General features: G+C 66.1%; 38 protein-coding genes (1 of these 38 running past the window's edge). 16 read left to right on the top strand and 22 right to left on the bottom strand.

Annotation, left to right across the window (positions count from 1 at the left end):
* A partial coding sequence (locus BLU74_RS09855) for an iron-containing alcohol dehydrogenase (RefSeq protein WP_089767099.1) occupies positions 1-941 on the bottom strand: 941 nt, incomplete at its 3' end.
* 196 nt (positions 942-1,137) lie between these two features.
* Between BLU74_RS09855 and BLU74_RS09850 the strand changes: the two genes are divergently transcribed.
* The 3 genes from BLU74_RS09850 (at position 1,138) to BLU74_RS09840 (ending at position 4,626) form a co-directional block, all read left to right on the top strand.
* The gene (locus tag BLU74_RS09850) at positions 1,138-2,652 is read left to right on the top strand and encodes an aldehyde dehydrogenase family protein (protein WP_089767098.1); all 1,515 of its coding nucleotides are present in this window, start codon (positions 1,138-1,140) and stop codon (positions 2,650-2,652) included.
* A gap of 153 nt (positions 2,653-2,805) precedes the next feature.
* Positions 2,806-3,828: a metallophosphoesterase family protein gene (locus tag BLU74_RS09845; protein ID WP_089767097.1), complete on the top strand. Its 1,023-nt coding sequence runs from the start codon at positions 2,806-2,808 to the stop codon at positions 3,826-3,828.
* 48 nt (positions 3,829-3,876) lie between these two features.
* Positions 3,877-4,626, top strand: coding sequence for a hypothetical protein (locus BLU74_RS09840; RefSeq protein WP_089767096.1), 750 nt, complete (start codon positions 3,877-3,879; stop codon positions 4,624-4,626).
* A gap of 86 nt (positions 4,627-4,712) precedes the next feature.
* On the opposite strand, the gene BLU74_RS09835 is transcribed toward BLU74_RS09840, so the two are convergent.
* The gene (locus BLU74_RS09835; RefSeq protein WP_089767095.1) at positions 4,713-6,299 is read right to left on the bottom strand and encodes an APC family permease; all 1,587 of its coding nucleotides are present in this window, start codon (positions 6,297-6,299) and stop codon (positions 4,713-4,715) included.
* Between the two features lie 176 nt (positions 6,300-6,475).
* On the opposite strand from BLU74_RS09835, the gene BLU74_RS09830 reads away from it, so the two are divergent.
* The 4 genes from BLU74_RS09830 to BLU74_RS09815 all read left to right on the top strand — a co-directional run bounded on the left by BLU74_RS09830 (position 6,476) and on the right by BLU74_RS09815 (position 11,055).
* The gene (locus tag BLU74_RS09830) at positions 6,476-7,669 is read left to right on the top strand and encodes an ABC transporter ATP-binding protein (protein WP_089767094.1); all 1,194 of its coding nucleotides are present in this window, start codon (positions 6,476-6,478) and stop codon (positions 7,667-7,669) included.
* A 49-nt stretch (positions 7,670-7,718) separates the two neighbouring features.
* Positions 7,719-9,149: an ABC transporter substrate-binding protein gene (locus tag BLU74_RS09825; RefSeq protein WP_089767093.1), complete on the top strand. Its 1,431-nt coding sequence runs from the start codon at positions 7,719-7,721 to the stop codon at positions 9,147-9,149.
* Positions 9,150-9,242: 93 nt separating this feature from the next.
* The gene (locus BLU74_RS09820; protein ID WP_089767092.1) at positions 9,243-10,136 is read left to right on the top strand and encodes a carbohydrate ABC transporter permease; all 894 of its coding nucleotides are present in this window, start codon (positions 9,243-9,245) and stop codon (positions 10,134-10,136) included.
* Between the two features lies 1 nt (position 10,137).
* On the top strand, positions 10,138-11,055 hold the full coding sequence (locus tag BLU74_RS09815) for a carbohydrate ABC transporter permease (protein WP_089767091.1): 918 nt from the start codon (positions 10,138-10,140) through the stop codon (positions 11,053-11,055).
* 57 nt (positions 11,056-11,112) lie between these two features.
* Here BLU74_RS09815 and BLU74_RS09810 read toward each other — a convergent pair whose 3' ends face one another.
* From BLU74_RS09810 to glpK, 8 genes are all read right to left on the bottom strand, one after another.
* On the bottom strand, positions 11,113-11,937 hold the full coding sequence (locus tag BLU74_RS09810) for a glycerophosphodiester phosphodiesterase (protein ID WP_089767090.1): 825 nt from the start codon (positions 11,935-11,937) through the stop codon (positions 11,113-11,115).
* Between the two features lie 115 nt (positions 11,938-12,052).
* Positions 12,053-13,084, bottom strand: coding sequence for a sodium:calcium antiporter (locus tag BLU74_RS09805; protein WP_089767089.1), 1,032 nt, complete (start codon positions 13,082-13,084; stop codon positions 12,053-12,055).
* 54 nt (positions 13,085-13,138) lie between these two features.
* Entirely contained in the window at positions 13,139-14,056 is a 918-nt protein-coding gene (locus tag BLU74_RS09800; protein WP_089767088.1) for a class I SAM-dependent methyltransferase, read from the bottom strand.
* Between the two features lie 9 nt (positions 14,057-14,065).
* Positions 14,066-14,506 carry a 6-pyruvoyl trahydropterin synthase family protein gene (locus tag BLU74_RS09795; RefSeq protein ID WP_089767087.1) on the bottom strand — a complete coding sequence of 147 codons (441 nt, stop codon included), beginning with the start codon at positions 14,504-14,506 and terminating at the stop codon, positions 14,066-14,068.
* 73 nt (positions 14,507-14,579) lie between these two features.
* The gene (locus BLU74_RS09790) at positions 14,580-15,599 is read right to left on the bottom strand and encodes a zinc-dependent alcohol dehydrogenase (RefSeq protein WP_089767117.1); all 1,020 of its coding nucleotides are present in this window, start codon (positions 15,597-15,599) and stop codon (positions 14,580-14,582) included.
* Positions 15,600-15,777: 178 nt separating this feature from the next.
* The gene (locus tag BLU74_RS09785) at positions 15,778-16,980 is read right to left on the bottom strand and encodes a Cdc6/Cdc18 family protein (RefSeq protein ID WP_089767086.1); all 1,203 of its coding nucleotides are present in this window, start codon (positions 16,978-16,980) and stop codon (positions 15,778-15,780) included.
* Positions 16,981-17,175: 195 nt separating this feature from the next.
* Positions 17,176-18,261 (bottom strand): DUF7973 family transport facilitator, encoded by a 1,086-nt coding sequence (locus BLU74_RS09780; protein WP_089767085.1) that lies wholly within the window; start codon positions 18,259-18,261, stop codon positions 17,176-17,178.
* Between the two features lie 3 nt (positions 18,262-18,264).
* Positions 18,265-19,797 (bottom strand): glycerol kinase GlpK, encoded by a 1,533-nt coding sequence (gene glpK, locus BLU74_RS09775; RefSeq protein WP_089767084.1) that lies wholly within the window; start codon positions 19,795-19,797, stop codon positions 18,265-18,267.
* Between the two features lie 381 nt (positions 19,798-20,178).
* Between glpK and glpA the strand changes: the two genes are divergently transcribed.
* From glpA to BLU74_RS09750, 5 genes are all read left to right on the top strand, one after another.
* Positions 20,179-21,948, top strand: a complete 1,770-nt coding sequence (gene glpA, locus BLU74_RS09770) for an anaerobic glycerol-3-phosphate dehydrogenase subunit GlpA (RefSeq protein ID WP_089767083.1) — start codon at positions 20,179-20,181, stop codon at positions 21,946-21,948.
* On the top strand, positions 21,938-23,212 hold the full coding sequence (gene glpB, locus BLU74_RS09765) for a glycerol-3-phosphate dehydrogenase subunit GlpB (protein WP_089767116.1): 1,275 nt from the start codon (positions 21,938-21,940) through the stop codon (positions 23,210-23,212). The genes glpA and glpB overlap by 11 nt, the downstream gene beginning before the upstream one ends.
* Entirely contained in the window at positions 23,209-24,579 is a 1,371-nt protein-coding gene (locus BLU74_RS09760) for an anaerobic glycerol-3-phosphate dehydrogenase subunit C (RefSeq protein ID WP_089767082.1), read from the top strand. The genes glpB and BLU74_RS09760 overlap by 4 nt, the downstream gene beginning before the upstream one ends.
* Before the next feature lie 68 nt (positions 24,580-24,647).
* A complete protein-coding gene (locus BLU74_RS09755) occupies positions 24,648-26,390 on the top strand; it encodes a hypothetical protein (protein ID WP_089767081.1) in 1,743 nt (580 codons plus the stop codon).
* 252 nt (positions 26,391-26,642) lie between these two features.
* Positions 26,643-27,044 (top strand): universal stress protein, encoded by a 402-nt coding sequence (locus BLU74_RS09750; RefSeq protein ID WP_089767080.1) that lies wholly within the window; start codon positions 26,643-26,645, stop codon positions 27,042-27,044.
* A 17-nt stretch (positions 27,045-27,061) separates the two neighbouring features.
* Here BLU74_RS09750 and BLU74_RS09745 read toward each other — a convergent pair whose 3' ends face one another.
* Both BLU74_RS09745 and BLU74_RS09740 read right to left on the bottom strand, forming a co-directional pair.
* A complete protein-coding gene (locus tag BLU74_RS09745; RefSeq protein WP_245705772.1) occupies positions 27,062-28,066 on the bottom strand; it encodes an alpha/beta hydrolase in 1,005 nt (334 codons plus the stop codon).
* On the bottom strand, positions 28,063-28,413 hold the full coding sequence (locus BLU74_RS09740; protein ID WP_089767079.1) for a DUF8159 domain-containing protein: 351 nt from the start codon (positions 28,411-28,413) through the stop codon (positions 28,063-28,065). Before BLU74_RS09740 ends, BLU74_RS09745 begins: the two co-directional genes overlap by 4 nt.
* 120 nt (positions 28,414-28,533) lie before the next feature.
* Between BLU74_RS09740 and BLU74_RS09735 the strand changes: the two genes are divergently transcribed.
* Positions 28,534-29,289: a response regulator gene (locus BLU74_RS09735; protein WP_089767078.1), complete on the top strand. Its 756-nt coding sequence runs from the start codon at positions 28,534-28,536 to the stop codon at positions 29,287-29,289.
* Between the two features lie 13 nt (positions 29,290-29,302).
* On the opposite strand, the gene BLU74_RS09730 is transcribed toward BLU74_RS09735, so the two are convergent.
* On the bottom strand, positions 29,303-30,049 hold the full coding sequence (locus tag BLU74_RS09730) for an MBL fold metallo-hydrolase (RefSeq protein ID WP_089767077.1): 747 nt from the start codon (positions 30,047-30,049) through the stop codon (positions 29,303-29,305).
* A gap of 263 nt (positions 30,050-30,312) precedes the next feature.
* Here BLU74_RS09730 and BLU74_RS09725 point away from each other — a divergent pair, with 263 nt between their 5' ends.
* From BLU74_RS09725 to BLU74_RS09715, 3 genes are all read left to right on the top strand, one after another.
* Positions 30,313-33,114 carry an ATP-dependent helicase gene (locus tag BLU74_RS09725; RefSeq protein ID WP_089767076.1) on the top strand — a complete coding sequence of 934 codons (2,802 nt, stop codon included), beginning with the start codon at positions 30,313-30,315 and terminating at the stop codon, positions 33,112-33,114.
* A 57-nt stretch (positions 33,115-33,171) separates the two neighbouring features.
* Positions 33,172-33,417: a hypothetical protein gene (locus tag BLU74_RS09720; RefSeq protein ID WP_089767075.1), complete on the top strand. Its 246-nt coding sequence runs from the start codon at positions 33,172-33,174 to the stop codon at positions 33,415-33,417.
* 83 nt (positions 33,418-33,500) lie between these two features.
* Entirely contained in the window at positions 33,501-35,153 is a 1,653-nt protein-coding gene (locus BLU74_RS09715; RefSeq protein WP_089767074.1) for an SLC13 family permease, read from the top strand.
* Between the two features lie 38 nt (positions 35,154-35,191).
* Here the strand turns inward: BLU74_RS09715 and BLU74_RS09710 are convergent, their stop codons facing one another.
* The 9 genes from BLU74_RS09710 to BLU74_RS09670 form a co-directional block, all read right to left on the bottom strand.
* Complete coding sequence (locus BLU74_RS09710; RefSeq protein WP_089767073.1) at positions 35,192-35,575, bottom strand: tautomerase family protein; 384 nt, start codon at positions 35,573-35,575, stop codon at positions 35,192-35,194.
* A 105-nt stretch (positions 35,576-35,680) separates the two neighbouring features.
* Positions 35,681-38,476, bottom strand: a complete 2,796-nt coding sequence (locus BLU74_RS09705) for an AAA domain-containing protein (protein WP_089767072.1) — start codon at positions 38,474-38,476, stop codon at positions 35,681-35,683.
* Between the two features lie 132 nt (positions 38,477-38,608).
* Positions 38,609-38,845 carry a hypothetical protein gene (locus BLU74_RS09700; protein ID WP_089767071.1) on the bottom strand — a complete coding sequence of 79 codons (237 nt, stop codon included), beginning with the start codon at positions 38,843-38,845 and terminating at the stop codon, positions 38,609-38,611.
* A 48-nt stretch (positions 38,846-38,893) separates the two neighbouring features.
* Positions 38,894-39,451, bottom strand: coding sequence for a hypothetical protein (locus BLU74_RS09695; protein ID WP_089767070.1), 558 nt, complete (start codon positions 39,449-39,451; stop codon positions 38,894-38,896).
* A 70-nt stretch (positions 39,452-39,521) separates the two neighbouring features.
* Complete coding sequence (locus BLU74_RS09690) at positions 39,522-40,490, bottom strand: zinc-dependent metalloprotease (protein WP_089767069.1); 969 nt, start codon at positions 40,488-40,490, stop codon at positions 39,522-39,524.
* A 269-nt stretch (positions 40,491-40,759) separates the two neighbouring features.
* Positions 40,760-41,914 carry an MBL fold metallo-hydrolase gene (locus tag BLU74_RS09685; protein WP_089767068.1) on the bottom strand — a complete coding sequence of 385 codons (1,155 nt, stop codon included), beginning with the start codon at positions 41,912-41,914 and terminating at the stop codon, positions 40,760-40,762.
* Between the two features lie 94 nt (positions 41,915-42,008).
* Positions 42,009-42,821 carry a 30S ribosomal protein S2 gene (rpsB, locus tag BLU74_RS09680; protein WP_089767067.1) on the bottom strand — a complete coding sequence of 271 codons (813 nt, stop codon included), beginning with the start codon at positions 42,819-42,821 and terminating at the stop codon, positions 42,009-42,011.
* On the bottom strand, positions 42,818-44,023 hold the full coding sequence (eno, locus tag BLU74_RS09675; protein WP_089767066.1) for a phosphopyruvate hydratase: 1,206 nt from the start codon (positions 44,021-44,023) through the stop codon (positions 42,818-42,820). The genes rpsB and eno overlap by 4 nt, the downstream gene beginning before the upstream one ends.
* A 1-nt stretch (position 44,024) precedes the next feature.
* Positions 44,025-44,051 carry the final stretch of a DNA-directed RNA polymerase subunit K gene (locus BLU74_RS09670; RefSeq protein WP_089767065.1) on the bottom strand. 156 nt of this gene lie beyond the right edge of the window, so only the last 27 of its 183 coding nucleotides appear in the window; its start codon lies off the right edge, out of view; its stop codon occupies positions 44,025-44,027.

Raw genomic sequence — 44,051 nt, 5'->3', positions numbered from 1 at the left:
GCGGGGTATTCTTCGAGGTTGTACCGCATCACCGGCGGCGTGAACACGGCGATCGCCTCGCCGTGCGGAATCTCCGGATACATTCCCCCGGTCACCTCCGCCAGCGAGTGGATCGCTCCGAATCCGGCGAAGTTCTCACAGAAGCCCGCCATATGCGACCCGAACAGGAGCTGTTCGCGGGCCTCCATCGCGCCCGTTTCGTAGGCGTCTGGGAGGTGCTCCGGGACGAGCCCCATCACGTGCCGCGTGTAGGGCTTGACCAGTTCGGGCGCGCCCGCCGCGACGTGGTTTTCCAGGGCGTGTGAGAACGCGTCGAATCCCGTGGCGGCGGTCTGTCGCGGCGGGAGCGACGCCGTCAGTTCCGGATCGACGAGCGATACGTCGGCACCGAGATACGGGCCGTCCGGGTACAGGGGCGGTTGGCCGATCGCCATCTTGAACTCACGGTCCGGAGCGGTGATCACCGCCCAGTAGTCCACCTCGCTCCCGGTCCCGGCCGTCGTCGGAATCGTGATCAGCGGATGGGTGTGGTTCTCGATACTGCCGGCTGTCACGTCTTCAGGCGTGTTCACCTCGTACTCCGGAAGGGGCCCGTCGTTCGTCTTCAGCAGCGTCGCGCACTTCGCCGTGTCGATGACGCTGCCCCCGCCGACCGCGACGACGACGTCGAAGCCGCCGTCGGTGAGCGTCTCTAGGGCGTCGGTGACCATCTCCGTCGTCGGATTGGGCTCGACCTCGTCGTAGACCGCGTACTCGATCCCTGCGGCTTCGAGCGAGGCCTCAACGCCATCAAGAATACCGGCCGCTCTGATTCCCTGATCGGTGACGAGCAGCGCGCTCTCCCACCCCTTCGCGTCGATTACCTCGCCCGCTCGCTCGCTCGTTCCGTTCCCGAACTCGACCCAGATCGGGAACGAGAGGGTGTACTCGCCGAGAGTCATCGTCCCGACTCCCCGGGGCGTGCGTCCGCTCTGTCCGTCCGACTCCGCGGCTGGTCGTGGCTGTTGCGTCTCATCCGTACGCAAGTCGACTAACGTTATATATAAAATTGTACCTTTAAGCAATATTATCTTGTTCGCGTCGGCCGGAGTCGAGGGTCGTGAGAAGCTTTTTGTTTTTTTGCGGGGGAATACCACTATGAGCGGGTCCCAGTCAGACGGCAGTCCGATCGTACAGAGACACCTCTCGAAACAGCAGGAGGCGACGGCCGACACCGAGTTCGGCGCGTGGATCGGCGGCGAACTGCGCACGGGCGGCCCGAAGCGGGGAGTCCAAGACCCTGTGATCGACCGCCCCATCGTCGACGTGCCGCAGAGCGACGCCGCGGACGTCGACGCGGCAGTCGAGGCAGCGTGGAGCGGGTACGACTGCGAGTGGGAGACCGCGAGCGCACGCGATCGCTCCGCTCGCCTGTTCGAGTGGGCCGAGGTCCTGAAAGATCACACCGAGGAACTCGCCCTACTGGAGTGTCTGGACTGCGGCAAGCCGATCTCACAGGCGCGTGGTGAGGTCGAGGGCGCGATCGACACCCTGGAGTTCTACGCGTCGGTCTGCCGAGGGCAGCGCGGCAGCGAGATCCCCGGCGGCGAGGACCTCCACCTCTATACGACCCGGGAACCGTACGGCGTCGTGGGACAGATCGTCCCCTGGAACTACCCGCTGTGGGCGGCCGCGTGGAAACTCGGCCCCGCGCTCGCCGCCGGCAACGCCTGCGTGTTGAAGCCCGCCAGCGACACGCCGCTGTCGACGATCCGCGCGGCACAGCTCTCGGCGGGAATCTTCCCCGACGGCGTGCTCAACGTCGTCCCGGGTTCGGGCAGCGAGGTCGGGCAGGCGATCGCCGAACACGACGACGTCCGGAAGGTCTCGTTCACCGGCAGCACCGACGTCGGCAGCGGCGTGATGCGCGCGGCGGCCGACCGAGTCGCGCCGGTAACGCTCGAACTCGGCGGCAAGTCCCCGTTCGTCGTCTTCCCCGACGCCGACCTGGAAAAGGTGGTCGACGCGGTCGCCGACGGCATCTTCTACAGCACCGGCGAGATCTGCGACGCCTTCTCACGGGCGATCGTCCACGAATCGGTCGCCGAAGAGTTCACCGACCGATTTGTCGAGCAGGCCGAGTCGTACGTGCTCGGGGATCCGCTCTCCGAGGAGACGACGATGGGCCCACTGACCTCCGAGCGCCAGTTCGAGACCGTGATGGAGTACATCGAGACCGGGAAAGCGGAAGCCGAACTGCTCACCGGCGGCGGACCGCCGGACGGCCCGGCGCTGTCAGAGGGCTGGTACGTCGAGCCAACCGTGTTCGGCGGCGTGAGTAACGAGATGACGATCGGGAGCGAGGAGATCTTCGGGCCGGTCCAGACCATCCAGACGTTCGAGGACTACGACGAGGCGATCGAATTAGCCAACGACACGCGGTACGGGCTCGCTGCAGGCATCGGGACCGAGCGGACGTCGCGAGTGCACCAGACCGCAGACGACCTGGACGCCGGCCTGGTGTACGTCAACGAATACGGACCGATCCTCCCCGAGGCTCCCTACGGCGGCTTCAAGCAGTCGGGCTTCGGGAAGGATCTGGGCCTCGAGGCCCTCGAACACTACCAGCGCACAAAGAGCGTGTACGTGAATCTCGACGACCCCGAACTGTGAGACCCCCAGCGGGCTGACTTCTCGCAGACTCGATTCACTGATCGGACCGACGCACGGCGACCGTCCCGACGATCTAACACAGCCGAAGTCGCTGGTCGTGCACCGTCACCGAGCAAAGATTTTTGTATTATAATCAAGAGATTACAACTCATTATGGGAGTCCTCACCTCGTTGAAAGAGAAGCTCAATCAGGAGTCGAGGTCCGGCGAGACGGCAGGGATGGAGAAGGATCCCGACGTGACGCGCCTGTTCTACGCCACGGACGTCCACGGATCGAGCGCCTGTTGGCGAAAGTTCGTCAACAGCGCAGACTTCTACGACGCCGACGTCTTGGTCCTCGGCGGCGACACCACCGGGAAGGCCATCTTCCCGATCGTCGACGAGGGAGACAGGTACACGTACTCGCGTCAGGGCGACGAGCATACGATCGATAGCGACGACGAACTCGACGAGTTCATCGATTCGCTGAAAAATACGGGCTACTACCCGTACGTGATGGACGAATCGGAGTACGAGCACCTCCAGAGCGCCGACGACGCCGAGGAACGCCAGAACGAGATTTTCCTCTCGAAGATGAAAGAGCGGATTCACGAGTGGATCGACTTCGCCGACGAGCGCCTCGACGATACCCCAGTGTACGCCTGTCCGGGTAACGACGACCCCTTCGAGATAGACGAGGTGTGGCAGGAATCTGAACAAATTGACCTCGTCGAAGGCGAAGTCGTCGATATCGGGGAGGGCTACGAGATGGCCAGTACGGGCTGGACGCACCCGACGCCCTGGGACACCGACCGCGAGGAACCGGAAGAGCAACTCCGCGACCGTCTCGAACGGGTGGTTTCGGGGATCGATGACTACGACCGCGCGATCTTCAATTTCCACGAACCGCCGTACGATTCGCAACTCGACGAGGCACCCGAACTCGACGAGGAACTCAGACCAAAGTTCGGCGCGCAGTCGACCGAACCAGTCGGTAGCGAGGCCGTCAGGAACGTGATCGAGGAGTACCAGCCACCGCTATCGCTGCACGGTCACATCCACGAGTCACGTGGGCACACCAAAATCGGCGACACCGACGCGATCAATCCCGGGAGCGTCTACTCCGAGGGTTCGCTCCAGGGCGCTATCGTCGACCTCCAGCCGAAGGTCGACGTGGTTGGTCTGGTCAGGGGATAGAACTAAATAGCATCCCGAGGTGCTATCACGTAACAAGGTGATTCCCTCGTGAGTCAGACCGAACCACTGTCGGACCCGATTGAGGAGGGCGAGCGAGTCATCGAAACCGCAGACGATCGCGGGCTTACCGTGCGGCTCATCGGGGGCACAGCGATCAACCGTCACTCGGAGAGCGCCCGCGAAGAGCCATTCAAACGCGGGTATCGGGACGTCGACTTCGTCATCACACGCGAGGAGGAGGCGGAGGTCGAAGAGATGATGAAAGACCTGGGTTACGAGGCCAAAGAGCGGTTCAACACGATGCGCCGCTTTCGACTGGAGTTCTTCGATCCGGTCAACGAGCGCAAGGCCGATTACATCATCGATCGATTCGACTTCTGTCACGCCTGGGGGTTGCGGGATCGGATCGATATCGACTATCCGACAGTCCCCATCGAGGACCTACTGCTTTCGAAACTCCAGATCGTCGAGGTCAGCGACCGCGACGTACGCGACATCCTCGCGATGCTCACAGACCACCCCGTCGAGTCGAGCGACGACACGGAGCGAATCGATCCGGAGTACATCGCCGACCTCTGCGGGAACGACTGGGGACTGTGGCGCACCGTGACCTACAGTCTCGACCGTGTGGAGGAGTACGTCGAAAACGAGGAACTCCCGATCGACGAAAGACAGATCCACGACCGGATCGGCGCGCTCCGAACCGCGATTAACGGCCGCTCGAAGTCGCTTCGGTGGAAGCTCCGGTCGATCGTCGGCGAACACAAACAGTGGTACAGGCGGCCTGAACTCGGCTGATTCTGCGTCTCAACTGCTACGTGCTTCGATCGAGGAATCTCCGTCCCGGTCGGTTTCACAGCGACAAAAAAAAGAGAGATCGTCAGTCAGTCCTGCGGGATCTCCGAGTGGAGGTTGTCGAGGTCGACACCCTCCTGAGCGCGGTAGTATTTCATTCCGACGTAGAGGACCGCCGCAAGCAAGTAGAGCGCCCCGAGGAACGCGATCGACGTGGTGTTATTGAGTCCATAGACGCTCTCAGTCGCCCAGAGGTAGAACACCGATAGCAGGATCACGACGTACACCCCCGCGACAATCGAGACGAGCGGCACGCCGGCGATTTCGTACTTCGAGACCGGATTCTTCGAGAACAACTCGGGGCGGCGCCACGGGAACAGCATACACGCAACCGTCGTCCCGAGGTACGTGACGGCGATTGCGAAGGTCGCCGCCAGCGTCAGCGTCTGGAAGCCGGGCGCGAAGAAGTAGAGCACCGTCAGGATGGTCGCGGGAATCACCATCAGCAGGATGGCGTAGATCGGCGTGTTGTAGCGGCCTTTCACCTCCGCAAAGATCTCCGGGATCGTCCGATCGAACGCCGTCGCGAAGATCACACGCGTCGACGAGAGGAACACCGTGCCGGACCACGCGAAGAACCATCCGCCCATCAGGATCGCCATCAGTTTCGCCAGGACGCCGTTACCCATCGCGATAGCGGCGATCGTCGTCGGCGAGGAGAGCCACTGCTGGGCGCCCGCGCCGACGAAGTAGTTGTAGTTCAGCGCCTGGTAGAACGTGTATCCGACCGCAGAGTCGAACAGCGGCCAGAGGAGCATCGCGAGTACGCCCGCCGCGATGAGCGCTCCCTCGAAGACGCCGAACATCTTCTTGAACTCGCCGGCCTCGCGGACCTCACCGAACAGGGTCGAACCCCAGACGGTCCACATTATCCAGAACAGGAGCATCGGGAAGAGTTTGTAACTCGCGCCCCAGTTGAAGCTCACCAGTGGCGCGAAACTCACGGAGGTCCCTTCGATGATCCCGTTGTACGTGAGATCCATCCCCCACGTGCTCATCTGACTGTTGAACGTCGACTGGAACGCCGAGGGACTCGTCGTGAGGAGCCCGCCGATGAAGATGAGCAGGCCGGCCACGCCCACGTAGAAGAGCGTTTGCTGGATCCGGGCGTACCACTTCATCCCGAGGCTGACGTAGATGAACGCGAACGCGACCACGATCATCGACGAGGTGAACAACCCGAGGCTGGAGTTCCAGAAGTTCGCCAGCTCGACGAATCCGAACAGTGCCGAGACCGGGCCGAGCACGAGCCACGAGAGGATCGACCCGTAAATCGGCACCCACAACCAGAGGATGAATACCCAACCGGGCCACGAGAGCAGGAAGCCCCAGAATCCGGAGAGCAATCGGCTCTGCCAGACGTAGTCGCCGCCGACACGCGGCATCGACGCGACGAGGGTCGCATACACGACGTTCTGTAGCGTAATTGCGACAATCGAGATGATCGTCGCCAAAATCGGGCTTCCTTGCGGAATGAACGCGTTGAACGTCCATATGTAGAAGCCCAAGGTGACGATGTTCACTGACAGGAATGCGTAGATTCCTGCATCGAACGAGGACCAATCTCTGACTAGTCCCGTCGCTTCACGGACGAATAGGGTATCGTCTCCTGACATAGCAAGCACCCGTGATAACGATGCTCACATTTTTACTTAATTTTTCTGGTCAGATCACCCAGTACCTGGTGAAATAAACGGGAAGACGACCGTCTGCGGGGATTCGATGGTCGACAGAGCCCGGTTGGGCTGATATACCCCAAAGGTTATATTTGGCAACACGCCACACCAGGCGTATGGATACGGCTTCGCAGACGCCGCTCTCATTGCGGGAGGTAACGAAGCAGTACGGATCGCTCACCGCGGTCGACGCCATCGATCTCGAGATCGAGGCCGGCGAGTTCGTGGTCATCGTCGGCCCGAGCGGGTGCGGGAAGAGCACGACCCTGCGGATGATCGCGGGGCTCGAAGACATCACCGACGGCGAACTCTACTTCGGGGATGAACTGATGAACGATATCGAACCGAAAGATCGGAACGTCGCGATGGTGTTCCAGAACTATGCGCTGTACCCGCATATGAGTGCGCGCCGGAATATGGTGTTCGGAATCAACGCGGGTGATGACTCCTACAGCGACGGCGAGATCGATGAACGGGTGCAGGACGCCGCCGAGACGCTCGGGATCACCGACCTGCTCGATCGGATGCCGAGCCAACTCTCCGGCGGCGAGCGGCAGCGGGTCGCCCTCGGTCGAGCGTTGATCCGGGACCCCGACGTCCTCTTACTCGACGAGCCGCTGGCGAACCTGGACGCGAAGCTCCGGACCGAGATGCGGACTGAACTGGACCAACTCCACCAGCAGTTCGGCGCGACCACGGTGTACGTCACGCACAACCAGACCGAGGCGATGACGCTCGGCGACCGCGTGGTGGTGCTGCAGGACGGCGAGATCCAGCAGGTCGACTCGCCGCAGACGCTCTATGATTTCCCGCAGAACCGGTTCGTCGCCGAATTCATCGGCTCGCCCACGATCAATCTCCTCCCGGTGTCGGTGGGGGCTGACGGCGACGACCGCTACATCGAACGCCGCGACGGCCAGGGAGGGTTCCGGATCGAACTCGACGCCGCCGACGAGACGATCCCCGACGAACGGACGGAGGCGGTCTTCGGTGTCCGACCCGAGGACCTCCACCTCGAACGCACCGCGACCTACGAGCACGCGTCGGCGCTCTCGATGACGGTAGACACGACAGAGCCGCTGGGCAACTCGATGCTGGTGTACGGGACGATAGCCGGCCAAGCGGCCAAAGTACAGCTGGATGCACACACGTCGGTGTCGGTCGGAGAGACGCTCTCACTCGTGTGTGACCCGGACCGGATCCACCTCTTCGACGCCGAGACCGAGGAGGTGTTCTATCACTCCGCCAGCGCGCCAGAGGGCCGCGCGGCGGCGTCGCCGACGGAGCCCGTGTCCACGTCACATAACTAAGGGGTGTAGTAACAGTGATTTTAAGTAGCGGGATTTGTTCACACGACATATGTCGGACGAGCACACACCGACTGGACAGGCGTCACGCCGAAAATTCCTCCGTGCGGGCGGACTCACTGTGGCCGCCACACTCGCGGGCTGCAGCGGAAACAGCGGCTCCGAAGGCGACGGCGGCGGCTCGACCGCGACGGAGTCAGGCGGCGACGACACGGCGACTGGTACCACGACAGGCGAAGTCGACAGCGGAGGCACGACGATCACCTTCTGGCCGGCGTGGGGCGGCTACTACGAGGATACGTTCTCGACGATGATCTCGAACTTCGAGGACGAGCATCCGGACATCACCGTCGACTGGTCGGCTCAGGGTTCCTACGCGGAATCGCGGAGTGCCGTGTTCACGGCGGCGAAGGCGGGGAACGCCCCCGACATCGCTCACCTCGGCAAGAACGCGACCATCCTCGCTCGCGACACCGGATTCTTCACGCCGATCGGGGACCTGATGCCCGACCTGGACCGCTCGCAGTACCTCGGTGCGGGGCGGGCCTGGTCAACCGTCGAGGGCACCACCTGGTCGCTGCCGTTCAACAACTCACAGATCCTGCTGTACTACAACAAGAACCACTTCAGGGAGGCCGGCCTCGACCCCGAACAGCCGCCGACAACCTTCGAGGAGGTGCGGCAGTACTCCCAGCAGATCGTCGACGAGGGGGTCGCCGACAGCGGCATAAGCTGGCCGAACGTGAACTGGTGGCCGATGAGCTGGATGGCCGAGCAGGGCCAGGTGTACTTCAACGAGCGAAACGGGATGGAGGGCGAGCCGACGGAGACCTACTTCGACAGCGAGGCGGCCCGGACCCTCTACGACTGGTGGATGAACGACCTCGGTGACCTGTATCACTACCCCGGCAAGAACGACTGGGGCGCCTCCGAGAAGGCGTTCAGCCAGGGGCAGGCCTCGATGCATATGAACTCCTCCGGCGGACTGGCTTACCTCCTCGGCGGCTTCCGGGAGCAGGGCATCGAGATCGGCGTCGGTCGCCTGCCGACCCCCAACGAGGAACACAACGGCCACGCCGCGGGCGGCGCCCAGGTCTGGGTGACGAAGAAGGACAGTCGTACCGACGCTGAGCGGGATGCGATCCGGAAGTTCCTTCGGAATATGACCGGTGCCGAACAGCAGGCGCTCTATTCCAAGTCGACGGGGTACTTCCCGGCGCACAGCGGCTCCGTGGACGTCCTCGAAGAACAGGGCTTCTTCGAGGAGAACCCGCTCTATCGGACGTCGTTCGACCAGCTCGAAGCCTGGACGCCGGGCCCCGCGACCGGTGGGGTGTTCTCGGGAACGCTCCCGCGGACCGCCACGGCCGTCGTCGACGAGACAGACAATATGTGGCAGGGGAAGAGCGTCGACGACGCGCTATCCGACCTCGATTCGACGGCCGAAGAGCAGCTGCAGTTCTACGAACGACGGGACCTCTAATGTCGCCGGGGTCGAGGACGGACGTCGCGCGCCCCGCGACCGAGGATACCGGTGCAGCCGGAACGGGTGTCGTCGGAGCGAGGTGACCGCGCTATGGAAGCCTACCAGAAGAAGTGGCAGGCGGTCGGTCTCCTGGTACCGACGATCGTCGCCGTCGGTGCCTTCTTTTACTGGCCGCTGGTGCGCGCGCTCCAGTTGAGCCGACAGAAGACGATCGGGTTCGGCGCCCGAAGCACCGAATACGGGTGGCAGCACTTCACGACGCTCGCGACCAACCCCGACTTCCAGTATTCGGTCGGTGCGAGCTTCGCTTACGCGGGCATCGTCGTGAGCATCTCGATGGTGCTCGGACTGCTCGTGAGCCTCCTCATCTACCGGATGGAGACGTACCAGTCGTTCTACCTTGTCGCAGCGATCTTCACCTACGCGCTGTCGTTCGCGGTGACGGCGACGCTCTGGAAGACGCTGTTCAACCCCTCGGTGGGGATCTTCACCGAGACGCTCCGCGGCGTGCTCGGCCTCGTGGGTATCAGCCTCAACCTCGATTACACCACCAACCCGCTGTGGGCGTGGGTATTCGTCGCCTCCGGCGGCGTCTGGAAGCTCATCGGCTACAATATCATCTTCATGGTGGCCGCGCTCGGCAACATCCCCGAGACCATCAACGAGACGATGCGCTTGGACGGCCTCGGATGGGTCAAGAAGCTCCTGTTCGTCTACGTGCCGATGATCTCGCCGACGCTGGCGTTCCTCACGATCGTCAACACGGCAAATTCCTTCTTCCTGACGTATCCGATCATCGAGGTGTTGCAGGGAGGCCCAAGCAACACGGTGAATATCCTGATCTACGACATCTACGCCACCTTCTCCGACGGTCTGATCGGCCGCGCGTCGGCGAAGTCGATCGTGCTGTTCGTGATCGTCGGCGGGCTGACCGGAATCCAGTTGTGGATCTCGGACAAGTTCGCCCACTACGGAGGTGCCTGAGATGGCGAGCGAACGCCAGTCGTCGCTGCCGGGACTCACGCAGTTCGAACAACGCTTCGGGAGTCAGCTCCGACTGCACCTGACGCTCGTCGTCGCGCTGTTCGTGCTCAGCCTCCCGATCATCTTCGCACTGCTAATGAGCACGCAGCCGGCGTTCCGGATCGTCCAGACGTCGCTCGTCGGTGTCGGTGCCGACGGGCTCAGTAACTACGTCGAAGCGCTGACCGTCCACAACTTCGATACGTACCTCATCAACTCGTTCGTTATGGCGCTGGCGATCGGGATCGGGAAGGTCGGCATCTCGCTGCTCGCCGCGATGGCGCTCGTCTACTACAGCCTGCCGTTCAAGCGGCTCATCCTGCTGTTGATCCTCTTCACCCTCGCACTGCCGGTTCCGGTCCGGATCGTACCGATGTACGAACTGATGGTCGCGGGCAACGACTGGCAGTTGGTCTTCGACACCTCGTTCTACCGGCTCGCCTTCGATCCCAAGTTCGTCAATACGCGCCCGGGGCTGATCCTCCCGTATATGGCGAGCGCGACGTCGATCCTACTGCTCAGACAGCACTTCAAGTCCATCTCGGACTCGCTCGTCGAACAGGCGAAACTCGACGGGGTCGGGCCGATCAGGTTCCTCCTCTCGGTCGTGGTCCCGATGTCGAAGAGCATGATCGCCGGCCTGTTCGCCATCGCGTTCATCTGGGGGTGGAATCAGTACCTCTGGCCGCTCCTCATCATCAACGACCAACGGACAAAGGGCGTCATCCAGCCGGGTCTCGCACAGCTCTCACCGCAGGCCGGCAAGCCCCTGTGGGGCGTGATTATGGCCGGTGCCGTGATGACGCTCGTGGTCCCGCTGGTGCTGATGATCATCCTCCGGAACCCGATGCTGAAAACGATCAGTATGCAACAGAAATAAGAATCTACCACTTATCACACATATTTTTCGGCGGCTTCGTCCGGGGCCGACCATCACTCACTCGGTCCGATAGAGGTCGGGGTAATCGGCGAAAAATCCGTCACACCCCGCTTCGACGGCGGCCCGCGCCTCCCACCACGTCTGCACGGTCCAGGCGAGGACGTCGGCGTCGATCGTCTCCGCCCAGGCGACCGGACCGCCGGGAGGACCGAACGCGCTCGCGTCGTGCGCCTCGGCGTCGAAGCGTGCTGTGCCGACCAGCATCGACAACGGGACGTGGAGCGCGTCGGGGTCGTACCGGTGAGCGAGTTCGAGGCCGGTCTCGACGTCCCGCCAGAACGGGACGGCGAGTCCTCCCTCGATGTCCGAGTCCGCCAGGGCGCTCAGTCCGCCCTCACAGAAGCACGAGTACTGGACTGGGTTGTCAGCGCCGGACGCGACGTCAACGACGTCGGCGACGAACGAGCGCCACCGTTCGCGGTTCGGAATGCGATCCGGCGACGCGAACGCCTCGTCCGGGTGGATGTCGGCCGTACCGGGGTTCTTCAGTTCGATCGAGAGCACAACGTCCGGCGGAACCGCGTCCACGATCGACGAGAGCAGCGGCACGGTCGCGTCGCTCCCGCGCACCCGCGCTTCGGTCACAGCGTCGGTCGATCGTTCCCAGACAAAGCCGGTCTCATCGGTGATCCCGCGGCTGTCCGGTCCGCTGTCGAGTCGCGGGTCGTGAAACACGACCACGTCGCCGTCGGCTGTCGGCATCACGTCTATCTCGATGGCGTCGGCGCCGAGTCGGACTGCTCCCTCCGCCGCGGCGACGGTGTTCTCGGGGAACTGTCCCGCAAAGCCGCGGTGCGCGCGGACTGTCGGCTCCCGACTCATACGTCCTCCCGACGAGGGTGGTGGTGGCGGCCGGTCGATCGTCGCATATGAGCGAGTCTATGCCGGAGAAGTATTTATTTTTCGAGTATTGTGTTCGTATGGTATTCTGTGGCCCTCATCGGATCAGTTGCGTCACGCCGAGCGTCTCGGCGACGACCCACGCGACGAACAGCAGATAGCTTAGCGCGAGCAGGGCGGCCTCGCCGTCGGTGAGCGAGAGGTCAGTCCGGAGCACGCCGAAGAGAAGCACCGTCGCGAGCGTCAGAACCCCCAGCATCGGCACGGCGGTCGCGAAGTCGATCGGAATGGTCCCGACGATGAGGACGCCGATCGGGATCGCGACGAGGAGATCGAACGTGTTCGATCCCAGGACGTTCGCGACGCTGGTGACGCTGTTGCCGTCGCGGGCCGAGCGGACGCTCACCAGCAGATCCGGGAGACTCGTCGCGGCGGCGAGAACCGTGACGCCCGCGAGGAAGTCGGGGACGCCGAAGGTGTGCGAGAGCGATTCCACGCTTCCGACCATCTGCTCGACCGCGAGCAGAATGACGAGGAGTCCCCCCGCGAGCATAAGCCAGCGCCGGACCACCGGAACGCCGTCGTCGATCCGCTCGCCGTCGTGGTCGCTGACGTCCTGCCACTGGATGAAGATGTAGAGCCCGTAGAGGGCGAGCGGGAGTAACGCGAGCGGCCGGGTGAGTTGGCCGACGAGCGGCGGCCCGCCGGAAACCGGGACGTAGATCACCGCCAGCGCGAAGGTGATGACGATGACCGAGACCGCGATCATATAGAACTGCGCTTCTTTGTAGACAAGCGTGCGATTGGTCTCCAGCGGCTGATCCGACACGAGTCCCGAGAGCGCCGGGATGACGAGGATGTTGAAGATGGCCGAGCCGACGATCGCCCCGACCCCCATATCGAAGACGCCCGCCAGCGCGGCGAAGACGACGCTCGAGAGCTCCGGAAAACTGGATCCGATGGCGACGACGATCGAGCCCTGCACCACCGCCGGGAGGCCGTAGTACGCCGAGAGCCGTTCAGCAGACCTCTCGAGCCAGCCGCTCCCGAGCCAGATGAACGCGGTCGCGACGATGATGAGAAGCACGTCGACGAGGGGAGAGTGTTCGAGGAGGCCTAAGAGCGGCATACCGCTCTGTTCTTTCCCGGAACGACAGAAGAACGTACCGGTCAGCGGAGTCGGTCACGGCTGCTCCGGAGAGCGATAGAGCAGGTCGTACTGGTGAGCGACGTACGTCAGCGTCCCCGCGGCCAACTGCGCACGCCGCGTCGCGAGCCACTCTTCGAAGTTGGGCACATCGACCGGTGCTGCCGGAACCGCGTCGGCGACGAACGCGAGAATCCGCGAGACGAAGTACCGCTCGTCGGCCGGATACCCTCCGCTGTGTGGCCGGACGATCCAGTCCGACCCGTCGACCGCGAGGAGGTCGCCGTCGCGGCGGCCGAGCAGATCCACCAGGTGTCGTCCCGCGCGGGTGTCGCGCCCCGGCCGGGCGTCGATGGCGGCGTGGTACGCCCGTTCGACCGCGTCGTCGGCAGGGTGATCGGGCTGGAAGATCGTCCCCCCGTCGAACGTGATCGGAACGTAGGCGAGCCCACCCGGTCGGAGCGCCGACTCGACGGCTGACACCAGGCGCGGGAGAGAGACGAGGTCGGCGAACGCCTGTGCGACGACGAGGTCGTAGTCGGTCGTCGACGGCGACTCGAGCGTCGCGAGCGCGTCACCGGTCTCGAAGCGGACCGAGAGGTCAGCGACGGTGAAATCGGGCCCGTCGTTGCCATCGCGAGCCGCGTGCGGTGCCGACGTATCGTCAGCGGCCGGAGCGCTGTCGACGGCGTATCCCGCGCGCCGGAGTTCTCGGGGGCGGACCGCCCGGGCGAACGCGGTGATCCGCTGGTCCGTATCGACGCCCCGATACCGACCTGCGTCGACGCCCCACGAGCAGAGCCGCGGGACGGTGACACCCGTACCGCAACCGGCCTCGAAGACCCGCGGGTCGGACGGGAGTTCCGCGAGGAGCCGATCACGGACCGACCGCGACAGTGCCCGGTCGTCTACCGACCGTTTCGATTCGAGATACCGAGGGCGGGCGTGCGTCATCCGGCGGGGTCAGTCCGAGAGGGTGCGGGAGTGACTCGCCCACGACACGTCGTCTTCCCACATCCGGACCGTCAGCCCCGTCGGCGTCGGGTCCGCTAGCGCGTCGGCGACGCGGTCACCGAACAGGCGCGCGAAGTGTTCGACGCTGGGGTTCAGATCCGCGAACTCCGGGAGATCGTTCAAGAGCGCGTCGCGGTAGCGGGCTTCCAGGTCGTCGAGGATCGAGTCGACGGCGTCGATGTCGACCAGGTAGCCGTATTCGCCGAGTTCCGGCCCCGAGAATCGGACTGCGACGGTGAAGTGGTGGCTGTGAACGTCGCCCTCCGGGCCCGGGTCGGGGACCGTGAGGAAGTGCTGGGCGACGAAGTCGCGCTGGACGGCCAGGTGGTACGTGTCCCCGTGGGCGTGGGGAGTGGGCGAGACGGCGTCGGACGACGGTTCGTGGGTCATAGTCGATAGATCGTAACGGAGTCTCGATGGCTGTTCGAACGGATCTGTTCGACGGGTGACGACGGCATCGGTACTACTCGGCGTCGGCGTACGTCAAGAGCACCTGAAGGACCCCGTCCTCGCGGTCGTCGAGCAGCCGGTAGGCCTCCGATGCGTCCGAGAAGGGGACGTGGTGCGTGATGAGCGATGCGAGGTCGAGTTCGCGGAGGCGATCGAGCGCAGTTTCCGCACGCCGAGCTTTCGTCCACCGACCACGCGTCTCCGGAGCGAGCGTGCTCACCTGACTCGATTCGAACGAGATGCGGTCGCGGTGGAAGTCTGTCCCGAGATCGAGCATCGCGGGCTTTGCACCGTACCACGAGCCGACGACGACTCGACTGTCGTAGCCCGCGGCCCCGACGGCATCGTCGAGTGCCGCTGGCTGCCCCGAGAGTTCGTACACCAGATCCACGCCGTCGCGGTCGGCGTCCGGACGGTCGAGGACCGCGTCGAGTTCCGCCGGCGGGATGGCGACGTCCGCGCCCAACTCGCGAGCGTGGTCGCGGCGCTCGGGGATGGGTTCGACCACGACGAGCCGATCCAGCGGGAACGCCGAGAGGATCCCGATCGTGCACAGGCCGACCACGCCCGCCCCGAATACGACGACGTCCTCGCCGACCCGGGGGCGACCGTCGAGCACCAGCGACGTGGCGGTCTCGACGGACGGAAACAGCGCCATCTCCTCGGGCGCGACCGTCTCGGGTACCGGGATCACCAGCTCTTTCGGGACCGCGAAGCGGGTCTCGTGTGGATTGAACGCGAAGACCGTCCGGTCGAGCCAGTCGTCGTCGACTGCGTCGCCGACGGCCACGACGTCGCCGACGGCCGCGTAGCCGTACCGGAGCGGGAACGAGAGATCGCCGTCGAGCGTGTCGAGTGTCTCATCGGCCGCGAGGTCAGTCGGGGCCTCACCGCGGTAGATGAGCAGTTCCGTTCCGGCGCTGATGCCCGAGACGCGCGTCTCGACGCACACCTCGTCCGCGGCCGGTTCGACGTCGGTCCCTCTGATCGCCGTCTCGTAGGGGTCGGTGAAGTACAGCGACTGTCGGTTCATCGATGGGATGTGGACTGTCGAGGTGGCCCGGGAACGGCCGTCGGCGTCCTCGGACCGGCGGGGAGTCCGTGACGGCGGACGGTACCGGGCGCTGACGTACGTGTCACGGAGCCACGCCATAATTATACTGTCGGCCGTCGGCCCCGTGACTGCGGCGGGGGATCGGCGGAGGCGGCGCTCAGAGTTCGGCGGGGACGACGGTCGATTCCTGTCGAAGGTCGTACAGGCGGCGGAACAGCGTGGCGGGGAACCGGAGTTCGACGCGGCTCGGCGGTCGTCCCTTGCCGCTGTGCCCCTCCGCCTGGACCCGGTCGACGATGCCGATTTCGGCCATCTCATAGAGGAAGCGCTTGACCGTCCCGCGCGAGAGGTCGAGTCCGGGACTGCCGCTGATGGCGTCGGTCGTCGCGGCGACGGACGCCCGGTCTTCCGCCGAGAGGTCCACCAGTTCTCGGAGCACGAGTTGTTTGTTCTCCGGGAGCGCCTGTACCCGCGCCATCGACACCGAAGGTCGAGGGATCTCGTCGATCGCCGCAGTGACGTCGGTGTCGAGGAGTCGGGTCCGTCGGTCCCGGTTCGCCCGATCGGCGGCGATGAAGAGCGCCGCCAGCGCGTCGTGTGCGTTGCCCTCGGCCCACTCGGCGATCTCGCGGGCGAGTTCGTGATCCAGCGCCTGCTGGGTGAGCCCCGCCGAAGCGCGGGTCATCAACACGTCGACAAGCATCTGCCGCTGGTAGCTGTCGATCTCGATCGACGTGGCAGTGTAAGTGGTCAGGTCAGTCTCTGCGGGGGGCGTGCGGCTGATCGCGAGCCAACTCACGTTGCTCGGCAGTCCCGACAGCCGATCTACGAGCGTCGCCGTCCCGATGCTCTCGGGTTCGTCGACGTGGTCGATCGCGAGGACGACCCCAGCGTACCACTGGTTGAGGGCCTCGTGCAGTCGCTGGCGGAGTTCGTCGGTGCTGATCCCGTGCTGCGGGACCGTCTCCTCGATGCAGGCGTCGAGAATCCGGTGGTAGAAGGCGAACTCGCTGACCGTCTCGCGCATATCCAGGTAGACGAACTCGGGGATCGTCGGCGAGGCCGCCCGAGTGCTCGTGTGGATGACAGAGCCGGTCTGCGTCGAGAGCCGGTTCAGATGGGTGAAGAGCGCCGTGACGATGGCCGATTTACCGGAGCCGAACGCCCCGTGGACGTACGCGTTCGGCGGCAGCGTCCCGTCGAAGACGGGATCGAGGTGATCAAGGAGCCGCTCGAAGATGGGACCGCGGTCCGATGGCTCTTCGATGTGAGCCGCCGGCGAGAGCGACTCGTAGCTCTGGATGAGCCGCTGTCCCTCGTCGTGCCCTTGTCGTCGTTTGATCCGCGCGTCGAGATCCATATCTTTAGTGTCGCGTCGGTCGTCGAGGTCGGCGAACGATCGTCGGGGAGACCGACCAGTTCGCCGTCGGTCGGTCCGACGCCGTCACCGACCGATCCTCCCGCATTGATTATTGGCGATAGCAACTACAGGATAAAAAGAGACTGGGTACCCGACCGCGACGCAGCGACGTGCGATCGGACCCCAGGTGAGGGGTTAGAGCCCCAGGTAGCCGGCGTTGGGCAGCAGATTGAGCAGGTAGAGGATGCCCACGAAGAGCATCGCGATCGCGATGGCCATCGCCGGCGGGTCGACGTGGGTCCCCGAGTGGGAGTACATAATCCGCTGGGTGAACTCCCCGAGGATCGCACTGATCGCGCCGAAGATCCCCGCGGCGAGGAGCGCCACGAACTGGCTGCCCGTCGCCGGGAGGAAGAGGACCGCGCCGACGGCACCGATGAGCGTCATGTGGTGCGTCACCGGAATCTTCTCCACCCCGAGTTGGAGGAAGAGCAGACTCATCGCGGAGATGGCGTACCCGAGGAAGATACTCTGCGTCTGGAGCCAGATGTAGCCCGCGAGCACGCCGGCGACCAGCCCGATGGCGGTGACGCCCGACCACTTGTACTGGTGCGGGAGCCACGGTTCGGTCGCGAGGCGATCGGCGTGTTCGGCTGCGACCTCGCCGCCGTCGGTCGCTGCGCGCTTCTCCTCGCGCTCGAACGGCGACATATCGAGGAGACTCGATCCGGCCGCCTTGCCGACGAGGGGGTAGCCGAAGGCGACACGGGCGATCACGGCCGTGAGGACGACCGAGAGCGCGATACCGTCAGTGGGGAGGCCGATCGCACCGGAGAACCGGGCGATGAGCATCCCCAGCGCACCGAAGACTGCGCCGACTGCGAGGATGTCGGGCTTGGTGCCGAACGCGTACAGGATGTTCTTCCCGAAGTGGTAGTCCCAGCCGTCTGGCGACATCTCGGGATACTTTTTGCCCGCGTACGCGGACGCGGCGACGCCGCCGGCGAACGCGATGTGCGGACCGGTGATCGCACCGAAGCCAATGACGCCGGTCACGCCGGCGGCGAGTTCACCCTGCGGGACGGCCTCGATGGTGCCGATCTCCCGCTGGAGGATCGCGAGTCCCTCGCCGAGGAACACGACGAAGCCCGTGAAGATGAACGCGGGGAGGGCACCCAGCGCCGCGCCGAACGCGCCGCCGGCGAGCGCCGTCACGAGCAGTACGAGGAACGGTTCGACTTCCATCCCGAGGAGCGGAATCTGGAGGAGTGCGTCGACCATCGATTATTCCTCCTGAGCCCAATCGAGCGAGCGATCGACCGCTTCGCCCCACTTGCTGTACAGTTGGTCCGCTTCGTCACTCTCCATCTCCGGCTCGAACTCGCGGTCGACCTGCCAGTTCGAGCGGAGTTGATCGATGTTGTCCCAGTAGCCCACCGCGAGTCCGGCCGCGTACGCGGACCCCAGGGCCGTCGTCTCGTCGACTTGCGGGCGGGCGATATCCGTCTGGATGATGTCGGACTGGAGTTGACAGAGGAAGTTGTTTTTGACCGCGCCGCCGTCGACGCGGAGCGTCGTGGTGTCGACGCCGGAGTCGGCCTCCATCGCTTCTGCGATGTCGCGCGTCTGGTAGGCGATCGACTCGAGGGTGGCACGGACGAGGTGCTCTTTGCCCGTGCCGCGTGTCATTCCCACGATGGTTCCGCGGGCGCGGCCGTCCCAGTGCGGCGCGCCGAGTCCAGTGAACGCCGGGACCATATAGACGCCGTCAGTGGAATCGACCGACCGAGCCAGTTCGGCCGTCTGGGCGGCGTTGTTGATCAGGTCGACGTCTTCGAGCCACTCGATCGCCGCGCCGGTGACGAAGATCGACCCCTCCAGCGCGTACTGGACGGGTTCGCCGGACATCTGGAAGCCGATCGTCGTGAGGAGTCCGTGGTCGGATTCGACGGCCTCGTTGCCGGTGTTCATCAGGTAGAACGAGCCCGTGCCGTAGGTGTTCTTCGCGTCGCCCGCATCGAAACACGTCTGACCGAACAGCGCGGCCTGCTGGTCGCCGAGCGCGCCAGCGACGGGAATCTCCTCGCCGAGGAAGCCGTCGGCGTCGGTGTGGCCGTAGTACTCCGTGTCCGAGGAGGGACGGACCTCGGGGAGCATGTTCTCGGGGACGTTGAACTCCTCGAGCAGTTCGTCGTCCCACTCGAGGTCGTGGATGTTGTACAGCATCGTCCGCGAGGCGTTCGTGACGTCCGTGATGTGGTTGCCCGTCAAGTTGTAGATGAGCCAGGCGTCGATGGTACCCACCAGCAGTTCACCGTCGGCGGCACGGGTGCGGAGGCTGTCCGTGCGGGCGTGATCGAGCTTCAGGGGCTCGGCGTTGTCGAGGATCCACTCGGTCTTCGTCGCCGAGAAGTACGCATCGGCTTCGAGGCCGGTCTTTCCGCGGATCCAATCAACTTTGTCCTCGTCTTCGAGTTCCTCGACGCGGTCGGTCGTTCGGCGGTCCTGCCAGACGAGAGCGTTGTGGACGGGCTTGCCGCTCTCTTTGTCCCAGACGATCGTCGTCTCCCGCTGGTTCGTGATCCCGAGCGCCTCCAGCTGCGAGGCGTCGATGCCCGCGTGCTTGAGGCCGTTCTGGACGACTTCCTGTGTGTTCTCCCAGATCTCGACGGGGTCGTGCTCGACCCAGCCGGGGTTCGGGTAGATCTGTTCGTGCTTCTCGTAGTCGTTGGCGACGACCTGGCCACTGTGGTCGAATACCATGAACCGCGTGCCAGTGGTCCCCTGGTCGATTGCGCCGACGTAGGTGTTTGCCATTGGTTCAGTCTCCATCCGGCGACATCTTGACTACCGTTGCCGCCTTGCTAATGAACAATATACCAAGACCTAATAAATGTTATCCAGAGCTCGGGGTACTCAGTAAAGATAATTGAGAAGCGTGTAGAATGGCACTGAGGTACCTATTCTCGTATCGCGTGCGCGGGCTGTGTCGGACGAATTCGGAGCTGGTTCGGAGACAGCAGTATGTTGCCGTCGACCAGTCACAGGGCTCTGACCAGCGATTCTGTGGCTTATCCGGCCCCGTTCTCCGGGCTACGCGTCGATGTTGTGATCCCACCTGTTCGATCGTAATGTTTACTCCGGCAATCGATCTACCGATGAAATAAAGTGGGTCGGCTCCGAACCGTGTGTGTACGAATGGCATCGGCACCACACATCGTCGTCATCGGCGGCGGGTCGACTGGGGCAGGGATCACACGCGACCTCGCGATGCGGGGGCTCGATGTGACGCTCCTCGAACAGGGCAACCTGACGCACGGGACGACAGGGCGGATGCACGGACTCCTCCACAGCGGCGGCCGGTACGCGGTTTCCGACCAGGCGAGCGCGAAAGAGTGTATCGAAGAGAATCGCGTCCTTCGCGACATCGCGAGTCACTGCGTCGAAATGACGGGCGGCCTGTTCGTCAAGCGTCCGGAAGACTCAGAGGAGTACTTCCAGGAGAAACTCGAGGGCTGCAAGGACTGCGACATCCCCACGGAGGTCCTCTCTGCGGAGGAAGCGCGCGAGATCGAACCGCACCTGGCGGGCGACATCGAGAAGGCGATCTCGGTCCCCGACGGAGCGGTCGATCCCTTCCGACTCGTCGTCGCCAACGCGGCGAGCGCCCAGGAGCACGGCGCGCGGATCGAGACGCACTCGACGGTCACTGATCTGCTCGTCGAGGACGGCGAGGTCGTCGGTGTCGAGGTCGAACACGCCTCGGGGTCGGGCGTCCGGGTCCACGGGACCGAGGGCGGCACCGAAGAACTCCGCGCCGACTACGTCGTCAACGCGACGGGCGCGTGGGCCGGCCGCATCGGCGAGCTGGCCGGCGTCGACATCGAAGTCCGCCCCTCGAAGGGCGTGATGACGATTATGAACACCCGACAGGTCGACACCGTCATCAACCGCTGTCGGCCGAAGGGCGACGCCGACATCGTCGTTCCCCACGAGACGACGTGCATCCTCGGGACGACCGACGAGGAGGTCGACGACCCCGAAGACTACCCCGAGGAGGGCTGGGAGGTCGATCTGATGATCGAGACCCTCTCGGAACTGATCCCGATGCTCGAGGACGCCCGGACGATCCGCTCGTTCTGGGGCGTCCGCCCGCTGTATGAACCGCCGGACGTCGGCAGCGACGACCCGACGGACATCACGCGCGATTACTTCCTCCTGGATCACGACGAGCGCGACGATCTGGGCGGAATGACGAGCATCGTCGGCGGGAAGTTCACTACCTACCGGATGATGGGCGAGGAGATCTCCGATCACGTCTGCGCGCAGTTCGGCATCGACGCCGAGTGCCGCACGGCCGAGGAACCGCTGCCGGGCAGCGAGGACTTCTCGGTCCTCCGGGACTATATGGACGAGTTCGGGCTCCGGTCGCCGATCGGCCGTCGGAGCGTCGAACGGCTCGGCTCCCGCGCCGACGACGTCCTCGACGTCTCCGGACCGAACCCGACGGTCTGCGCCTGCGAGGGCGTCACGCGCGCCGAGGTGCAGGACGCCATCTCCCAGTCGGGATCGGACCTCAACGCCGTGCGGATCCGCACGCGCGCCTCGATGGGGAACTGTCAGGGCGGGTTCTGCTGTCACCGGCTGGCGAACGAACTCCACGGCGAGCACGACGAACCGACGGCCCGGGCCGCCTGGGACGAACTCCTCCAGGAACGCTGGAAGGGCCAGCGTCACGCGCTGTGGGGCGAGCAGCTCTCGCAGGCGATGCTGAATTACGCGCTGCACGCGACGACGCAGAACCGCGATCACGACCCGGCCGACGGGGAGCACGAGGTCGAGTTCGCCGCTTTCGACAGCGGTGCGCCCGACGCTGGACCCGAAGGCAAGGCCGGCACCGGGAGGGCCGACTCCGGGATCGATGGAAGCGACGCCGTCGCCGACGGGGGGCACGAGCGTGGCGATTGATTCAGACGTCCTGGTGATCGGCGGCGGGATCGCGGGCCTGACGGCCACGCTCGCTGCGGCACGGGCGGGCGCGGACGTGCGACTCGTCTCCTACAAGCAGAGCACGCTGCGGAACGCCTCGGGCCTGATCGATATCCTGGGATATCTGCCCGACAGCGACGGCCCGGTCGTCGATCCCTACGCGGCGATCCCCGACCTACCGAGCGAGCACCCCTACCGGATCGTCGGAACGGACACCGTCGAAGAGGCGATGGCGCTGTTCGACGACGCCGCGGCCAACTACCGCGGTGGGCACACGGACGCCAACGCTCTCCTGCCGACGCACGGCGGGACGATCAAACCGACCGCGCGCTACCCGGCGAGTGCGAGCGCGGGCCTCGCGAGCGACGAGCGCGACGTCCTCCTCGTCGGCTTCGAGGCGATGACTGACTTCGACGCGCCACGGGCGGCGTCCCACCTCGCGGCTGCGGACGTCCCGTTCGAGGTGCGCGGCGTCACCATCCGATTCCCCGGGGACCTCCGCGCCGACGCGAAGGTCACCCGGTACGCGAAGCTGCTCGATACAGACGGGACGGTGACGGTTCGCGGCCGTGATCGGCCGGTCCGCGAGGCGCTCGCAGAACGGGTGAACCCGCACCTCGAAGGAGAGGAGCGAGTCGGCTTTCCGGCCGTCCTCGGCGACGACGCGGCCGGTGCTGTGCGGGAAGCGCTGGCCGAGCGACTCGGCGCGGCCGTCTTCGAGGTCCCGATGGGGCCGCCGTCGCTGCCGGGACTGCGACTCGAAGACGCGCTGTTCGACGCGCTTGACGCCGCCGGTGCGAGGTTCGAAACCGGCAACCCCGTCGTCGGGTTCGACGGCGACGGCGAGATCGAGCAGGTGTACGTCGAGAAGAACGGCGCGGAGATTCCCTACGCTGCGGACGAGTACGTACTCGCGACAGGCGGACTCGTTGGGAAGGGTATCGAGTCCGAGCGCGACGAGGTCTACGAGCCGATCTTCGGCTGTCATATCGCCCAGCCGGACGACCGGTACGCGTGGTCCGAGCACGACGCGTTCGGCGACCACGAGTTCGCGCGGTTCGGTGTCCAGGCGGACGCTGAACTCCGGCCGACCGACGCCGCAGACGACGTAGCGTACGAGAATCTCAGGGCCGCTGGCTCGGTCCTCGGCGGCTACGACTTCGCCGCCGAGAAGTCCGGGAGCGGCGTCTCGATCGCGACAGGCTACGCCGCCGGCCGAAGCGCGGCAGCGAGGGTACGATGAGCGACGCAGAATCTCCGTCAACATTCGATCCGGTGGAACCGAACGCGGGCGAGGACTTCGAACCGGTCGACGTCTTCCCCGATACGAACGAATTCGACCTGCGCCCCGGCGCAGACTCGTGTTACAAGTGCTCGACGTGCGACACGAACTGCCCGGTCGCGGAAGTCGACGACGACTTCCCCGGCCCGAAGTTCCAGGGGCCAGAGCAGTGGCGGCTCAAGCGCCAGGAGGACGATCACTCGATCGACGATTCGATTATGGACTGCTCGAACTGTATGCGCTGTGATAACGCGTGTCCTTCGGGCGTCCCCCTCTCACAGATGCACAACACCGCTCGCGGCGAGTACGTCGCAGAGGAGATGTCGAAGACGTCGATCGAGTACTGGCGCAACCGGATCCTCGCGAACTACCGCACGTCGGCGTGGCTGGCCAGCAAGGTCCCGCGCCTCGCGAGTTTCGCGATGAACTTCGGGCCCGCGCGGTGGGTGATGGAGAAGACCCTGGGAGTGACGAAAGAGCGCGACTTCCCCGAGTTCGCGACCGAGACCTTCCGCGAGTGGTGGGAGCGGGAAGGCGCGGCCGCCGGGTCGCGAGAGCGCGCGAGAGATGCCCGCGAGCGCCGCGGCGAACCACGCGACGCCGACAAGAAGGTGGCGTACTTCCACGGCTGTTACTCGAACTACAACACGCCGGAGGTCGGCAAGTCGATGATCCGCGTGTTCGAGCACTTCGGCTACGAGGTCGTCGTCCCCGAGCAGAAGTGTTCCGGCACGCCGATGTTCGCCAACGGGATGCTCGACGACGCGCGCCGCCACGCCGAGGTGAACATCTCTTCGATGGCCGATCTGATCGAGGAGGGCTACGACGCCATCGCCTCCTGTACCTCCTGTTCGATGGCGCTGCGGCAGGAGTACCCCGAACTGTTCGACATCGACGGCGTCGAGACGGTGGCCGAGAACACCTTCGAGTCCGTCGAGTACCTCCGTATCCACGAGGACCTCACCGACGAGATCGAGGCGGCCGCGGTCGACGGGGATCTCGCGCGCGAGTTCGCGTACCACGCGCCGTGTCACGCCCGGAACCAGGGACTCGAACGGCAGGCCGTCGAGCTGTTCGGCGATCTCGACGGCGTCGGCGTCGAGGACGTCGGCGACTCCTGCTCGGGCATCTCCGGGACCTACGGCTGGAAGGAAGAGAAGTACGAGAAGTCGATGGAGATCGGCGACGAGATGTTCGATCATATGGAAGACGCCGGCGGACAGACGGGGATGACCGAGTGTCCGACGTGTGCGATGCAGATGGAACACGGGACCGGCTACGACATCCGCCACCCGCTGGAACTGCTGGACGCCGCGCTCGTCGAGTGAACGACAGCGTGCGGCCGGCGACGGTGTGACGCGTACGTTTTTCTTTCCCGACTCACGAGGGGTAGTCGATGGTTCGGCGCTTCGTCCGTTCGTGGCGGCCCCTGCTGGGGTCGGTCGCGGTCGGCGATCTGCTCTTTCGAGCCGCCGCCGCCACCCCGTGGAACAGCGTCAGCGAGCTGCTCGCCACGATCGCCGACAGCGCAGCGATTACCGCCGTGTTGAGCGCCCTCGCGGGGAATTCGTCACTCTTCGGGGTCGTGAGTTTGGGATCGCGATGGCTGCTGTACCTGATCGGGATCTATCTGCTCGTCCCCGAGTTGCTCCCCGACAGTTTCGGCGCGTGGACCGATCGGCCGGTCCCGCGAGCGCTCACGACGGGCGGCGCGTTCGGGGTCTATCTCCACTACGGCGGGGTGCTCCCCGGACCCGACGTCCTCTGGTATCCCGGATCGACCGTGCTGGTCGCGGTCGGATTCCTCGCGTACTTCGCCCACGGGGCGGACCCCTTTCGCCCGGGCGGAGAACTGACCGGGATCATCGAGACCATCGGTCTGGGCGGAACCGGCGACCCGTCGACGGAATCTGATCTCCTCGATCCCACCGAGGAGCTATCTATCCACCCGGCCGCTACGGGCGTCCGGTCGACGGCACTCAGGGCGGTCCTGGCCCCGTTGCTGAGCGTACTGCTGGCGATGATGATTGCGTTCTTCGGACTGCTGGTCTTCGTCGTGGGGCTGTTCTTCCCGCTCCCGGAGTTGTCGGTCATCGCGTGGTCCGCCTACGTGACGGTTCGCGACCGTATCTCGTGGCTCCCCGACGAGCGAGAAGGCCGGGAAGGCGACGTCGAGGCATCGATCTACGACATCGTCGGTCCGGCGTTTCGGAGCCCGATCACGGGGCTCGCGACAGTTGCCGGGGTGGCGATCGGTCTGCTGTTGTCAGCGTTGCCGCTCCTCTCGTTTTTTCGTGTGCTCGGTGCACTCAGTCTGTCGGAGGTGCGGGCGCTCGTCGGAGCGCCGGTCCGCGGCGCGCCCACGTTCGTCCTCGTCGGCGGCCTGTTCCTGTTCGGTGCCTACGGCCTGTGGTACTGGGGGCGGGTGAGCCGTCGGATTCCGGCCTTTATGCGCGTGGTCGACGGCGACGATCCCCCGACTCCGGCCGTGACGCGACCGCTGTATCTGACGGCGCCGCCCTCGTTCGTCGTCGTCGCGTTCGGTGCCCTGACTCTCGCCGCGGCGAGCCACATCCATCGCCACGCCGACGTCGAATACTGGCCGCCCGCGTACGCCCTCGCCGGTGGCGGGGTCGTGATCTGTGGGATCCTCCTCGCCGTGGGGGCCATCTGGCGAACCTGGCAGCACACGCAGGCGCACGGCCCCCAGGAGGGAACCGACGAGAACCGAACACTCCCCGTCGCGGTCGCCCTCCAGGTGCTCGCCGTTGCGGTGGCCGGACCGGTGTTTTACTCCTACGACGCGATCGTCGCCGACGGGCTCTCGGTCTACCTCGCGGAGGCGACGCGGACCGTGGGCACGGGGGGACTGCTCGTCGGGAGCGGACTGTTGCTGTTCTATCACGCGGAGATCTGGACCTGGAGCGAGTCGCTGTCGCCGTCCGGAGCCGTGATCGCTCGCGTCGGGTTTGTTGTCGCCGCCGGGGCGACGATGGCCGGTGCCGTCGGACTCTACACGGGCATATGGGCGCTTGCAGCCGTACTCGCAGGCGGGTGCTGTCTGCTCGGTGGCGTCATCGCCGTCAACGAGTACCGGCACCGGTGGGCTGACGAAGCGGCCCAGCCGTCCGGTAAGTGAAAACGCGACGAGCAAATACCGCTCCGTGTGCGGCCAGTCCCGAGGAGACGGACGACTGAGCGATGCTGCGGCGTCCTGCGGACCGGCCGACGCGCGGCAGCACACCCCCCGGGCACAGGCGGCTCCGAGCAGACGATTCCGACGACGAGTGGGGTGAACGTCCGCCGCGGGTGAACCGACAGGTCGCGGCTGTCGCAGTCGAGTCGAACCAACGGAGGTGTATTTTTATACGTCCCCCGCGGGCGTCGTAGTATGGCGACCTACGTACTCGCGACGAATCACGTCGACACGAGCGCGCAACTGTGCGATTATCTCATCGATCGCGTCTCGCGGAGCGACGAGGTACACGCCGTCAACTCGCTCCCCGGCGGCGATGAGACCAACAGCCAAGACGTCCGCGACGGCGAAGAGTCACTGAACGTCGTCTCCTCACGGCTCGCCGGTGTCACCTCCGTCGAGACGCACCAGTTCGTCCGCGGGAACGACCCGTACACCGACGTGTTGGAGCACGCCGAAGAGGTCGACGCCGACGAGATCGTCATCGGGATGCGCAAGCGGAACCCGACGGCGAAGGTGGTCTTCGGGAGCACGACCCAACGGACCCTCCTGCACTCGAATCAGCCGGTCGCCGTCGTCCCGCTCGTCGAGGTGTAGTGAGGCGACGCCGCATCTCAGGGCTCGACTGCGGTGTCGAGGAACGCCAGCCCGTGGCCGACTGCCTGTTCGACACCGTCGCCCGCGTAGAGATCGAAGTGGTCGACAGGGAGCCGCAGGAGCGTCGCGTCCGGGATCGAGTCCGCAGCCGCCTCGATCCCCTCGAGCGCGACGACGTCGTCGCGCGTCCCGCCGACGAAGAGCGTCGGACAGGAGATCCGATCGCGGTCCTCACCGGCCGTGTGTCGAGCGAGGGCGAGCAGCGACCGTCCCGGCGTCCGGTTCGTCCAGTCGGCGTCGTCGGGAACGAACTCGCGGTACGTCCGTGAGGCATTCGGGGACGACACGAGCGCTGGGCCGCGGTCGTCGTCTCGGCTACTGGACGCGACGGCGACGTCGTGGACCCCGAGCAGCGGGGACTGGACGAGGTCGCGAACGCCGGCGAACACGCCGCGGGCGAAGGAGGCGAGGCCGCGGGCGCGAAGGAACGCGCGACCGGAGAGGATCGGCGTCTGTGAGACCACCGCGCGTATTCGCGGGTCGTCGGCTGCGACGTCGAGGACCGTCCCGCCGGCGAGGTCAGTCCCCCAGAGTACGAGTCGCTCGGTAGCGACGTCGCCACGGCCGCGGAGGCCGGCGATGGCCGCTTCCCAGTCGGCCCGCTGCCGCGCCGGCGAGAGGAGGTTCCGGGGGTCTCCGTCGCTGTCGCCGGTGTGTCGCACGTCGAACCGGAAGACCGCGTAGCCGGCCGCGGCGAGACGTTCGGCGTACTGATCGAGACCGGAGGAAGGCGCACCGAGTAGCCCACCCGACAGGACGACCAGCGGCGGCTCCGCCGGCCGATCCGGCCGATAGAGGCGGCCGACGCAGCGTTCGCCCCCGCTACGGAACGTCATCCGGACGGACGAGAACTCATAGCGGGACGGCCGACGGCGGCGTCCCGAGGGCGCGACCGACGCCCGGGACCCCTCGTCTGTCGTCAGCGTGTCCCGGTCAGCGTCCGGGGTCGGAGGTGACGTCACAGGTCGTCCTCCGAGAGCGTGTCGATGACGCGGGCGGAGAACTCCTCGCCGGTGATGTCGTACTCAGCGTACTGCCGGAACCACTCGGCCTCGGCGTACCACGTGCCCTGGACGTCCTCCTCGTGGCGCAGGACCGTCGCCTCCACGCGCGTGGGGTTCCACTCGCCGTGTTCGACCGCGTCGACGAAGGTCGAGAGCGCGCGTCCCATCTCCTGGTGGTTCACCGAGACGTCGGGAAACGCGGTCAGATACACTAATTCGACCGTTTCGCCGGCGGTGTCCAGCGATTCGACGTTGATTCCGTTCGAGCGGAGTTCGCCCTCGAGGCCGGAGATGACGTCGTTCATACCCACGCATTCGACCCAGGGGGAGTAAACAGTTGCCGCGCGCCGTGCGGCCAATCGGGGAGAAGGGGATCAGTCCCGTCGGCTGATACCGCTATTTTCCACCGCTTCCAGATTTCGCGTATGACCTCGACCGGTGCGCCGCTCTCGATCCTCTACGTCGACGACGACGTGCAGTTGGGGGCGTTGGTGAAGACGTATCTGGAACGCGACTCGGCCGAGATCGAGTGCGAGGTGACGATCGAGACCACGCCCGAAGCGGGGCTGGAGCGGATTCGCTCGACTGACACGACGTTCGACTGCGTCGTGAGCGATTACAATATGCCCAAGATGGACGGCGTGACGTTTCTGGAGGCCGTCCGCGACCATCGGCCGGAGTTGCCGTTGCTCCTCTTCTCGGGCGAAGCGCCAGCCGACGTCGCCGCCGAGATCGTTCGTGCGGGACTGACCGACTACCTGCAGAAGGGGATCGGGACCGATCAGTACACGATGCTGGTCCGTCGGGTCGAACACGCCGTCGAGGGCGAGGGACAGTTCGACCCGGAGACCGAAACCGAACTCGACGGGGTCGGCATCGTGGGGCCCGACGAGCGCTTCGAGGAGGCGGATCAGACGTACGCCTCCCTGTACGGCTACGACCCAGCCGACGTCGAGGGGAGACACTGGACCGAACTCCACCCGACCGATGAGGTCGAGCACATCCGCACGCACGTCCTGCCAGTCGTCCGAGGCGGCGGGGAGTGGAGCGGCCGGAGTCGCGGACTCCGGTCGGACGGAAGCACCTTCACCGAGTCAAAGCTGGTGACCGCGCTCGACGACGATCGGCTCCTGATCGCGGTCTCGGAACTGCGTGAGAGCGACCTGAACGGGGACGACTGACGGTTCGGCATCGCTAGACTTCTACGCGGAGGCCATCGCGGGCGATAGCGACCTCGCCGTCGTAGTGCGCCCGCACGGATTCGAGCATCTCCTCGTGTCTCCCCCGGGTGTGGGGATAGAGATGCGTCAGGTAGACCCGGCCGACGTCGCGGCCGGCGAGCGCGCGGCCGAGTTGCGACGGCGTCGGGTGGTTGGAGACGTCGACGTCGTCGGGGAACGAACAGTCGTGGGCGAGGACGGCCGCGCCGTCGGCGAAGGCTGCCAGTCCCGACGTCGCCTCACCGTCGCCCGAGAAGACGACGTCGCCGGCCGCGTCGGGGGCGCTGAAGCGATACGCTAGGCAGTCCATCGAGTGCTCGGTCTCGGTGGCGCTGACCTCGAACCCAGCGACTGAGAAGGACGTCGGCCCGACCTCGCGGACGCTCAGGTCGACGCGTCCCTGCAGGTACTCGTGGACGTCGAGGAGACCGTCCAGCAGCGACTTCGTTCCCGTCGGGCCGATCACCTCGAGATGTTCCTCGCCGGCCAGCCAGCGGGCTTTCAACAGCGGCAGGAGGTCGGCGACGTGATCGAGGTGGTGATGCGTCAAGAGCACCGTGGAGACGCCCTCGTAGCCGACGTCGGTCCGCGACAGTCGGTGGAGCACGCCGCTGCCGCAGTCGACGAGGAGCGATCGGTCGGCGGATTCGAGCAGCAGTCCCGTCTGGACGCGGTCGGGGACGGGCATCGCGCTTCCAGTCCCGAGGAAGGTCAGTCGCATCGGCGGCTCTTGGGGCGGTCCGCCGATAGGCGTTCGGGACCGGCGGCGAAACGCCGACGCTCCGCGGGCAGGGGCGAACAGCCGACACAGCGGGTTCGGTCCGCTCCGGGATCGGCGTGTCGGACAGCCGCGACTCGACCCCGGACGGGTGCTACGTCACGGCAGTGCTGGTCCCGTGTTCGTATATAATCGCTCGGCGCGATTCCGCGGCGGCCCCCGATCCGGACAGAACCCACTTACCCGTGCGGCCTAACCGACACACGATGCCGAAACGCGGGCGCGAACTGCTCCGAGAAGTGGTACGGGACTCCGGCGACGCCCCGGCCGACGACGCCGTCTTCGATTTCGACCCCGAAGAAGTCGAGCTCGACGACGAATCCGTCCTCGATCGGCTCGATCCCGCCGTCCGCGAGTGGTGGGTCGAGCAGTTCGGTCCGTACGTCCCCCAGAACGGCGGGTTCTTCACCCCGCCGCAGCGGGAAGCGATCCCGCTCGTCGACGAGCGAACGAACGCGCTCGTCTGTGCACCGACCGGGAGCGGGAAGACCCTCGCGTCGTTCACCGCGATCCTGAACGAGTTGTTCGCGCGCGGTCGCGAGTCCGACGACGGACTGGATAATTCGGTGTACTGCCTCTACGTCTCGCCGTTGAAGTCACTCGCCAACGACATCCACCGGAACCTGACCGTCCCCTTGGAGGGGATCAGCGATCGGTTGGCCGACCGGGGCGAAGACGTCGAGGTCAGACACGCGATCCGGCACGGCGACACCGACAGCGCCGAACGGCAACGGATGCTCTCGGAGACGCCGCACATTCTCAACACGACGCCGGAGACCCTCGCGATCCTGCTCAACGCGCCGAAGTTCAGGGAGAAACTCCGGACCGTCGAGTACGTGATCGTCGACGAGATTCACAGTCTCGCGGAGAACAAACGCGGCACGCACCTCTCGGTGTCGCTGGAGCGCCTCGAGGACCTCGCCGACGCCTCGCCGACGCGGATCGGCTGCTCGGCGACGGTCGAGCCCCTCTCGACGATGGCAAGGTTCCTCGTCGGCCGCGACGACGACGGGACGGTGAGGGACCACGAGATCGTCGACACGCGGTTCGTCCGCGATTTCGACCTCCGGTTGGAGTGTCCGACCGACGATCTGATCAACACGCCCAGATCAGAGATCCAGCACGGATTCTACGATCGCCTGCACGAACTGATTCGCGACCACGAGAACACCCTGGTCTTCACGAACACCCGCTCGGGTGCCGAGCGCGTCCTCGAGAACCTCCGCGGGCGCTTCGACGCGTACGACGACGACAACTCCGGGTGTCACCACGGGAGCCTCTCGAAGTCGCGGCGACAGGCGATCGAAGAGGGGTTGAAATCCGGTTCGCTCGATGTCGTAACCACCTCGACGAGTCTGGAGTTGGGGATCGATATGCCGCATCTGGATCTGGTGGTCCAGGTCGGCTCCCCGAAGTCCGTCGCGTCGCTGCTCCAGCGGGTCGGTCGCGCGGGCCACAGCCTCGGCCAGACCGTCGAGGGACGGGTCTTAGCGCTCGATCACGACGAACTGGTCGAGTGCGCGGTGATGTTGCAGAAGGCACAGTCGGGGTTCGTCGATCGCGTGTTCGTCCCCGAGAAGGCTCACGACGTCGCCGCACAGCACGTCTACGGGATGGCGATCAACGCGGTCCGGCGGGAGAGAGACGTCCGACGCACGCTGCGGCGGGCGTACCCGTACCGGAACTACACCGATGGCGACTGGGAGCGACTCTGCCGATATCTCACTGCCGACTACGAGGGGTTAGAATCGAAGAACGTCTACGCGAAGATCTGGCGCGACACCAACGATCCGCCCTCGGGGCCGCACCACCACGACGAGTTCGACGTGGGCGAACCGCTCGTCGGGAAGCGCGGCCGGATGGCGCGCGTCATCTATATGACGAACATCGGGACGATTCCGGACTCGTTCACCTGCGAGGTACGCACCCGCAACGGTGACGAGTGGGTCGGCACGCTCGACGAGAACTACCTCGATACGCTCGAGGAGGGCGACGTGTTCGTCCTCGGCGGCGATCGGTTCGCCTACCGCTACCGCCGTGGGTCGAAGGTGTACGTCGATCGGACGAGCGCCCGGCCGACGGTCCCGTCGTGGTTCTCCGAGCGACTCCCGCTCTCGTACGATCTGGGGCGTGAGATCGCCTCGTTCCAGGGCGACGTGCTCGATCACCTCCGCGCGGGGGGACGCCCGGCCGTCCGGGAGTGGCTGCGCGACTTTCCGATCGGCGAGAACGCCGTCCGTGCGATCGCGCAACTGTTCGACGAGCAGCACCGGTACGCCGGGGCGGAGAGCGTCGCGACGGACGAGCGACTCGTCGTCGAAGCAGAACTGGACAGAGAGACCTACCGCCGGCACTTCTACGTCCACTCGCCGTACGGCCGGCGGTTCAACGACGGCCTCTCTCGGCTGGTGGCCGCTCGCTGTGCGAACCGGACGAACGCGAACGTGCAGATCGCCGTCGCCGACAACGGGTTCTCGCTGTCGATGCCGCTGAACCGGAAGGTCGACGTCGCGGCCGTCCTCCGAGATCTCGATCCCGCGGCCGTCAGGGCCGAACTCAGAGACGCGCTGGAGGACACCGACCTGCTGAAACGCTACTTCCGGATCGACGCCACCCGGTCGCTGATGATCCTGAAACGCTACAAGGGCTACGAGAAGTCCGCCGCCGAGCAGCAGGTGTCCGCGGAGATGCTGCTCTCGTTCGCCGAGGACCTGGACGACTTCGCCGTGATGGAGGAGACCTACCGGGAGATCATCGAGGACAAGCTCAATCTCCGCGCGATCGAGGCGGTCCTGCGGGCGATCGAGCGCGGCGACGTCGCGGTATCGTCGATCCGCGTCGACTCGCCGACCCCGCGGGCGTTCGGACTGGCGACGCTGCTCGCCAGCGACGTCGTCCTCGCGGAAGACGAAAGCGCGGTGTTACAGGAGTTCCACGCCCGAGTGCAGGACGCCATCGACGAGGGAGAGGAGGCCGCGTCCGAGCGGCCCGGGACCACGTCTTCGTGAGGACGCTCGCCGGGGCGGTCGTGAGTGTTTTTATGATCCGACGTGGAGAGTGAGGCGATGGACACCACGCCGTCCGTCGACGTCGCTGATCTCTCGCCGCTGGCGTGGCGACTCCTTCGGGTCGCTGCGGGGTATGAACAGCGGACAGTCGAACAGGAAGTCGACGACATCCTCCAGGCCCACATATCGATGCTCGAATCCGGGACCAGAGGCCTCTCGGAACTCCGCCGACAGGAACTGTTCAGACTCTATGCGGCCGAACTCGACGACGAACAGGTCGAAGCGATAGCGGCTCACTTCTGAGTGCGTTCGCTGCGGACGGGGCGAAACCGCCGGAATCCCTTCGAAAAATATTAATTATGTAGTTTCGTTAGTGGCGTGTATCAATGATACAACTGGGTAACTCGGAAGCACAGCGGCGGTTGGTGCTGTTCGCGATCGCGCTCGCCGGTACGGCAGCCATCGCGGTCGCGCCGTCGCCGGGCGCACTCCCCGTTCGGGGACAGTACGCGATCGCGACGATGTTCTTCGCCGGATTCCTATGGGTGACTGGGGCACTCCCGCTGGCGGTGACGGCCGTCTCGATTCCATTCGTTCTGACCGCGATGGGCGTCTACGACGATCTCGATGCGGCGCTCGTGGGCTTTGCCGACCACCTGATCTTCCTGTTCATCGCGGGGTTCATGTTGGCGAACGCGCTCCAGAAGTACGATATCGATCGCCGGATCGCGCTGTGGATGATGTCGAAGATGGGCTCCTCGCCGCGCCGGCTCGTCGCCGCCGTGATGCTCGCGACCGCGTTTCTCTCGATGTGGGTCTCGAACACTGCGACGACGGCAATGATGACGCCGATCGCGCTCGGGGTGCTCACGCAGGTCCTCGGCCGCGACGACGTCGCCGCGGCCGCACCGGACCCGAACACCGACATCGACGACGACGTCGCCGACGACGGGGAGGTCGTTGGCGACGGCGGTGGGACAGCCGGGGCAGTCGCCACGGACGACGGCGGCTTCACCAACCTCCAGTTATCGATGCTGCTCGGCACCGCGTACGCCGCAAGTGTCGGTGGCGTCGGCACCCTGATCGGGACGCCACCGAACGCGATCCTGGCCGCCCAGCTCAACGAGATTCTGGGCTACGAGATCGGGTTCGCGCAGTGGCTCCTCATCGGGCTCCCGATCGTCCTCGTCACGCTCCCGCTCGTCTGGTACCTCCTGACGTACCGCATCTATCCACCCCGGATCCAGAACGTCGAGGCCGCCCGCGACGAGGCCGCACGCTACCTGGCGGATGAGGGCGCGCTGAGCACGCGCGGAAAGCGGGTCGCCTACATCTTCACGGCGACGGCGTTGCTGTGGGTCGTCGGAGGGCTCGGAGATCTACTCGGGCCGTCTCTCCCGGACGTGTGGGCCACCACGATCTTCGGTGGCGGCGGGATGAGCGTCTTCGGCGTCGAGGGGCACCAGGGGATCCTCTACTACGTGATGGTCGGCCTCGCGGCGATACCCGCGTTGGTGCTCGCTGACACGATGTCGTGGGACGAACTGGTCGACATCGACTGGGGGACGATCCTGCTGTTCGGCGGCGGGATCGCACTGGCGGACGCGCTGGCCGCCACGGGCGCGACCGACTGGATCGCGAACACGGTGTTCAACTCGCTGACTGGCGCGCCGATCGTGCTCGTCGTCGGGGCGGTCGTGCTGCTTGTCATCTTCCTCACCGAGATGACCTCGAACACCGCGACAGCGACGATCATCGTCCCGGTGCTGATCAGCATCGGTGGGGTGTTCGCGGCGACGCTCGGCCTGGCTGAGGTGTCGGCCGCGGTCTTCCTTTCAGTGTCGGGCGCGGTCGCGGCGAGTTTCGCGTTCGCGCTCCCGGTCGCGACGCCCCCGAACGCCATCGTCTTCGGGTCCGGCTACATCGAACAGCGCCATATGATGCGCGCCGGCGTCATCCTGAACATCGTGATGACGGTCGTCCTGACCGGGCTGATCTGGGTGCTCTTCCGGTTCGTCTGGCCCGTGGTGTTGTTTTAATCCGCGCTCGTACACTCGCTCGCTGTCGCCGCGGCTTCTCACTCACGTTCGTCGGCCGCCCACTCGCCGCCGACGCGATCGACGCCCATCAGGTCCGCTCCCGGATGTTCGGTAAACGAAACTTTCAGATTCGGTTCGGGAACCGACCACCGGTCGGCGACGAGTTCCATAGCCGCCAGCGCGAACGACCGACGGCGCTCGAACGAGCGCCCCTCGCGAATGTCGGCACTCAGAACACAGAGCGGCCCGTCGACGGCGCGGCCGAGCGCGAGGTTCTCAACCGGGTGCTCCCGGATCGCCACTGCGACGTGATCGGTCGTCGTCGCCATCTCTTCGGCGTACAGTTCAGTCACGGTGTCGGTGACCGCTCGCTTCTCGTCCGGAGTCGGAGTGGCGGTCGTGTCGAACTGCAGGAACGGCACGGTCCCCAGTAGGGACGGTGGCGGATTATACTGTTGGACGGGAGGCGGTGCACCCGACCCCGGGAACGGACGGGACGACGGTCGCCGGTGACGGGGCGCGATCGCCTACCGCTGCGCCCAGTCGAGCAGTCGCGCGTAGAACGGATCCGACCCGAGCGCGTCGGCGTCGCCGACGAGCGTGAGCGCCTTCTTCGCTCGTGTGAGCGCGACGTTCATCCGCCGGTGGTCCTCGAAGAGCGGCCCGTCGAGGGTCCCGCTGGCGACGAACGAAACGAGGATCACCTCTTTCGCCGATCCCTGGAACCGGTCGACGGTGTCGACGGACACGTCCGTCCGGCGCGCGATCTCGGCGACCTGGGCGCGGAACGGGGCGATCACCCCGATGTCGTCGGGGTCCACGCCGGCGTCCACGTAGGCGTCCACCAGGTCGGCGACGCGGTCGGCTTCGGCGGGATTAGTGTTGCCGACCCGCTCGCCCTGGGGATCGACGAAGGCGACGGGATCTCGGAGTGCGGGCGGGAGAGCGCCCTCGTCGACGCCGAGGTCCGCGAGGCCCTGGGCCGCGACGGAGCCGCTTGCAGGACGGAGCGCCCCGTCATAGAACTCCTGCGAGGAGAAGGCCTGAATACGCTGGGCCATCCGGTACTGTCGATCGAGCAGGACCGACGCGTCCGGGTGGGCGTCGATGAGACGCTCGAACAGGGAAGTCGAGAGGGCGTTGGCATCCCCGTCGCCCGCGCCCGCACCGGCGTCGTCGTCGCCCGCGCTCGCACCGGCGTCGTCGCCGCCTGGCGTGGGGCCGGCTTGCACGACCGGCGGGAGTTGCTGGTGGTCGCCGACGAGGACGAATCGATCGGCCAGATTGGTGGCGGCCAGGGTGCTCGGTTCGGTGAGTTGTGACGCCTCGTCGACCAGTGCGACGTCGAAGGACTGCTCGCGCATCACCCGCGACCCGCAGGTGGCGGTCGTGGCGGCGACGACCGGCGCATCGCGGAGCGCTGCCGCCCGCTCGTTCGGCTCGCCACCGCGTTCGAGACGGACGTCGAGCATATCCTCGCGGACGCCGTTCTCGGTTCCGACGCGGACGACGTCCGCGACGCCGGCCTCGCGGACCGCTTCGAGCGCGTTGTCGACCGCGCGGTTGGTGAACGCCGAGAGCAAGACGCGCTCGCCGGATTCGACGAGGGTGCGGACGATCCGCGCGATGGTGTGGGTCTTGCCCGTCCCCGGCGGCCCGTGGATCAGCGCGATGTCGTCGGCGTCGACCGCCAGCCGGACGGCCTCGTCCTGGGCCGCGTTGTTGTCGACGTAGGTGCCGGGCGACGCGGCACGGTCCGCGAACACCGGGTCGCGACGACCGAAGAGCACGTCCTTCGTGTCGGGATCGCCCTTCAGGACGAAGTCGTGGAGCGCGGTGAGCATCCGATCGACCCCGATTTCGGAGGGGTACACGTCGAGTCGGCGGACCGAGAGCGGTTCGTCGGCGCGGACGACGACGTCGTCGCCGACCGCGACGATCCGGCAGAGTTCGGCGTGGCCCGCGACGGGGTCACCGTCGCTCGCGAGCGCGACGTCGCCCTCGCGGAGTTTCGAGACGGCCTCGGCGGGCTTCCGCGCGCGGAGTTCCCACCGACCGTCGTCGAGTTCGGTTCGACCTGCGGGCTCCAGATCGATCAGCGCCCGGTCGTCCGCGGCCCGCGCTTCGGCGGACTGTTCCCAGAGCTTGCGGTACTCGGCGTGGACGGCGCGGCGCTCGGCTTCGATCGCCTGATAGAACCGATCGAAGTACGCGCGCTCCGCGTCGGGCACCGGAGAGCCGATCTGGCCGGCCTTCGACTCCTGATCGAGGCGCCCGGAGACGACCATACAGGTGTCCTGCTCGAAGCAGTACTCACAGCGTGCGTCCGCCTCGTAGCCCGTCGGCACCGACGAATCGAACTCCATCGCCGCAATCTCGTTGCGAGTCCGGACGACGAAGTCGAGCAGGCCGTCACCGATCGAGAACTCCTTCGCGGGCGAGAGGTCGCCCGTCTCCTCGGTGCGTTCCAGTGCCGTGTTCTTGGTGTACAGGAGCGTGCCCGTGTCGGCGGCGACGCCCCGCTCGTCGAGGATCAGCGCGTAGGCGGCCGCCTGGATCTTGTCGTGAAAGCGGGGCTCGCGCTTGGTGTTCTTGCCCGTCTTGAGTTCGACCGGCATCCCGCGGCGGAGCGCGTCGGCGCGTCCCTTGATCCCGTAGGTGGGCGAGATCAGCGTGTACTCCGAGCGCCAGGCGTCCTCCTCGGTGAGTGTCCCCTGCGACAGCCACCCTTCGATGGCCGCCGCGTTGCGGCGGACCTCGTCGCGGACCTCCGCGGCCTCCCGTCCGAGCAGTCCCAGTTCCAGTCCGGCCTCGCCGACGCGCTCGTCGATCGACTCCGCGAGGTCGCGATCGCGGAGGAGATCGCCGAACACCTCGTGGACGATCGTCCCCTTGACCACGGGGTAGTTCAGCGGAATCCCCGAGAGTTTGTTGAGGTAGTACATCCGCGGGCACTGGACCCACGAGCGCACGTCGGTCACGTCGACGAGAAACCCGGGCTCGAGCACGACGTGGGAGTCACCAGTGGTCGCGTACGTCATCTCGCCGCGGTACTCGTCGGTTTCGAGATCGGTCGCGAGCAGTTCCATTCCCGGCTCGGCGTGCTCGACCGTGTGGGTCCACTTCCCCCACAGCGTGAGTTGGGCAGCGCCGCCCGCGACGTCGGCGTGGGACTCGCCGTCGACGTCTGGTCCGCCGTCCGCGCTCGCCCGGCCGTTCCCGGGGTTCGGACGGATCGTGACCTCCGCCAGCGAGCGCGTCCCGTAGGACGTTTCGACCTCTCGCTCGTCGTTCACCTCGACGATGCGACCGCGCAGTTTCACGTAACGTCCCTGCGGGTCGCGGGGTAAGACGCTATCGGTCGGGGCGATGGACCGGGTGCTCTCAGCCGAGGGGAACCGCGCTCGGCGGGTGTGAGGCCCGTTCCACGCGGTCCCCGACCGACGGTGGCGACCTCACCGACGCCCGCGGTCTGGTTGGGGCAGGAACTCCGCCCACCAGCGAAGCAGAAACCACAGCAGCACGGCACCGAGCACGAGCCCGGAGACGATCCCGGCGGCGATGATGACGAGCGATCCGCCGGCCTGGAGTGCGATGAGACCGCCCGAGGCCGCCACGAGGCCCACGAAACTCAGCTTAAGCCGTCGGCTGGCGATGTCGCGCTCGGAGTCGGTGAGACTCGGTCCGACCACGTCAGATCGCCCCCGAACGACAGACAGCGGGCGGTGTTGACAGCGACATCACTGGAACCCGCGGCCGACGCCGTCTTCGTCGACGAGGTCGTCGAGGTCCTTCGAGAGCAACTCGTCGGCGTCGGCGAAGGTCTCGCTCAACTCATCGAGGCGATCCGGCCGGCCGTCGAACTCGTAGTCCATCGGCCCGAACGCCGGACTGTCGAGCGCGTCCATCACGTCCTCGAAGAAGTCGTCCGGTGACGTCGGTGCCTCGGCGTGGACTTTCACGGCCTCCTCGAGGCGTTTGGCCATCGTCTCGGCGTGATCCTCGTCCTCGGGGGGCGATTGCACCGCGAAGTGCCCCGGGTCGTCGTGCTCCTCGGAGGGCAGCAGCGGTTCGAGGTCCTCGTCGATCCGGCGGGCGACGCGCCCCCCGACGCCGCGAAGTTCCGTCGGGTTCTTCGCGTACGTCTTCAGCGCGTACACGCCGGCGTTGGGGTGCCCGAGGTACAGGTCCTCGCCGAGGCCGTCGCGGCGGTCGCCGGCGACCGCTCGCCAGCCGTCGGGATCGACGCCGGCTTCGGTCACGTCTGCGAGGATGTCCTGCCAGTCTCTCACGCGCATACTCGGGGTTCGGACCCCGGTAGAAAGAGTATGACGGTTGCCGCCGGCCGGACACCGGACCCCCGACAGCCTACGGATCGACGCGAGCGAGCCACCGGTCCGGGTCGTCTAGCTCTGCGGCCGTCGGGAGGTGCTGGGGTCGGTCCCAGACCGTCCCAGCGGCCGCGAGTCCGCGGCGGTCGGCGACGGCCTCGAAGAACGCGGCTCCGCGCTCGTACTGGCGGCGTTTCATCCCGAGACCGAGCAGCCGGCGAGCCACCCGAGCCAGCGGCCCGCCGCCGCGTCGGCGCGCATCGAGTTTCGCGCGCAAATCAGCGTATTCGGCGTCGAACGCGCGGTCCATCAGTAACTCCGCGTAGCCCTCGACGGCCGTCATAGCGACGTCCAGATCCTGGAAGGCGTCCCGGTCGAACCGTCCGTTTGCGAGCATCTCGAGTCCGTCTTCCATCCGAGACTCGAGGTGGTCCGAGAGCCACGGCGCGGCACCGAACTCCGCGGCGTGGGTGACCTCGTGGAAGGCGATCCACCGACGGAACCGGGGGTAGTCGACGTCGAGTTCGCGCGCCGCCGCGACGATGTTGGGGTGAACGAAGTAGAGGCCGTGATCCGCGTCGTCGCCCTCCGCGAGGAGCAGCGGATCGTACTGACCGAGCACGTGCGAGCCGAGAAACGAGAGCACGAACGCCATCGACCCGGTGTTGACCATCCGGGTCGCGTTCGGGAAGGCGACGCTCACCTCGGCCTCGACCGGCCGCATCACGCGGCGAAAGGTTTCGACGTTGGCATCGATCCAGTGGTGACGGCTCTGGATCTCGATCGTCGCCGGGACGTCGAAGTCGAGACCGCCGAGCGATCGGAGTCGGTCGCGGGCGTCGCGGACGTCCGTCGCGTACCCGCTCCGCTCGGCCTCCGAGAGGTCGAGGTCACCGGGGTCCGTGGCGCTCTTGGCGGCCGTCGCGACGGCCGTCCAGTCGATCTGTCCGGCCCCGTCGGGATCGCTCGCGCCGGCGACCGCCTGAACGCTCCGAAGGAGATTCATACAACGTAGTTGGGGCGGGCGCGCAAAACCCTTGTTCCGGGCAGACAGTGCCGGGCGACCGGAACGACTGATCCGGGTCGGGCGACCGTTCCGTGACGGTCACGGCGTACGTCGCGCCGCAGTCGCAGACGACGATGCGGTCGGATGACTGGCCGTGCGTCCAGTCCCCACACACGCACCGAATCTGGACCGATCGAGCGGCGTTGGCGGCTATATTACGGCATCGGTACTACGACCGGACTACTGACTGTCCGTGCCGCCAGGTGGCCTCACACCGCGCAGTTGTTCGGCCCGAGTTCCAGGTCGGCACCCTCCTCGAAATCGAGTTCGAGGACGCCGCGGTTGACGTCGATGACGGTCTCGAAGTTCGGCGGTTTCTCGTTCGACTGTCCGGTGACCCGTTCGACGAACGTCTCACGATCGAGCGCGAACAGGTCCAGTTGCCCGCGGAGGGCTCCGAGCCTCGCGGCCACCAGTTCTCCCGGTTTCGCGACGCCGAATCGGCCGTCGGCGTCGACCGACACGTGGCCTGGAAGGACAGTCACGTCGTCGTCGAGCGCCGCGTAGACGTCGTGAAGCGTCTCGTAGAGCATCTCTGCACCCGCTTTCGCGCCCTCCTCGCCGAACTCTAACTCGGTCCGCCCGACGGACTCGACGAACAGCGTGTCCGCCGACAGGAGGTACTCGCCGTCGACGAGCAGATTCACCAGTTCGGTCGTGTGTCCGGGTGCCGCGAGGACCTCGACGTCGACGTCTCCCACCGAGAGCGTCTGGCCGTCCGAGACGGGCGTGAAGTCATGGACGACGTCGCGTTCGGTCGCCTCGCTGTGCAGGTAGTACGGCACCGAGACCCGCTCGGCCAGCGCGCGCCCACCCGAGAGGTGATCGGCGTGAACGTGCGTGTCGAGGACGCCGGTGACGCGGAGTCCGGCGTCGGCGGCGACGAGTTCGAACTCGTGGTCTTGCCGTGTGGGGTCGACGACGAGCGCTTCGCCCGCCGCCCGGTCGCCGACGACGTAGCCCAGACAGCCCTTCGCCCGGCGCTGGATCTGCGCGAGGAACAGGTCTCCGTCGACGTCGAGTTCGACGACGTCGTAGAGTTTACTCCAGTCTTCCATCCCCCCCTTGACCACGCTGACGTCCTCGTAGCCGCGGGCGGAGAGTTCGAACCCGAACGAGGTCGAGGCCAGCCCCTTTGCACAGATGACGGCGATCGGCCCCTCGTCGAGGAGGGCCGCGACGTCGTCCCAGGTGAACCCGCCGCCGAGGCCGTCGACGGGGTGATACGGGACGTTGACTGCGCCCGGAACGTGCCACGCCTCGAAGCTCTCTGGCGGGCGCGTGTCCACGACTGTGAGGTCCTCGTTGGCGTCGATCGCGTTCGCGAGGCCGCCGACGCTCCGCTGGGCGAGCAGTTTCGACATACACGCAGTACGCGCCGGGCGTGAATAAATCTCGTTGCTGTCGCTGGCTCCGGTCGCGGGCGGCGGGAAAAGGAACCAGTCAGCGAATCGAAATTTAGATCTCGTCCTCGAAGTCCTCGAGGGCGTAGACCGTGTCGCTACCGCGGCGGTCGAGCGTCTCGTTGGCCAGCAGCCAGTAGACGACCGACAGCGCGCGTCGACCCTTGTTGTTCGTGGGAACCACGAGGTCGACGTTGCTCGTCTGGTTATTCGAGTCACACATCGCAATGACCGGGATGCCGACCGTGATGGCCTCTTTGACGGCCTGGGCGTCCCCGATCGGGTCGGTGACCACGACCACGTCCGGCTCGATGTAGCCGTCGTAGTCGGGGTTCGTCAGCGTCCCCGGAATGAAGCGTCCGGTACGGGCTCGCGCGCCGACCGCGTCGGCGAACTTCGTCGCCGGGAAGCGGCCGTACTGCCGCGAGCTCGTGACCAGGATCTGTTCGGGGTCGTAGTTCGCGAGGAAGTCTGCGGCCGTCCGGATCCGCGAGTCGGTCTGGCTGACGTCCAGCACGTACAGGCCGTCGTCGCGGACGCGGTGGATGAACCGCTCCATGTCCTCGGTCTTCTGCTGAGTCCCGATGTGGACCCCCGCAGAGAGGTAGTCCTCGACGGGGATGAGGAGGTCGGCCTCCTCGTCGGGCATTACGTCTTCATCGAAGGCGGGCCCCTCGGACTCTGTTTCGGCCTCGTCCGCCTCGTCGGCGGCCGCGCCGTCGTCGGCGTCGACCTCGTCTGCGGCGGTCTCGGCGACCGGTTCGGTCGTCTCGGCGTCGGCCTCGGTCGCCTCGACGTCGCCCTCGGCCGCGTCGGCCTCGGATTCGTCGTCGACGACTTCGACCGCGTCGTTGTCGTTCTCTGTCATACTGCGTCGTCCGCGATGCGGATGAGTTCGTTGAGTTTGGCAGTTCGCTCGCCCTGGACCGTCCCGGTCTTGATGAAGCCGGCGTCGGTGGCCACAGCGAGGTGTGCGATGGTGGTGTCTTCGGTCTCGCCCGAGCGGTGAGAGATGACCGTCTCGTAGCCGTTCTCGGTCGCCAGTTCGATCGCGTCGAAGGCGTCCGACAGCGAGCCGATCTGGTTCGGCTTGATGAGGATCGAGTTCGCGGCGTCGGCGTCGATGCCGTCCTGCAGGCGCTCGACGTTCGTCACGAAGAGGTCGTCGCCGCAGATGAGCGTCTGTTCGCCGACGCGCGCGGTGAGGTCCGCGAAGCCCTCGTAGTCGTCCTCGTCGAGGGGGTCCTCGACGTAGACGAGGTCGTACTCGCGGACCATCTCGGCGACGTACTCGACCTGTTCGTCTGTCGATTTGACCTCGTCGCCGTAGACGTAGCCGTCCGCTTCGGCGTCGTACAGTTCCGCGGCAGCCATATCCAGGCCGAACTTGATCTCGAAGCCGAGTTCGTCGGCCGTATCGGAGACGGCCTGGTCGACGACCTCGAACGCGTCTGCGTCCGAGATCGGCGGTGCCCACGCGCCCTCGTCGCCCTTCGCGGCGGGAACGTCCCGCTCGTCGAGGAGTTCGGAGACTCGCGCGTGAACGGCGGCGTTCGCGAAGACGGCCTCGGAGATGCTCGGCGCGCCGACTGGCGCGGCGAGGAACTCCTGGATGTGAGTCGCCTCCTTGGCGTGCTCGCCGCCGCCGACGACGTTGCCGAGCGGCGTCGGGAAGGAGTCGCCGCGGAACGTGCCGCCCAGGTGCTGATACAGCGGCGCACCCAGGACGTCCGCGCCGGCCTTCGCGGCCGCCATCGAGATGGCGACCGCGCTGTTGGCGCCGATCTCCGAGAAGTCGTCGGTGCCGTCCGCCGCGTGGAGCGCGGCGTCGACTTCGCGCTGATTCCCCGCGTGGACAGCGCCGACGAGTCGGGGAATCGCTCCCTCTCGGGCCGCAGCGATCGCTTCGCTCGGCGGGAGTTCGATGGCTTCGTACTCGCCCGTGCTCGCCCCACTCGGGGCGGCCGCGCGACCGAAGCCGCCGGATTCGGTCAGGACGTCGGCCTCGACCGTGGGGTTGCCACGGGAGTCGAGGATCCGACGGAGCGAGACGTTCGTGATGAGTGTCATCTCACTCGCCCTCCCGGTTCACCGTGAA

It is taken from the genome of Halobellus clavatus (genome assembly GCF_900107195.1).
GTDB lineage: Archaea > Halobacteriota > Halobacteria > Halobacteriales > Haloferacaceae > Haloquadratum > Haloquadratum clavatum.
The sequence above is the reverse complement of the archived record's forward strand: the minus strand, read 5'-3'. Positions and strand labels throughout refer to the sequence as shown.

Coding starts and splice junctions, on each gene's coding strand:
- BLU74_RS09780 (WP_089767085.1), bottom strand. CDS start 18,261: ATGGTCGACGCACTCCTCCAGATTCCGCTCCTCGGGATGGAAGTCGAA.
- BLU74_RS09820 (WP_089767092.1), top strand. CDS start 9,243: ATGGAAGCCTACCAGAAGAAGTGGCAGGCGGTCGGTCTCCTGGTACCG.
- BLU74_RS09795 (WP_089767087.1), bottom strand. CDS start 14,506: ATGACCCACGAACCGTCGTCCGACGCCGTCTCGCCCACTCCCCACGCC.
- BLU74_RS09695 (WP_089767070.1), bottom strand. CDS start 39,451: ATGCGCGTGAGAGACTGGCAGGACATCCTCGCAGACGTGACCGAAGCC.
- BLU74_RS09730 (WP_089767077.1), bottom strand. CDS start 30,049: ATGCGACTGACCTTCCTCGGGACTGGAAGCGCGATGCCCGTCCCCGAC.
- BLU74_RS09835 (WP_089767095.1), bottom strand. CDS start 6,299: ATGTCAGGAGACGATACCCTATTCGTCCGTGAAGCGACGGGACTAGTC.
- BLU74_RS09790 (WP_089767117.1), bottom strand. CDS start 15,599: ATGAACCGACAGTCGCTGTACTTCACCGACCCCTACGAGACGGCGATC.
- BLU74_RS09815 (WP_089767091.1), top strand. CDS start 10,138: ATGGCGAGCGAACGCCAGTCGTCGCTGCCGGGACTCACGCAGTTCGAA.
- BLU74_RS09850 (WP_089767098.1), top strand. CDS start 1,138: ATGAGCGGGTCCCAGTCAGACGGCAGTCCGATCGTACAGAGACACCTC.
- BLU74_RS09715 (WP_089767074.1), top strand. CDS start 33,501: ATGATACAACTGGGTAACTCGGAAGCACAGCGGCGGTTGGTGCTGTTC.
- eno (WP_089767066.1), bottom strand. CDS start 44,023: ATGACACTCATCACGAACGTCTCGCTCCGTCGGATCCTCGACTCCCGT.
- rpsB (WP_089767067.1), bottom strand. CDS start 42,821: ATGACAGAGAACGACAACGACGCGGTCGAAGTCGTCGACGACGAATCC.
- BLU74_RS09690 (WP_089767069.1), bottom strand. CDS start 40,490: ATGAATCTCCTTCGGAGCGTTCAGGCGGTCGCCGGCGCGAGCGATCCC.
- BLU74_RS09735 (WP_089767078.1), top strand. CDS start 28,534: ATGACCTCGACCGGTGCGCCGCTCTCGATCCTCTACGTCGACGACGAC.
- BLU74_RS09755 (WP_089767081.1), top strand. CDS start 24,648: ATGGTTCGGCGCTTCGTCCGTTCGTGGCGGCCCCTGCTGGGGTCGGTC.
- BLU74_RS09810 (WP_089767090.1), bottom strand. CDS start 11,937: ATGAGTCGGGAGCCGACAGTCCGCGCGCACCGCGGCTTTGCGGGACAG.
- BLU74_RS09725 (WP_089767076.1), top strand. CDS start 30,313: ATGCCGAAACGCGGGCGCGAACTGCTCCGAGAAGTGGTACGGGACTCC.
- BLU74_RS09800 (WP_089767088.1), bottom strand. CDS start 14,056: ATGACGCACGCCCGCCCTCGGTATCTCGAATCGAAACGGTCGGTAGAC.
- BLU74_RS09825 (WP_089767093.1), top strand. CDS start 7,719: ATGTCGGACGAGCACACACCGACTGGACAGGCGTCACGCCGAAAATTC.
- glpK (WP_089767084.1), bottom strand. CDS start 19,797: ATGGCAAACACCTACGTCGGCGCAATCGACCAGGGGACCACTGGCACG.
- BLU74_RS09830 (WP_089767094.1), top strand. CDS start 6,476: ATGGATACGGCTTCGCAGACGCCGCTCTCATTGCGGGAGGTAACGAAG.
- BLU74_RS09845 (WP_089767097.1), top strand. CDS start 2,806: ATGGGAGTCCTCACCTCGTTGAAAGAGAAGCTCAATCAGGAGTCGAGG.
- BLU74_RS09760 (WP_089767082.1), top strand. CDS start 23,209: ATGAGCGACGCAGAATCTCCGTCAACATTCGATCCGGTGGAACCGAAC.
- BLU74_RS09805 (WP_089767089.1), bottom strand. CDS start 13,084: ATGCCGCTCTTAGGCCTCCTCGAACACTCTCCCCTCGTCGACGTGCTT.
- BLU74_RS09740 (WP_089767079.1), bottom strand. CDS start 28,413: ATGAACGACGTCATCTCCGGCCTCGAGGGCGAACTCCGCTCGAACGGA.
- glpA (WP_089767083.1), top strand. CDS start 20,179: ATGGCATCGGCACCACACATCGTCGTCATCGGCGGCGGGTCGACTGGG.
- BLU74_RS09750 (WP_089767080.1), top strand. CDS start 26,643: ATGGCGACCTACGTACTCGCGACGAATCACGTCGACACGAGCGCGCAA.
- BLU74_RS09685 (WP_089767068.1), bottom strand. CDS start 41,914: ATGTCGAAACTGCTCGCCCAGCGGAGCGTCGGCGGCCTCGCGAACGCG.
- BLU74_RS09785 (WP_089767086.1), bottom strand. CDS start 16,980: ATGGATCTCGACGCGCGGATCAAACGACGACAAGGGCACGACGAGGGA.
- BLU74_RS09720 (WP_089767075.1), top strand. CDS start 33,172: ATGGACACCACGCCGTCCGTCGACGTCGCTGATCTCTCGCCGCTGGCG.